At 41.3% G+C, this 57,126-nt stretch carries 52 protein-coding genes; 34 read left to right on the top strand and 18 right to left on the bottom strand.

The genetic code is table 11. From position 1 onward, the window contains the following. Positions 1-161: 161 nt before the first annotated feature. The 4 genes from HX743_RS11265 (at position 162) to HX743_RS11250 (ending at position 2,372) form a co-directional block, all read left to right on the top strand. Entirely contained in the window at positions 162-449 is a 288-nt protein-coding gene (locus HX743_RS11265) for a hypothetical protein (protein WP_096901025.1), read from the top strand. A 75-nt stretch (positions 450-524) separates the two neighbouring features. Further along, positions 525-1,139, top strand: a complete 615-nt coding sequence (locus tag HX743_RS11260; protein ID WP_004972240.1) for a DedA family protein — start codon at positions 525-527, stop codon at positions 1,137-1,139. A 48-nt stretch (positions 1,140-1,187) separates the two neighbouring features. Beyond that, a complete protein-coding gene (locus HX743_RS11255) occupies positions 1,188-1,604 on the top strand; it encodes an ABZJ_00895 family protein (RefSeq protein WP_004972241.1) in 417 nt (138 codons plus the stop codon). 225 nt (positions 1,605-1,829) lie between these two features. Next, the gene (locus tag HX743_RS11250) at positions 1,830-2,372 is read left to right on the top strand and encodes a hypothetical protein (protein WP_178319251.1); all 543 of its coding nucleotides are present in this window, start codon (positions 1,830-1,832) and stop codon (positions 2,370-2,372) included. Positions 2,373-2,477: 105 nt separating this feature from the next. Here HX743_RS11250 and HX743_RS11245 read toward each other — a convergent pair whose 3' ends face one another. Both HX743_RS11245 and HX743_RS11240 read right to left on the bottom strand, forming a co-directional pair. Beyond that, positions 2,478-3,002 (bottom strand): YecA family protein, encoded by a 525-nt coding sequence (locus tag HX743_RS11245; protein ID WP_004972244.1) that lies wholly within the window; start codon positions 3,000-3,002, stop codon positions 2,478-2,480. A 68-nt stretch (positions 3,003-3,070) separates the two neighbouring features. After that, positions 3,071-3,280: a PA3496 family putative envelope integrity protein gene (locus tag HX743_RS11240; protein WP_004972246.1), complete on the bottom strand. Its 210-nt coding sequence runs from the start codon at positions 3,278-3,280 to the stop codon at positions 3,071-3,073. Positions 3,281-3,653: 373 nt separating this feature from the next. On the opposite strand from HX743_RS11240, the gene rpoD reads away from it, so the two are divergent. The 6 genes from rpoD (at position 3,654) to HX743_RS11210 (ending at position 10,213) form a co-directional block, all read left to right on the top strand. Continuing rightward, positions 3,654-5,540 (top strand): RNA polymerase sigma factor RpoD, encoded by a 1,887-nt coding sequence (gene rpoD, locus HX743_RS11235; RefSeq protein WP_004972247.1) that lies wholly within the window; start codon positions 3,654-3,656, stop codon positions 5,538-5,540. Positions 5,541-5,653: 113 nt separating this feature from the next. Beyond that, the gene (locus tag HX743_RS11230) at positions 5,654-5,947 is read left to right on the top strand and encodes a YbeD family protein (protein ID WP_004972250.1); all 294 of its coding nucleotides are present in this window, start codon (positions 5,654-5,656) and stop codon (positions 5,945-5,947) included. A gap of 152 nt (positions 5,948-6,099) precedes the next feature. Continuing rightward, positions 6,100-6,756, top strand: coding sequence for a lipoyl(octanoyl) transferase LipB (gene lipB / locus HX743_RS11225; RefSeq protein ID WP_004972253.1), 657 nt, complete (start codon positions 6,100-6,102; stop codon positions 6,754-6,756). Between the two features lie 75 nt (positions 6,757-6,831). Next, a complete protein-coding gene (locus tag HX743_RS11220) occupies positions 6,832-7,365 on the top strand; it encodes a hypothetical protein (RefSeq protein WP_026438100.1) in 534 nt (177 codons plus the stop codon). Position 7,366: 1 nt separating this feature from the next. Then, the gene (locus HX743_RS11215; RefSeq protein ID WP_104853139.1) at positions 7,367-8,551 is read left to right on the top strand and encodes an iron-containing alcohol dehydrogenase; all 1,185 of its coding nucleotides are present in this window, start codon (positions 7,367-7,369) and stop codon (positions 8,549-8,551) included. Between the two features lie 267 nt (positions 8,552-8,818). Then, on the top strand, positions 8,819-10,213 hold the full coding sequence (locus HX743_RS11210) for an APC family permease (protein ID WP_004972258.1): 1,395 nt from the start codon (positions 8,819-8,821) through the stop codon (positions 10,211-10,213). Between the two features lie 194 nt (positions 10,214-10,407). On the opposite strand, the gene HX743_RS11205 is transcribed toward HX743_RS11210, so the two are convergent. The 8 genes from HX743_RS11205 to rplU all read right to left on the bottom strand — a co-directional run bounded on the left by HX743_RS11205 (position 10,408) and on the right by rplU (position 17,009). Further along, positions 10,408-10,887, bottom strand: a complete 480-nt coding sequence (locus HX743_RS11205; protein WP_136144597.1) for a tRNA (cytidine(34)-2'-O)-methyltransferase — start codon at positions 10,885-10,887, stop codon at positions 10,408-10,410. A gap of 92 nt (positions 10,888-10,979) precedes the next feature. Next, positions 10,980-12,350, bottom strand: coding sequence for a siroheme synthase CysG (cysG, locus tag HX743_RS11200; protein ID WP_178319250.1), 1,371 nt, complete (start codon positions 12,348-12,350; stop codon positions 10,980-10,982). Positions 12,351-12,413: 63 nt separating this feature from the next. Beyond that, a complete protein-coding gene (serS, locus tag HX743_RS11195; RefSeq protein WP_104853137.1) occupies positions 12,414-13,685 on the bottom strand; it encodes a serine--tRNA ligase in 1,272 nt (423 codons plus the stop codon). A 120-nt stretch (positions 13,686-13,805) separates the two neighbouring features. Further along, positions 13,806-14,603, bottom strand: a complete 798-nt coding sequence (locus tag HX743_RS11190; protein ID WP_178319249.1) for an RsiV family protein — start codon at positions 14,601-14,603, stop codon at positions 13,806-13,808. A gap of 419 nt (positions 14,604-15,022) precedes the next feature. Further along, on the bottom strand, positions 15,023-15,361 hold the full coding sequence (locus HX743_RS11185; RefSeq protein ID WP_004972270.1) for a hypothetical protein: 339 nt from the start codon (positions 15,359-15,361) through the stop codon (positions 15,023-15,025). Between the two features lie 133 nt (positions 15,362-15,494). Beyond that, positions 15,495-16,193, bottom strand: a complete 699-nt coding sequence (lolA, locus tag HX743_RS11180; protein WP_096902723.1) for an outer membrane lipoprotein chaperone LolA — start codon at positions 16,191-16,193, stop codon at positions 15,495-15,497. A gap of 230 nt (positions 16,194-16,423) precedes the next feature. Beyond that, a complete protein-coding gene (gene rpmA / locus HX743_RS11175; RefSeq protein ID WP_004760935.1) occupies positions 16,424-16,678 on the bottom strand; it encodes a 50S ribosomal protein L27 in 255 nt (84 codons plus the stop codon). A gap of 19 nt (positions 16,679-16,697) precedes the next feature. After that, entirely contained in the window at positions 16,698-17,009 is a 312-nt protein-coding gene (gene rplU / locus HX743_RS11170; protein ID WP_004972275.1) for a 50S ribosomal protein L21, read from the bottom strand. Positions 17,010-17,480: 471 nt separating this feature from the next. On the opposite strand from rplU, the gene sdsA reads away from it, so the two are divergent. The 8 genes from sdsA (at position 17,481) to HX743_RS11130 (ending at position 28,195) form a co-directional block, all read left to right on the top strand. Continuing rightward, positions 17,481-18,458: an All-trans-nonaprenyl-diphosphate synthase gene (gene sdsA / locus HX743_RS11165; RefSeq protein ID WP_136144129.1), complete on the top strand. Its 978-nt coding sequence runs from the start codon at positions 17,481-17,483 to the stop codon at positions 18,456-18,458. Positions 18,459-18,470: 12 nt separating this feature from the next. Continuing rightward, positions 18,471-20,531, top strand: a complete 2,061-nt coding sequence (locus tag HX743_RS11160) for a site-specific recombinase (protein ID WP_136144128.1) — start codon at positions 18,471-18,473, stop codon at positions 20,529-20,531. Between the two features lie 133 nt (positions 20,532-20,664). Then, positions 20,665-21,282 (top strand): phosphatase PAP2 family protein, encoded by a 618-nt coding sequence (locus tag HX743_RS11155; RefSeq protein WP_136144127.1) that lies wholly within the window; start codon positions 20,665-20,667, stop codon positions 21,280-21,282. 21 nt (positions 21,283-21,303) lie between these two features. Next, complete coding sequence (locus HX743_RS11150) at positions 21,304-22,566, top strand: efflux RND transporter periplasmic adaptor subunit (RefSeq protein ID WP_019837049.1); 1,263 nt, start codon at positions 21,304-21,306, stop codon at positions 22,564-22,566. Between the two features lie 13 nt (positions 22,567-22,579). After that, positions 22,580-25,759 (top strand): efflux RND transporter permease subunit, encoded by a 3,180-nt coding sequence (locus HX743_RS11145; protein WP_136144126.1) that lies wholly within the window; start codon positions 22,580-22,582, stop codon positions 25,757-25,759. Further along, positions 25,759-27,204 (top strand): multidrug efflux RND transporter AdeIJK outer membrane channel subunit AdeK, encoded by a 1,446-nt coding sequence (gene adeK, locus HX743_RS11140; RefSeq protein WP_178319252.1) that lies wholly within the window; start codon positions 25,759-25,761, stop codon positions 27,202-27,204. Before HX743_RS11145 ends, adeK begins: the two co-directional genes overlap by 1 nt. Before the next feature lie 141 nt (positions 27,205-27,345). Beyond that, positions 27,346-27,702 (top strand): YbjQ family protein, encoded by a 357-nt coding sequence (locus HX743_RS11135; RefSeq protein ID WP_004972285.1) that lies wholly within the window; start codon positions 27,346-27,348, stop codon positions 27,700-27,702. A gap of 31 nt (positions 27,703-27,733) precedes the next feature. Further along, the gene (locus HX743_RS11130; RefSeq protein ID WP_004972286.1) at positions 27,734-28,195 is read left to right on the top strand and encodes a YbjQ family protein; all 462 of its coding nucleotides are present in this window, start codon (positions 27,734-27,736) and stop codon (positions 28,193-28,195) included. A gap of 27 nt (positions 28,196-28,222) precedes the next feature. On the opposite strand, the gene HX743_RS11125 is transcribed toward HX743_RS11130, so the two are convergent. From HX743_RS11125 to HX743_RS11115, 3 genes are all read right to left on the bottom strand, one after another. Next, positions 28,223-28,957 carry a hypothetical protein gene (locus HX743_RS11125; protein ID WP_178319248.1) on the bottom strand — a complete coding sequence of 245 codons (735 nt, stop codon included), beginning with the start codon at positions 28,955-28,957 and terminating at the stop codon, positions 28,223-28,225. A gap of 115 nt (positions 28,958-29,072) precedes the next feature. Next, a complete protein-coding gene (locus tag HX743_RS11120; RefSeq protein ID WP_178319247.1) occupies positions 29,073-29,879 on the bottom strand; it encodes an SDR family NAD(P)-dependent oxidoreductase in 807 nt (268 codons plus the stop codon). 42 nt (positions 29,880-29,921) lie between these two features. Continuing rightward, positions 29,922-30,590 (bottom strand): hypothetical protein, encoded by a 669-nt coding sequence (locus HX743_RS11115; RefSeq protein ID WP_104853126.1) that lies wholly within the window; start codon positions 30,588-30,590, stop codon positions 29,922-29,924. A 251-nt stretch (positions 30,591-30,841) separates the two neighbouring features. On the opposite strand from HX743_RS11115, the gene HX743_RS11110 reads away from it, so the two are divergent. The 3 genes from HX743_RS11110 to HX743_RS11100 all read left to right on the top strand — a co-directional run bounded on the left by HX743_RS11110 (position 30,842) and on the right by HX743_RS11100 (position 35,942). Next, positions 30,842-33,736, top strand: coding sequence for a valine--tRNA ligase (locus HX743_RS11110; RefSeq protein ID WP_178319246.1), 2,895 nt, complete (start codon positions 30,842-30,844; stop codon positions 33,734-33,736). Between the two features lie 64 nt (positions 33,737-33,800). Continuing rightward, on the top strand, positions 33,801-35,267 hold the full coding sequence (locus HX743_RS11105) for an AAA family ATPase (protein ID WP_136144429.1): 1,467 nt from the start codon (positions 33,801-33,803) through the stop codon (positions 35,265-35,267). A 3-nt stretch (positions 35,268-35,270) separates the two neighbouring features. Then, the gene (locus HX743_RS11100) at positions 35,271-35,942 is read left to right on the top strand and encodes an HNH endonuclease (protein WP_136144430.1); all 672 of its coding nucleotides are present in this window, start codon (positions 35,271-35,273) and stop codon (positions 35,940-35,942) included. A gap of 133 nt (positions 35,943-36,075) precedes the next feature. Here the strand turns inward: HX743_RS11100 and HX743_RS11095 are convergent, their stop codons facing one another. Continuing rightward, positions 36,076-36,438, bottom strand: coding sequence for an endonuclease domain-containing protein (locus HX743_RS11095; protein ID WP_136144431.1), 363 nt, complete (start codon positions 36,436-36,438; stop codon positions 36,076-36,078). Between the two features lie 160 nt (positions 36,439-36,598). Between HX743_RS11095 and HX743_RS11090 the strand changes: the two genes are divergently transcribed. Continuing rightward, positions 36,599-37,276 (top strand): YetF domain-containing protein, encoded by a 678-nt coding sequence (locus HX743_RS11090; RefSeq protein ID WP_178319245.1) that lies wholly within the window; start codon positions 36,599-36,601, stop codon positions 37,274-37,276. A gap of 270 nt (positions 37,277-37,546) precedes the next feature. On the opposite strand, the gene HX743_RS11085 is transcribed toward HX743_RS11090, so the two are convergent. After that, a complete protein-coding gene (locus HX743_RS11085) occupies positions 37,547-38,830 on the bottom strand; it encodes an MFS transporter (RefSeq protein WP_178319244.1) in 1,284 nt (427 codons plus the stop codon). 227 nt (positions 38,831-39,057) lie between these two features. Between HX743_RS11085 and HX743_RS11080 the strand changes: the two genes are divergently transcribed. The 5 genes from HX743_RS11080 to putP all read left to right on the top strand — a co-directional run bounded on the left by HX743_RS11080 (position 39,058) and on the right by putP (position 43,878). Beyond that, the gene (locus HX743_RS11080; RefSeq protein WP_178319243.1) at positions 39,058-39,711 is read left to right on the top strand and encodes a 1-acyl-sn-glycerol-3-phosphate acyltransferase; all 654 of its coding nucleotides are present in this window, start codon (positions 39,058-39,060) and stop codon (positions 39,709-39,711) included. 62 nt (positions 39,712-39,773) lie between these two features. Next, a complete protein-coding gene (locus HX743_RS11075) occupies positions 39,774-40,691 on the top strand; it encodes a patatin-like phospholipase family protein (RefSeq protein WP_096902052.1) in 918 nt (305 codons plus the stop codon). 130 nt (positions 40,692-40,821) lie between these two features. Then, positions 40,822-41,307 carry an NfeD family protein gene (locus HX743_RS11070; protein ID WP_131260698.1) on the top strand — a complete coding sequence of 162 codons (486 nt, stop codon included), beginning with the start codon at positions 40,822-40,824 and terminating at the stop codon, positions 41,305-41,307. A gap of 1 nt (position 41,308) precedes the next feature. Further along, positions 41,309-42,166 (top strand): SPFH domain-containing protein, encoded by an 858-nt coding sequence (locus HX743_RS11065; protein ID WP_004972306.1) that lies wholly within the window; start codon positions 41,309-41,311, stop codon positions 42,164-42,166. Between the two features lie 221 nt (positions 42,167-42,387). Next, positions 42,388-43,878 carry a sodium/proline symporter PutP gene (gene putP / locus HX743_RS11060; protein WP_178319242.1) on the top strand — a complete coding sequence of 497 codons (1,491 nt, stop codon included), beginning with the start codon at positions 42,388-42,390 and terminating at the stop codon, positions 43,876-43,878. 104 nt (positions 43,879-43,982) lie between these two features. Here the strand turns inward: putP and bfmS are convergent, their stop codons facing one another. Both bfmS and bfmR read right to left on the bottom strand, forming a co-directional pair. Continuing rightward, entirely contained in the window at positions 43,983-45,650 is a 1,668-nt protein-coding gene (bfmS, locus tag HX743_RS11055) for a sensor histidine kinase BfmS (RefSeq protein WP_131260700.1), read from the bottom strand. Positions 45,651-45,712: 62 nt separating this feature from the next. After that, entirely contained in the window at positions 45,713-46,429 is a 717-nt protein-coding gene (bfmR, locus tag HX743_RS11050) for a response regulator transcription factor BfmR (RefSeq protein WP_096902057.1), read from the bottom strand. Between the two features lie 589 nt (positions 46,430-47,018). Here bfmR and HX743_RS11045 point away from each other — a divergent pair. The 4 genes from HX743_RS11045 to HX743_RS11035 all read left to right on the top strand — a co-directional run bounded on the left by HX743_RS11045 (position 47,019) and on the right by HX743_RS11035 (position 51,763). Beyond that, entirely contained in the window at positions 47,019-49,841 is a 2,823-nt protein-coding gene (locus HX743_RS11045; protein ID WP_178319241.1) for a ribonucleoside-diphosphate reductase subunit alpha, read from the top strand. Positions 49,842-49,970: 129 nt separating this feature from the next. After that, positions 49,971-50,189 carry a hypothetical protein gene (locus HX743_RS11040; protein WP_167845827.1) on the top strand — a complete coding sequence of 73 codons (219 nt, stop codon included), beginning with the start codon at positions 49,971-49,973 and terminating at the stop codon, positions 50,187-50,189. A gap of 16 nt (positions 50,190-50,205) precedes the next feature. Beyond that, the gene (locus HX743_RS16405; protein WP_256732314.1) at positions 50,206-50,328 is read left to right on the top strand and encodes a hypothetical protein; all 123 of its coding nucleotides are present in this window, start codon (positions 50,206-50,208) and stop codon (positions 50,326-50,328) included. 151 nt (positions 50,329-50,479) lie between these two features. Next, positions 50,480-51,763, top strand: coding sequence for a ribonucleotide-diphosphate reductase subunit beta (locus HX743_RS11035; RefSeq protein WP_178319240.1), 1,284 nt, complete (start codon positions 50,480-50,482; stop codon positions 51,761-51,763). Positions 51,764-51,905: 142 nt separating this feature from the next. Here HX743_RS11035 and HX743_RS11030 read toward each other — a convergent pair whose 3' ends face one another. Next, a complete protein-coding gene (locus HX743_RS11030) occupies positions 51,906-55,649 on the bottom strand; it encodes an NACHT domain-containing NTPase (RefSeq protein ID WP_178319239.1) in 3,744 nt (1,247 codons plus the stop codon). Positions 55,650-55,714: 65 nt separating this feature from the next. On the opposite strand from HX743_RS11030, the gene HX743_RS11025 reads away from it, so the two are divergent. The 3 genes from HX743_RS11025 to HX743_RS11015 form a co-directional block, all read left to right on the top strand. Next, positions 55,715-56,098, top strand: a complete 384-nt coding sequence (locus HX743_RS11025; RefSeq protein WP_043041542.1) for a transposase — start codon at positions 55,715-55,717, stop codon at positions 56,096-56,098. Then, a complete protein-coding gene (tnpB, locus tag HX743_RS11020; RefSeq protein ID WP_178319238.1) occupies positions 56,095-56,430 on the top strand; it encodes an IS66 family insertion sequence element accessory protein TnpB in 336 nt (111 codons plus the stop codon). The genes HX743_RS11025 and tnpB overlap by 4 nt, the downstream gene beginning before the upstream one ends. A 74-nt stretch (positions 56,431-56,504) precedes the next feature. Then, on the top strand, positions 56,505-57,126 hold a 622-nt coding region (locus HX743_RS11015), incomplete at its 3' end, for an IS66 family transposase zinc-finger binding domain-containing protein (RefSeq protein ID WP_178319237.1).

Below are 57,126 nucleotides of genomic sequence, written 5' to 3'. Positions count from 1 at the left end.
TGTTCAAATGGCGATTCAGCGTTTAATTGGTTTTGGGAAAAAAGAAGAGTTTAAGGAAATTTTGGCAATTTTAAGAAGGCAGAACCCTGATAGGATAAGGGTTCTGTGAAATTTGTCGTGTACAGAGCCTAAATTTATATGCCGCAATCAGGAGTGACGCTATGCCTAAAACAACAATTTCAAATTCAATGCACACACTACGTTTTACGCCTGTAAAATCTGTGACTGCTACGCATAGCGCAACAATGCAAGATGGTTTGGAACATGAATCTCATACTTTTATTGTGGCTTTAGGTGCAATTTTAGGCGGTATTATTGCGGCATTTGTTGGCTATCATCTACAAGCGCATTTCTTGAATTACGCCCTGCTCTGTGCCATTCCTATACTTGTGGCATATAGCTTAAGACGTGTATATATCTATACCCTGACCCATGCAGAGCTTGATTAAGTCTAAATTGCGCAAGACTTTACTGTTCGTCCAATACTGCTTAGGATAGAAGCACTTTTCTAAAGCACAACTGGCATGAACTTAACTGAATGGATTATTTCCATTATGGAACAACTGGGCTACCTTGGTATTGCCCTGTTAATGTTTCTGGATAATGTTTTTCCACCCGTTCCTTCTGAAATTATTATGCCCTCTGCAGGCTATTCTGCATCGCAAGGGCAATTACTGCTATTGGGTGTCATCATTGCAGGCTGTATCGGCTCGTTGTTCGCAGCGGCAGTGTTATATTGGGTAGGTTATCGCTGCAAACATGAAAGTATTTACCACTGGGTCAATCGCTACGGTAAATATCTATGGATTAAAGAACAAGACGTCCGAAACTCCCTGCATTGGTTTGAACAATATGGACATCGGATTGTATTTTTTGGGCGCATGATTCCCGCTATTCGTTCTCTCATCAGTATTCCTGCAGGCATGAGCCACATGCCATTTTGGAAATTTATGTTTTATAGTGGTTTAGGCACAATAATTTGGACCACTTTTTTAGCTTGCGTGGGTTATTATTTTGGTGAAAACCAACAATTGATGCAGCAAATTTTCAGTCAGGTCAGCCATGTCATTATAGGCTTGGTGCTCTTAGTCATCGCAATTATTTTATACCGTAGGCATCGCCGTAAAATGCGTGACTAATGCTTGTGTTGCTGCGCAATTGAATCAATTTTTTGGGGAAAATCAGACATGAAACCATATTTATTATTTTTTGCTGCGGTTTACAGTATTACGCTGGTCTTACTCATTACCGTATTGATTTTTGGTCTGAACTTAGGTGGCTTGACCTTGCTCCCTGCATTAATTGCCGCAGCATTCATTAGCGCAGGACATTTTGTCAAAAAAGAACAACGCTTACCGAGCAGTGATGAAAAAATTCAACTGGTTTGGGGCTCAAGTGCGGTGGCAATTATTATTGGTAGCTTCTTTGTGTTTTTCTTGGTGCTGATGAATCCGAATGCAGAAGCCATTTTAAAAGCTGCAGATAAAGCAGGACTAGCACTGGCTGCGGTGGTGATGCTGTGTTTGATTGCGATTCATGGTGCAGTTTTTCATGTTGCCTATGGTTGGTATGCGAACCGTTATTATCAAAAAAAGTACTTATAAGCTTACCTAAAGTACGTATTTCACACTGAACCGCAACATCAAACACTTAAAATCAACATCAGGCTGATATATCACACATAAATTTACGTCTGACATGCGCTGTAACTGAAATGCATTCTGAATAGGCTATAAGCCTACATTGTATCAGCGTAGATTAAGCCTATTCATAGCGATTTATGAATATAGGAACGCTATAACGCATACAAAGATAAAAAGGTGATTCGAATGTCAGATTTTGAACGCAATGAAAAAATTGACCGTGATGTGGTTAAGAACTTACCAAAAGAAGAACGTGATCGCTTAAATGCCGATCCAATTACAGGAGAACCTGGTGCACACCCTGTCGGTACTGGTTTAGGTGCTGTTGGCGGTGCGGCTACTGGTGCAACAGTAGGTGCGCTGGGTGGTCCAGTAGGTGCTGTGGTCGGTGGTGCTGTAGGCGCTGTAGTGGGTGGTTTGGCAGGTAAAGGTGCAGCAGAAGTTGTGAACCCTACCGAAGAAGAAGCTTACTGGCGTGCCAATAGTCTCAATACTGTCTATTATGCAGAAACGCGCAGTCATTACCCCGATTTAGAATATGACCGTGACTACCAAAATGCCTACCGTGTTGGTTATGAAAACCGCCCACATTATGATACGCACACACGTTTCGAAGATGTTGAGCCCGATCTAAGAAGCAAATGGGGGCAAATTAAAGGCAGTTCACGCTTAACGTGGGAACAAGCTAAATTTGCTGTCAAAGATGCTTGGGATCGTGCGACACGCTAATTGGTAACATGATCATTGAAGCGCCATAATAAAAAACGCACTGCGATTTGCGCAGTGCGTTTTTTTTATGAGGATTACATATTACACAATATGTAAACCAAGCCATTAATCAGGCGTGTGGTACATCAAATATAATTCATTCAGGTTTTCAGGAATTTCTTCTGCAATTTCGTCCATTAACTGACCATTGCGACGGAAAGATTCCATTTGTGGATCTTCTTCATCAATGCCGCTAAACACCATCATTGGCAAAGTTAAATCAACCAATTGCTCTTCAAATTCAGGCGTAAACCATGCTTCTTCGTTTAAGAACATCGCATCGACAAAGCCAACGCTCCAATCACCCAAACTTGAATCAACTTCTGCTTCTTCAATTTCAAATGGAAACTCAATGCCTTCTTCATTGGCTAAACTTTGGCGAATGCTTTCTAACCAAGCCTGAATTTGCGCAATAATTTCAGCAGGCACTTTCTTTTGGTTGCCTTCAAACAATTCATTTAACCATGGGTCAAATTGAGGTCCAACTGCAATGGCACACAAGAAACCATGCGTTGCAGCGAAGTCTAGACCATACTCGTTTTGGTCACCATCTAGATATTCACTTAACAGGTCTAAATCTAAAGCAGTCATTTCAAATCCATCGGTGTCAATTTAGGGGTGTAGCATAGCATTTTCAATGCCAGATACAGTACCTGATTTTAGTCATCTTCATCGTCAAAATCGTCGTCATCGTCAAAATCATAATCAAAATCTTTGAGCTCACGTTCCAAACGACGTTGTGCGAGTAAATCATCAATCAAACGGCGCTTTTCTAAAGATTCTTTCGCGCTTATTTTGTTTGATGCCTCATCGAAATTAACATCATCATCACCGTAGTTATCATCTAGTTCAAAATCTGTAGAAGACACTAAAACTACCTCAGAATGAAAAAATGTGAAGGGTCTAGCCGCTATTTATCTGCCTTTATAAATATTGTCAAGTTTTATTTATTTTTTTCAAAAAACTGCAACATAGACAGCTTGCAACATTGCGGCAAATTTGTGTATTTATGAACAAGTTAGTATCATTATTTGAGATTCGCCCCAATCATAAAAATATTTTGCGGGCAAAAAGGAAATTGACTTGAAAAACAGTAATGAAGCCCCATATTCCTATCACATTCTTCATTCAAACATCATTTTAAAATCATGCTTGATTGATCAATTCACCCCCTATTTAAAGCGAATTGTGCTATCATGCACGGTTTTTCACTGCCACAGATTCAACGAAGAGTAAGCAAAGATGAGCGATATGAATTCCCCTACTTCGCAAGTAGCGGCTCTGATTAGCCGAGGCAAAGAGCAAGGTTACCTAACTTACGCTGAGGTTAACGATCATCTCCCGGACTCAATCACAGAAAGCGAGCAGATTGAAGACATTATTCAAATGCTTCAAGACGTCGGTATTCCTGTGCATGAACGTGCGCCTGAATCTGATGATGCAATGTTCGAGGATAATGCGGAAGCTGCCGACGAAGTTGCTGAAGAAGAAGCTGCAGCGGTACTTGCCTCTGTAGAAAATGAGCCTGGTCGCACCACAGACCCTGTGCGTATGTATATGCGTGAAATGGGTACGGTTGAGCTGTTAACGCGTGAAGGTGAAATTAGCATTGCGAAACGTATTGAAGAAGGGATTCGCGATGTACTTCACTCGATTGCCTACTGGCCAAACGCAGTGCAAGTGGTACTGCAAGAATATAAAGATTATGAAGCAGGTGAACGCCGCCTTGCCGATATTTTATCAGGTTATTTAGACCCTGAAACCGATGAAGAAATTCCAGAAGTTTTAGAAGACGAAGCCGATTTAGACAAAGAAGAAGACACCAGCAACAAACCAACCAAAGACGTCAAACTTGATGATGACGATGAGGAAGAAGAAGCTGAAGCCGAAGAAGAATCTGAAGCAGATTCAGGTCCAGACCCAGAAATTGCAAGAATGCGTTTTGGTGAATTGGAACAGGCTTATCTTGCAAAAATTGCTGCCATTGAAAAACATGGTCGTGAAAGTGCCGAAGCTCAAGAGGCTTTAGAAGCTTTAGCGACTGTATTCATGATGTTTAAATTTACGCCACGTTTATTCGATATTATTTCGGAAATGATTCGTGGTACACATGAACAAATTCGTACTGCTGAACGTGAAGTGATGCGTTATGCGGTGCGTCGTGGTCGTATGGATCGTACTCAATTCCGTACCTCATTCCCAGGCCAGGAATCTAACTTTGCTTGGTTAGACGAGCACATTGCCAAAGCACCTGCCGACCAAAAAGGCTATTTGGAAAAAGTACGTCCAGATATTTTGGCGTTCCAACAAAAAATTGCCGACATTGAAAAAGAGTTAGGCTTAGATGTTAAAGGCATCAAAGAAATTTCTAAGCGTATGGCAGTAGGCGAAGCCAAAGCCCGTCGTGCGAAAAAAGAAATGGTTGAAGCCAACTTGCGTCTGGTTATTTCGATTGCAAAAAAATACACCAACCGTGGTTTACAATTCCTAGACTTGATTCAGGAAGGTAACATCGGCTTGATGAAAGCGGTAGACAAGTTCGAATACCGTCGTGGTTATAAGTTCTCGACTTATGCAACATGGTGGATTCGTCAGGCGATTACCCGTTCTATTGCCGACCAAGCGCGTACCATTCGTATTCCAGTACACATGATCGAAACCATTAACAAGATCAACCGTGTATCGCGTCAATTGCTTCAGGAAATGGGTCGTGAACCGACTCCAGAAGAATTAGGCGAACGCTTGGAAATGGATGAAGTTAAAGTTCGTAAAGTTCTGAAAATTGCCAAAGAGCCGATTTCTATGGAAACGCCAATTGGTGATGATGAAGATTCACATTTGGGTGACTTCATTGAGGACAGCAACATCACCTCACCTGTTGATGCGGCAACCTCTGAAGGCTTAAAAGAAGCGACCCGTGAAGTGCTTGAAAACTTGACTGAACGTGAAGCCAAAGTTCTGAAAATGCGTTTTGGTATTGATATGCCAACCGATCATACTTTGGAAGAAGTTGGGAAGCAGTTTGATGTGACCCGTGAACGTATCCGTCAGATTGAAGCCAAAGCCTTACGTAAACTTCGTCACCCTTCTCGTTCTGAACACTTACGCTCGTTCTTGGAAAATGACTAAGATTGCTGCATAAATGAGCTATTGAAATTTTTAAATTCAGCCTCATTTATTCAACAAGACAAAAAACGCCTGCCCTATGCAGGCGTTTGATATAGAGATAGAGACACACGCTTATGACGTTATTCAACCGTACCCCATCTCGTGAACTACAAGAGCATCTTTGGGTGTTTCCAATGGATTACCCAATTAAACTCATTGGTGACGCGGGTGATGAACTGCGTATTGCTGTGCTTGAAATTTTAGTGAAGCACTTCCCTGAGTTTGATGCACAAAGCATCAGCATTACCCCATCACGCACAGGCAAGTATCATTCAATTACAGCACAATTGCGTTTTGAAGAATTGGAACAAGTGCATGCCATTTATGCAGATTTGGCAGCTTGCCCACTGATTAAAACTGCATTGTAATTTTGTAGATTGATTTTCAAATAACACGCTTTCGGGCGTGTTTTTTGTTTCTGCGCTGCCAAAATCTTATTCAATCCACAAATCCCCTACAGCCGCCACATTTTCGTATAATAAAATCAATTTCTTGCTTTTATGGATAGGACTGCATCACTGTGGATACTGCACAACGGCCAAACCTGATTATTCGTCAATATCATGACCTGACTGACTATCAAGCTCGCTTTCAGGAAATGAAAGACTGGACTGAACAACGTGATGCAGACAGCCCTGACCAACTCTGGATTTTGCAACATCCGAATGTACTGACCCAAGGGCAAGCAGGCAAAGCCGAACATATTTTAATGGCGACAGATATTCCTGTGGTACAGACTGATCGTGGTGGTCAAGTCACATGGCATGGCCCAGGCCAATTGGTCGCCTACTTCATGTTTGACCTGAACCGTTTAGGCTGGAATGTTCGTACTTTGGTATCTTATGCTGAAAACTTGATGATTGAGCTGCTTAAAAAATACGGCATTGAAGCCTATGCCAAAGCCGATGCACCAGGGGTATATGTCAATGAACGGAAAATTGGCTCACTTGGTTTTAAAATTCGTAAAGGCCGTAGTTATCATGGTTTAGCCCTTAATATTGATTGTGACTTGACTGGTTTTCAAAGTATCAACCCTTGCGGCTATGCAGGTTTGGAAATGGTACGTGTGATGGATTTAGTCAATGACTATCCACATTTTGAAAACTTCTGCGCAGATATCATTGAAACTTTACAAAACAGCGGTTACTTTAATGACGTTCAAGTCATTCACGTATAAATGGCTTTCTTTTCAATAAGAAATAAAATAGAGTATTTACTCTAAATAATGATTTATAACACAGGGATTCAGCGCGTGATTTCAACTAAATCTGTGAAACCCGCTTTGCAACTGGCCTATGTCAAACTCATGATGGATGTGATTGGCAGAGGTTTAGTCATGGCAAGTCAGGTCGATGAAGAAATTAAACAGGAAGTTGCAAAATTCCCCAGCAACTTTGTGTTGTCTATGAAAGTTTTTCCGAATGGTCCAGCCTTTGTTGCCAAAGTCACTGCAGATCATCAATTAGAACTGTTACAGAATACGGCACAAAAACCCGATTTAACCATTACCTTCAAACACTTAAATCATGCATTTTTAGTGTTTTCATTTCAGGAAAGTACCGCACAGGCCTTTGCGCATGACCGCATGATTGCTGATGGTGATGTGTCTTATGCAATTCGCTTGGTACGTTGCCTGAATAAAATGGAAGCACTGATCTTGCCTAAATTACTGGCAGAACTGGCGGTAAAACAATATCCGACTGAACTCAGCTTAAAAGAAAAACTATCAGGTGCAGCCAATATCTATCTAAAAGTTGCCCAATCTTATTTCAAACGGAGTGCATAACATGGCGAAGCCTTATTACGAATTTTTTTGCCCAGTCAAAGTCATTGCAGGTCATGCAGCGCTTGAACATATTCCGTTTGAATTGGCGACACTCGGTTCGCAGCGTCCAATGATCATTACCGACAAAGGTGTGCGTTCCAACAATTTGCTTGCACCGATTGAAGCGGCTTTTGAATCTACCGATGCCGTGATTGGCTATGTTTTTGATGATGTCCCGCAAGATTCAAGTGTGGCAACAGTGCGTCGTGCGGCACAGTTGTACCGTGAAAATAACTGTGATGCCATTATCGCGGTGGGTGGCGGTTCAGTCATTGACACTTCTAAAGCCACCAATATTTTAGTCAGCGAGGGCGGTGATGACTTATTGCAATATTCAGGTGCGCATAACTTACCACGCCCACTGAAACCTTTTTTTGTGATTCCAACCACATCAGGCACAGGTTCAGAAGTGACTATGGTTGCGGTGGTATCCGACACAGAAAAGAACGTCAAAATGCCATTTGCATCGTATTACTTAATGCCACATGCAGCCATTTTAGACCCGCGTATGACGCAAACTTTGCCACCACATTTAACAGCAATGACGGCTATGGATGCCATGACGCACGCCATTGAGGCTTATAGTTGCATGGCAGCCAACCCAATTTCTGATGCTTATGCCACTGCAGCAATTAAAAAAATCAGCAATAACCTGTTCAATGTATTAGACAACCCAAGCGATGAACAAGGCCGTTTGGAATTGGCACAAGCATCTACTATGGCGGGCATTGCATTTTCAAATTCCATGGTTGGTTTAGTGCATTCCCTAGGTCATGCGTTGGGTGCTGTGGCACATTTGCCACATGGACTGTGCATGAATTTATTCTTGCCATACGTGTTGGAATACAACAAAGACGTCAATGCCGATAAAATTGCCGAGCTGCTATTACCGTTGGCAGGCGCAGACGTCTATGCGCAAACCCCTGCACATTTACGTGCCGATAAAACCATTGCGACACTCTTAGCTATTCGTGACCGCTTATATGCACTGACCAAATTGCCACGCACTTTACAAGAAACTGGTAAAGTCAGCGAAGCACAATTAGATGAAGTCGCTGAAAAAGCCCTGAACGATGGTTCGATTATTTACAACCCAAAAGAAGCCAATTTAGAAGAACTCAAAGCTATCTTAAAAAAGGCTTGGTAATTCCTACAAAATAGGCGAACATAGCCGAAAATCTAGCCTGATGTTTTTCTAAACATCGGGCTTTTCATTGGTAGACTGCTGCGTCTGATGTTTTTTCATCAATATGGCGTTTTTTCTGCTAAAAAAGAAAGCAAAGATACTGACAAGGCGCGTCATTATGGAGTAGATTGGCGCGTTTTTACTTTTTATGTAGGGGGGATTGTTCGTCTCAAACAATCCTGAACAAACATGACTGATCCTTGATCAACGATTAAGAGGATAACGCCGTTGACAAATATCTCTGGGACTCAATCGGCAGCTAAACTGCAAAAAACGCTAGGACTCTGGCACATTATTATTATTGGTTTAGCCTACATTCAACCGATGACGTTATTCGACACTTTCGGCTTAGTATCGGAAGAAAGTCATTTTCACGTACCCACATCTTATATTTTTGCACTGGTTGCCATTCTTTTAACTTCTTTAAGTTATGGTCATATGATTCGTCGTTATCCTTCTTCTGGGTCGGCGTATACCTATGCACAAAAATCGATTCACCCCAACGTTGGTTTTATGGTGGGTTGGTCATCTTGGCTAGATTATTTACTCTCGCCAATGGTCAACATCATCTTGGCGGTGATTTATCTGGAAGCCTTATTCCCTGATGTGAATCACTGGATTTGGGTAGTGGTACTCACGGCATTTATGACGGGTGTCAACTTGCGTGGTGCGCGTTTTGTCGCCAACTTTAACAGTATGATCGTTTTGGTACAGTTGGTGGTCATTGGCGTATTTACATGGATGATGTACACCAAACTTCAGGCAGGTTTCAATGCCGATGGTCCAATCACTGCCGAGCAACGCTATCAGTTATGGAGCTTAGAACCTTTCTGGAATGAACTGACTTCGGTAGGCGCATTGATTACAGGTGCAACCCTACTCTGCTTTTCATTTACAGGTTTTGACTCACTCAGCTCGCTTGCAGAAGAAACCAAAGACACTGAAAAAACCTTACCGAAGGCAATGTTCTTAACTGCGCTGATTGCGGGTGTGATTTTTATTGTCAGCACCTATTTCATGCAGATTTTCTTCCCGAATGAACCAGGCAGCTACTTTAAAAATATTGCAGAAACGCAGCCAGAAATTCTGCTCTTGGTCGGCGGCTCGCTGTTCCAGTCTTATGTGCTTGCCTTTGCTATTGTAACGGTAATGGCATCTGGTATTTCGGCTCATGCAGGCGTTTCGCGTTTAATGTACGTGATGGGTCGTGATGGCGTGATTAACAAAAAAATCTTTGGTCATATCAGCCCACGTAGCTATACACCTTCATACAATATTTTAATTGTAGGTGCTGTGGCGTTAACTGCTGGTTTTATGAACTTGGATTTTGTCATTTCATTAATCAGTTTTGGTGCCCTCACCGCATTTAGCTTTGTGAATTTATCGGTGATTTCACGTTACGCGCTACGTGATGGTCGTACCAAAGGCTTTAAAGACCTTCTCAATTTTGTGATCGTACCGTTGTGCGGCTTTATTGCAGTCTTTGCTTTATGGCTCGAAGTCGATGAAACTTCATTGAAGTATGGCTTATGGTGGGCAATGTTTGGGGTTTTATACCTCGGTTATAAAACCAAAGGCTTTAAACACCCTGCTCCGCAGCACAATGAGTTTGATGATCGCTAAGACAAATAGCATCACAACTTTAAGATCAGGCGCTTTATGCGCCTTTTCTTATGCCTCAAATGGATTGCAGCGTTAAATCAGCAAAATAGCGAAAACAAAAAAGCTGAGTACAGTTTTGTCTCAGCTTTTTATCTATCAATTGTACGCATTGATGCTAAAGATCGCATTAAATTTGAAATGAATTGATGCTCAAATTAGAGCAATGCTTTAAAACCTTGCTGACGCCATGCCTCATACACAATCACAGCCGTTGCATTAGACAAGTTTAAACTGCGTGAGTTTTCTGCCATGGGTAAACGAATCCAGTGCTGCTGCGGAAACAACATGCGTACTGCTTCTGGCAAACCACGTGTTTCAGGCCCCATCAACAAGGCAACAGGTCGGTTTAAATCCGAAGTATGTGGTGTTTCTGTGCCTTTGGTGGTTAATGGATAAATCGCATCCAACCCCACGCCTTTGCTGTCTAAATTAGCCAAGCATTGCTCAAGATTGTCCCAAATTTGCATACGTGCCCATTCGTGATAATCCAAACCTGCACGTTTCAGCTTTTTATCATCCAGCTCAAAACCCAATGGCTTAATCAAATGCAATTGCGCACCTGTATTGGCACACAAACGAATGATATTTCCTGTATTGGCTGGAATTTCAGGCTCATATAAAACAACGTGGATCACAAATTTTCTCTACTTTTCACAATCCCTCCCCAGCTCCCTTTAGAAAATGTAGGAACTCCCCTCTTTTTAAAAGAGGGGTTGGGGGAGATTCATTACCATTTCAACTGTTCACGTAAATTGACCACTTCACCAATAATGGTCAAGGTAGGCGCCTGAATGTGGTGCTGTGCGACTTTACTGGCAATATCCGCCAACGTCCCCACCACCACTTTTTGTTCAGGGGTCGTGCCTTTAGAAATTAAGGCGACAGGCATATCCGCCCGTTGTCCATGTGCAATCAGTTTTTCACAAATGCTTTCTAAGCCAACCAAGCCCATATACAGCACCAAAGTCTGGTGTTCATACACCAATTCTGACCACGGCAATTCAGGCGAACCTTCTTTTAAATGCCCAGTAAGGAAACGCACACTTTGCGCATAATCTCGATGAGTCAGTGGAATGCCTGCATAAGCCGAACAGCCCGAGGCTGCGGTGATGCCCGGTACGACCTGAAATGACACACCTGCTTCATACAATTCTTGAATTTCTTCACCGCCACGCCCAAAAATAAACGGATCGCCACCTTTTAAACGGCAAACTCGCTTACCTGCTTGTGCATATTTCACCAATAATGCATTGATGCCTTCTTGCGGTACAGCATGGTTAGAACGTGCTTTTCCGACATAGACTTTTTCGGCATCACGGCGACACAATTCTAAAATAGGTGCAGACACCAAACGATCATAAATCACCACATCGGCTTGCTGCATTAAACGCAAGGCTTTTAAGGTCAGTAACTCAGGATCACCTGGCCCTGCACCAACCAAATACACCTCGCCTTTCGGTGTTTGCCATTCCGCTAAAGCCTGTTGGATACTTTGGTTTGCAGCGTCAAGATTGTCGTTGAACACCTGTTCTTTAAGAGGACTGGCATATAGCTCCTCCCAAAAAATACGGCGCTCATCTGGATTTACAATTTTCTGTTTTACTGCGGCACGCCACTGACCTGAAAACTCTGCCAGTTTGCCCATACCATGCGGAATGGTACTTTCCAGTTGTGTACGAATTTGACGTGACAATACAGGCGATGTGCCATTACTCGCGACTGAAATCACCAAAGGCGAACGGTCAATGATGGCAGGCACCATAAAACGGCAATGTGGTGGATCATCAACACTATTGACCAGCACATTTTCGGCTTCGCAAGCTGCAAAAACTTGCTGATTGACCAAATTGTTATCCGTTGCAGCAATCACCAAACAATAGTGACGTAACGCAGTAGATGGACTAAAAACATCCTGTACATACTGCCCCTGACTTTGTTGCACCAGTTGCAATAAATTGACATCAATTTCAGGGGCAAGCACATCAACTTTTGCGCCCGCTTTAGCCAGTAACACCGCTTTGCGATAAGCAATATGCCCACCGCCCACAATCAGACAAGGTTGCTGCTGCAACTTTAACGAGATTGGAAAAATATCCACACTAAACCTCAATATTTAAATCTGATTGTAAGCAATTTCATCCTAAGTCGACCTGCACTCAACTTAGTCAATAAACTCTAAACCGCCCATGTACGGACGTAATACTGCAGGAATTTCAATCGAACCATCGGCACGTTGATAGTTTTCCATAACAGCCAATAAAGTACGTCCTACCGCCAAACCTGAACCGTTTAATGTATGCACAAATTCAGTTTTCTTTTGGTCGGCACGGTAGCGTGCTTTCATACGACGCGCTTGGAAATCCCCCATGTTTGAGCATGATGAAATTTCACGGTAAGTGTTTTGACTTGGCACCCAAACTTCTAAGTCATAGGTTTTGGTTGCGCCAAAGCCCATATCGCCACCACATAGAATAATTTTACGGTACGGTAAACCAAGTGCCTGCAAAATACCTTCTGCATGTCCAGTCAATTCTTCTAAAGCCTGCATTGAGGTTTCTGGTTTTACAATCTGCACCATTTCGACTTTATCAAATTGGTGTTGGCGGATTAAACCACGAGTATCGCGACCATAAGAACCTGCTTCGCTGCGGAAACAAGGGGTATGAGCGGCATATTTTAATGGCAAGCGTTCAGGATCAATGATTTCATCACGCACAAAGTTGGTTACTGGAACTTCGGCAGTTGGAATTAGATAGTATTCTTTTTCACCTTGTAGCTTGAACAAATCTTCTTCAAATTTAGGCAGCTGACCAGTACCACGTAATGAATCTGCATTGACCAAATACGGTACATACGCTTCGGTATAACCATTTTGAACAGTATGCGTATCTAACATGAACTGTGTAATCGCACGTTGTAAACGCGCCAATGGCCCTTTCAGAACGCTAAAACGAGAACCTGTTAATTTGGTTGCAGTTTCAAATTCCAAACCACCCATCATTTCGCCAAGGTCGGTATGATCTTTAATTTCAAAATCAAACTGGCGTGGTGTGCCCCATTTCAATACTTCTACATTATCAGCTTCGTCTTTACCTTCAGGCACAGACTCATCTGGCAAGTTTGGAATAGACAATGATTTAGCTTCTAACTCATCTTGTAACTCTGCCAAAGCCACTTCAGCGGCTTTGATTTCATCGCCAATAGCAGCCATGCGAGCCATAATTTCAGAAGCATCACCACCTGCTTTTTTAATCTGACCGACTTGTTTTGCGCCCGAATTACGCTCTGCCTGTAATGCTTCGGTTTTAGATTGCAATTCTTTACGACGTGCTTCAAGTGCTGCCCACTCTGCCACATCTAATTGCACACCACGTTTTGCCAAGGCTAAATTTACAGCCTCAATATTATTTCTGAGTAATTTCGGGTCAATCATAGCCAATCTTGGAATAAGAAAAAAACTGGCTATAGTGTAAGCGCTTCGGGTTAAAAAATACAGTAACCTGATTCACGGCTGCACCTTATTACAGCAATCTGTGCGTATTTTTGTGCAATTTTATTGGCTAGGATACTGCGGCAAACTTGGCAAATATTCAGACTTTATTAATTTTTCTGTCGCGTAGTAAGGCAGAATCAACTCAGGCATACCTTCTGCATAAGATGCCAATTCATACAACGGGTAGACAAAGACCAAACCATTGGCGCCATAATAAAAATTATCGCTCAGTTTAAACTTTTCACGGGAAATATCATGTTCATCTAGCCAGTTATAATTATGGTTAAATAATTCTTCTGTCATTTTGGCTTCCGTATTGGGCAGCATAATATCTTGCAACGCCAAACGCTTTTTCTGTTTTAAATCAAAAGTCACAAATTCTTGGTGATGAATACCATGTGCTGCACCCGCAGGGTAACTGTAGCTTTGCAAACTAAACGTCGCTAAATTGGCATGTTGCCCGATATATCGCACATAGCTTGAACTCTGACTCAGCCGCATAGGATCAGTTTCTTCTACCTTTGGCGTTTCAGTTGATGCCGCAGCTTTTGAAAATGCAATTGGGTCTGCCTTTTGCAAGCGCTGCATAAAATATTCATCAATCCACGCCACATTGGTTTTTACCGTCTGAATATCGTAAGCAGTACAACCACCTTCATCACAAATTTGCTGTTGTGGCAATTTAAGCGCCACCACTTTAGCTTGAATCACAGGAATATCAGCTGCGATAGATGCAGGCGCAGCTTGCTCTGCTTCGGTTTTAGAAGTTGCCTCACTCTTTGGCTGACATGCAGTCAATAGCAATACTGAACTTAAAGCGACAGCACCCAAAAACACCTGTGATTTTAAATATTGCATTAAATTCCCCTCAGCCACGATTCACAAAGTCTAATGATTTGAAATGCAAGCCTGCACAAATCTTGCGATAAAATTGGTTCAATTGAATTAGTCAAGACTATAGATAACTCTTGCTGTTCAATCCTAGAGCAGTTGTGTAACGGAATAATCGGTGGATAAAACTGTTTAAAATTACTACTCAAATTTTTGCGTGATTATTTTTATTTTTTCATTATAAATCAAAATTTTGACAACAAATCCTTAATATAAAATAATGATCTGTGATGACTCAATCTATATCCCGCATACTGCAAAATATGAATTATCCCGAGATTTATCCACAGAAATTGTGGATTTCTCAGGAAGAATATTCAAATAAATTTCCGCTGTATTGAAAATGCTTCAACTAAAAATCTATGATTAAAACCTAAATAATCGGATTAAATTTCTACAAGTACAGACTCACCTGTTGAACAATCACCATTTAACCATTGCCAACGTTCAAGCAATTTGATTTTTCCGTTTTCATCCAAAATGATAGTTGAGTTGCATTGACCAATACGTAGTTCATCTAACTGATTGACATGATGATAAACCATACTAAATGTATCTACTGAAGTCATGACTCCCAACAGATGCCCTTGCCTAATACTTCCGCCAGAATAAGTAGCTTCAATTGTTTCCCCTACTTGTTTATAGTAAAAAACTGTTGAGCCAGATACCTCACCATTCGCGGTGTTTTGCTGATTTACAAACTTTTTATTATGTAAAATTGACATCAGAGTCCTTTCATAAGCTAAAAATTATGAGCGATAAACCAAATTGGGATTAAAAGAGCCTTCTCCCTGTGGGAGAAGGCTAGGATAAGGAATAACAAATTATGCTTTTAAAAGAATGTATGAAAACATTCAATTATTGATCAATAATGTCCGTGCCTTTTGGTGGAGTAAAATTAAAAGTTGAGGCTGGTATCGCCGCATTGACTTTTACATTATTAAAGCGCACATGCGTGGTTTGTCCCAATGAGTCCTGTAAAATCATTAAGGTTGGCGCGTTACGCGCACCAAAACTAATGGTTAAACTCTGAAATACGCCATCATCACTTTTTGGGTATAAGGTGTAATAAGTCTTTGACTTATTCGGCTGGGTCACACGATACGACTGCATGATTTGATTGGTATTGCCCGAAAGCAACAACGCAGGCGTATTTGCCACTTGATCATCTAGGCTTTGGCGTACAGCTTGTTGTAAGTCTGGGTCATAAATCCATACGGTTTTACCCGTAGTCACAATTGTTTGTTTGGCTGGACTGGTGGTTTCCCAAAAGAATTTACCCGGACGCTCAACTTTCATAACCCCTTTAAAATTCTGGTTCATGTGCTGTGCCGATAAACCACGGTTTGGCAAAGCCTTGCCATTGTTGCTAACTTTTGTGGTTTGCTCAAAATTGGCGGTAAAACTTTTAATACCATTCAATTGTTTAACAAGGTTTGCTGTCGCTTGTTGCTCCGATGCTGCCACTGGCGCAGCAAACACTGTAGTACTCATGATTGGCGCTAAAGTGGTTGCACCCAATGCCACAGCACACATCGTTTTACGAAGCATATTCATAGATTCACCTTTTTATATTTGCTCAATCGCAATGTTTTGGATGTCCCATCTTAAACCAATTTCTGGCGCTAATATGATAGAAAATAAGAAGTTTTGTATGCTTATTAATATAAAATGTAGAAATTTATCCATCATGATGAAGAACTAAAAGTTATCCTTTGACCCTAATTTTCCATCATACAAGCATAAAAAAACCCACAATCACTTGTGGGTTTTTTCACTATTTCAGCTTACGCTTCAACAGATACGTAGCGACGGCCAAATTGACCTTTCACTTCGAATTTTACTACGCCGTCAGCAGTAGCAAATAAAGTATGGTCACGGCCCATACCTACGTTTGCACCAGCGTGGAATTCTGTACCACGTTGACGAACGATGATGTTACCAGCAGTTACAGTTTGACCACCGTAAACTTTAACACCTAACATCTTAGGATTCGAATCACGACCGTTCTTAGTCGATCCACCGGCTTTTTTAGTTGCCATGTCTATTTACTCCTAGTGATTAGCCTGCAATACCAGTAATTTTCAACTCGGTAAACCATTGACGGTGACCTTGTTGCTTACGGTAGTGTTTACGACGACGCATTTTAACAATACGGATTTTGTCGTGACGACCATGACCAACCACTTCTGCAGTTACTTTAGCGCCAGCAACAACTGGAGCACCGATTTGAACGTTGTCACCGTTTACAACCATTAATACGTCATCAAACGTAATAGTTGCGCCAGTTTCAGCTTTCAATAATTCAACTTTAAGGGTTTCACCCTCAACAACACGGTGCTGTTTACCACCGCTTTGGATTACTGCGTACATAATGTACTCCAAACATGCCCGTGTCGTCGTGCCGATAAAGGGATATATCGATCTTAAAACGAACGCCACTGGGGGTTATTCAAGGGCAAGGATTTTAAGCGATATTCGCACAAACAACAAGCCATTTACGGCAATTATTGCACAACAAGGTTGATTGTTTAATACCCAGCCGCGTAAATGACTTTTGTAGCCTCATCCATATTCAATGGATCAATCAATATAGACAGATTGTGTTGGCGTAAACTGCTGTGCTTGTTAAAATCAGGCCCAACTTGAGCAAATAACTGAATTTACCCACAAAGTTATTGACTTCATTTTCTAGTAGAATTAACAATTACAGCATTTGGCAGTTGCCTAACTATTGCATTCATTGCGTTATTTTCGCAGACTTAAGCAGTTTTCTTGGCTGTAACATAAGTTACAACTGATTCAACTAAGTTGTCATTCAATATTATTGAGGTTTCTCTTCACATGACCATCGACTTTAAGCAAGACATTCTCGCCCCTGTTGCTTCTGATTTTGCTGCGATGGATACATTTATTAATGAAGGGATTACCTCTAAAGTCGCGTTGGTGATGGCAGTCAGCAAGCATGTGGTCGAAGCTGGCGGTAAGCGGATGCGTCCAATTATGTGTCTACTTGCGGCAAAAGCTTGTGGCGCAGAAGATTTAGAACGTCAACGCAAACTGGCTGCGATCATTGAAATGCTACATACAGCAACTTTGGTACATGATGATGTGGTGGATGAGTCTGGCTTACGTCGTGGTCGGCCTACTGCCAATGCAACTTGGAATAACCAAACAGCAGTTTTAGTCGGTGACTTTTTAATTTCCCGCGCCTTTGACCTATTGGTCGACTTAAACGATTTGGTGTTGCTGAAAGACTTTTCAACGGGCACTTGTGAAATTGCCGAAGGTGAAGTTTTACAATTACAGGCACAGCATCAACCTGACACAACAGAACAAATTTATTTAGACATTATTCACGGCAAAACTTCACGTTTATTTGAACTTGCCACCGAAGGTGCAGCAATTTTAACAGGCACGCCACAGTACCGTGAGCCGTTGCGCTTATTTGCAGGACACTTTGGCAATGCCTTCCAAATTATTGATGATATTTTAGATTACACGTCAGACGCTGAAACATTAGGTAAAAATATTGGTGATGATTTAATGGAAGGCAAACCCACTTTGCCTTTAATCTCTGCATTAAGAAATACCACTGGCGAACAACATCAAATTATTCGTCGCAGTATTGCGACAGGTGGTACTTCAGACCTCGATCAGGTCATTGCCATTGTGCAGTCCTCTGGCGCTCTCGACTATTGCCGCCAACGTGCCACAGAAGAAACTAAAGCCGCAATTAACGCTTTAGAAGCATTACCAGATTCAGAGTCTCGTCAGGCTTTAAAGAATTTAGCCTTAATGGCTTTACATCGCATTCAATAATTTAAGCAACTTATGCATATAAAACTCAACGATTTACTTAGAAAAATGCAAGAACAGCTAGATACACCCAAAGCTGTTCTGGATGAAAGTCTGCTGATTGAACTGGTCAATCGTATCCGTCCAAGTGACACTCAAGATTTAGAAGAAACCCATGAAAAGTTTCAGGCTTTTTTGCAAGCACTTCTGCTAACGCCTGATGCCAGCTCAACCTTGCAACATTTTGTTTTACGTCTAATCAATCAATACAAACAAACCAGTTTATTTGCCGACACGGGTATTTTATCGCTCGATGGCTTTTGGAATCAGTTATTTCAACGTTTAGGCGCACATTTTTTACCGCTGATTCATGATGAAAGCCAACTGCAAGATTTAGTCCGTCGGGTTTTTCCACTACGCAGTGACAAATACTGGCTCGACAATATTGAAGATGCCGAATGGCAGCAATTGTTTACTTTGCTGAATCGCGGACATGGTGGACAAACGCAAAAACGCCTGATCCGCAGTGAAATTATTAAAGCCCTGACAGTGTTGTCGTATCGGGTCAGTGGCATTGGTTTGTATCCTGAATTTATTAATGCCTACCCTGAACTGAGTGAATATGATTCACCTTTTTTGGCACAAAACCGTGAAATCAACGAATTTATTCAGCTTTATAAAGTTGCCGATCAGCAACACGATCAAATCAGTGCCATTCAACCACCCGATGCCTCTCAAGCTTTGGTAATGATTGACCAATGTCATGATGTCAGCAGTAAAATTCGTCGTGCGACTAAACGTACTGGCGTCAGTATCAGCCTGACCTATTTATTGTCTTTACTGGAACAATGTTTAGAGCGGATTGAACTGTTGCTAAATTTAATCGTGGCGCAAGACAAAGTTGCTTATGTTTCGGCAGGACAATTACTGGTAGATGTAACTTCGGCGTTGTATAGCGAACGCAGTGTACGCTCATTGCTTGCAGAAAATAGTGAGTTAATTGCCTTACAAGTCACTGAAAATGCTAGTAAAACGGGTGAGCATTATGTAAGTACCGATAAAGATGGCTTTTGGAGCATGTATAAAGCTGCAGCAGGTGCAGGTGTTTTAATCGCCATGATGGCGACTTTAAAAACTCTCGCCTCGCGTTTAGTCCTTGCCCCGATGATGCAGGCTATCATCAACAGCATGATTTATTCATTTGGTTTTATGCTAATTCATGTCTTGCACTTTACCGTTGCCACTAAACAACCCGCGATGACTGCAGCAGCACTAGCCTCGACGGTTCAACACCGCAAAGGCTCTAAGATGGCGCAAATAGCCGAACTTGCTGCCTTAATTATTAATATTATCCGTACGCAATTCGTCGCCATTTTGGGCAATATTTCGATTGCGATTCCAGTTGCGGCCTTAATTGCGTTTAGTTGGGATGCCATATTGCATGAACCGTTGATGTCACACACCAAAGCATCCCATTTGCTACACGACTTGAATCCATTTACGTCACTTGCCATTCCGCATGCCGCTATTGCCGGGGTATTTTTATTTCTGTCTGGTTTGATTGCGGGTTATTTTGATAACATGGCCGTATACCGTAAAGTCGGGCCACGCCTAAAAGCCCATCTGCATTTAAAAAAGTTACTCGGACAAGAACGTCTCAATACATTTGCCACCTATATAGAACGAAACTTAGGGGCTTTGGCAGGTAACTTCCTGTTCGGGATTATGCTCGGTAGTACCGCCACACTGGGATATATTTTGGGTTTACCTATTGATATTCGCCATATTGCCTTCGCTTCTGCCAACTTTATTCAAGGTTTAATGAATATTAATGGCTCACCTGAAATTGGCCTGATTATTGTGTCATTTTTAGGTGTGCTGCTGATTGGTTTAACAAACTTATTTGTCAGTTTTAGTTTAACCATTATCGTGGCATTACGTGCGCGTCGGGTGCGTTTTGAACAGTGGAAACCTCTGGCAAAATTAGTGATGACTCACTTTTTAACCCGTCCGAGTGATTTCTTTTGGCCACCAAAACAACCTATAACTGTAGGTGATGATTCCTCCTCAAATACTGATCAGAATGATAAAATTTAGTGTAGATGTAAGCTGCACAACAAGTAAAAAAAATCTTCTTGTTTTATTGGCTTGAAATGAAGTGTACTGACTAGTACACTTTATTCCATTCATGAACCGTGCGTAAATCGGTTAAACTTTCAGGGATTTCAGCATGCCCAAAATACTGCTTTATCTCGGTGGTTTACTATTTATAATCAGTGTTATAGTGCTAAATATTCCAAGTTGGCAACAGCTTGATTTTGCCATTTTGGAGTTTTTAAGTACTCAACGCACCGCACATTTGAATCAATTGGCAATCACACTTTCTGTATTAGGTGGCTTGCCATTTGTATTATTTTTAACCTGCCTATGCTGTTTCTATTTGGCATGGTATAAAAAATACGCAAAAATTGTTTTTATCAGTGTAGGACTGGTCGTAAGTATTGCGCTGTCGTGGCTGCTTAAATACCTATTCGCGCGACCCCGCCCGCCTGAAGCATTGCATTTGGTGGAAACTTTTGGCGATTCATTTCCTAGTGGCCATAGTTTTTATGCTGCAACTTTAGGTTGTTTGGTGATTTACCTGAGTTTGCAACATCCAGCACATAAAAATTTATCTGTGTGTGCATGGTTATGGATGTTGCTGATGGGCATTTCCCGTGTGTATTTGGGAGTGCACTATCCTTCAGATGTCCTCTCTGGTTGGAGCATAAGTTTTATTTGGATCACATTATGGTATCTGTTTTGCGCTCATTATCTGCAAGACAAACCAATACATAAGTTTAGATAAAAATCTAATAGAGGTGAAAGAATGATGTCTGCAAAGCTTTGGGCACCCGCCCTGACTGCTTGCGCATTAGCCACAAGTTTAGCGCTTGTGGGTTGTAGCAAAGATCCAAAAGATGCACAGCAAACAGGTGCAGCTCAGCAAATGCCACCGACTGAGGTTGGTGTACTAGTGGCACAGCCACAAAGTGTGGAACAGTCTGTAGAACTGTCAGGACGTACCACAGCCTTTGAAATTTCAGAAGTTCGCCCACAAACGAGTGGTGTGGTTCTGAAACGCTTATTTACTGAAGGCAGCTACGTACGCGAAGGTCAGGCACTTTATGAAATTGACTCGCGCACCAACCGTGCCAGTTTAGACAGTAGCCGTGCAGCACTCACCCGTCAACAAGCACAACTGAATGTGTTGCGGGTTAAAGAAGGTCGTTACCGCCAACTGGTGGGTAGCAATGCCATTTCTAAACAAGAATATGATGACATTGTGGCACAGGTCAAACTTGCCGAAGCCGATGTTGCTGCGACTCAAGCAGAAGTACGAAATGCCGAAATTAACTTAGGTTATTCGACTGTACGCGCACCAATTTCAGGGCAAACTAACCGCTCTACGGTAACTGCAGGTGCACTGGTTACGGCGAGTCAAGCGGAACCCTTAGTGACTATTCAGCGCTTAGATCCAATTTATGTAGACATCAATCAGTCTAGTGCAGAATTACTTCGCTTACGTCAGCAACTGAGTCAGGGCAGTTTAAACAGCAGCAACAACACCAAAGTGAAGTTAAAACTTGAAGATGGTAGCTACTACCCTGTTGAAGGTCGTTTGGCTTTTTCTGATGCCAGTGTGAACCCAGAAACAGGCACGGTGACATTACGCGCCGTGTTCCCTAATTCAAATCACTTATTGTTGCCTGGTATGTTTGCCACTGCGCAAATTGTGCAAGGTGTAATTCCTAACGCGATCTTAATTCCACAAGCTGCGATTAGCCGTACACCTACTGGTCAGGCAATGGCGATGATTGTGAATGCTAAAGGTATCGTTGAACCGCGCCCTGTAACCACAGTTGGTACGCAAGGCAGCAACTGGATTGTGACTGAAGGTCTGCAAACCGGCGATAAAGTGATTGTAGACGGTGTTGCTAAAGTAAAAGCTGATCAGCAAGTGGTTGCTAAGCCGTATCAACCTCAAGGCGCTGCTCCACAAGCCGCACCTGCTGCACCAGCAAAATCGGGTGATGCAAAACCAGCCTCAGAAGCCCAAGCCACTGAACCAAAAACTACTTCAAATACATAAGGAGTAGACGTTAATGGCTCACTTTTTTATTCATCGCCCCATTTTTGCATGGGTGATTTCATTGGTGATCATGTTGGCGGGGATTATTACCCTCACCAATATGCCAATTGCCCAATATCCGACCATTGCACCGCCAACGGTCACCATTGCTGCAACCTATCCGGGTGCATCTGCTGAAACTGTGGAAAACACGGTAACACAAATCATTGAACAGCAAATGAACGGCTTGGATGGACTGCGCTATATTTCATCCAACAGTGCGGGTAATGGTTCTGCATCGATTACATTAAACTTTGAACAAGGCATCGACCCAGATATTGCACAGGTTCAAGTACAGAATAAATTACAATCTGCTACGGCGCTGTTGCCTGATGATGTGCAACGTCAGGGCGTAAAAGTCACCAAATCAGGCGCAAGCTTCTTACAGGTTCTCGCTTTTTACTCACCTGATGAAAGCCTTTCTGCCGATGACATTAAAGACTATGTTAACTCTAACATTTCTGAACCGCTGAGCCGTGTTGCAGGTGTGGGTGAAGTGCAAGTCTTTGGTGGCTCATACGCTATGCGTATTTGGATGGATCCTGCCAAAATGGCAAGTTTGCAAGTCACACCAAGTGATATTGCTCAAGCCATTCGCACCCAAAACGCACAGGTTGCGGTAGGTCAATTGGGCGGCGCACCTTCAATTCAAGGTCAAGCTTTGAATGCGACGGTTACTGCGCAAAGCTTGCTGCAAACACCTGAACAATTTAGCAATATTTTCCTAAAAAATACCGCTTCGGGCGCTCAAGTGCGCTTGGGTGATGTGGCACGAATTGAACTTGGTGCAGACAACTATCAGTTTATTTCTAAATACAACGGTAAGCCTGCAGGCGGTGTCGCAATTAAATTGTCTACAGGTGCTAACGCCCTCGATACTGCTGCAGCTGTCGAAGAACGCCTCAAACAATTACGTCCAAACTACCCTACAGGTTTAAAGGATGAATTGGCCTTTGATACCACGCCATTTATTGAACTTTCGATTAAGAGTGTTGTTAAAACATTAATTGAAGCGATCATTTTGGTCTTTATTGTGATGTTCCTGTTCTTACAGAATTGGCGTGCCACCATTATTCCAACTATGGCCGTGCCTGTGGTGGTACTGGGTACTTTTGCCGTGATCAATATGTTTGGCTTCACGATTAACACTCTGACCATGTTTGCCATGGTACTGGCGATCGGTTTATTGGTCGATGACGCAATTGTTGTGGTGGAAAACGTAGAACGTGTCATGGTCGAAGAACATCTTGACCCTGTAGCGGCGACTGAAAAGTCGATGAAACAGATTTCAGGCGCACTGATCGGGATTACATCGGTATTGTCTGCAGTATTCGTACCTATGGCATTCTTTGGTGGGACGACAGGTGTTATTTATCGTCAATTCTCCATTACCCTTGTGACTGCCATGGTGCTGTCACTGGTTGTTGCTTTGACCTTTACCCCTGCCCTGTGTGCCACCATTCTGAAACAGCATGATCCAAACAAACCTGAAAGCAACGGCGTATTTGCCCGTTTCTTCCGTTGGTTTAACCGTAGCTTTGATAAGATTTCGGTCAAGTATCAAGGCGGTGTAGACCGTATGACCCACAGCAAAATTTTCTCAGGAATTTTATATGCAGTGGTGTTGGGTATTATTGTGCTGTTGTTCCAAAAACTTCCATCATCGTTCTTACCTGATGAAGATCAGGGCGTGGTGATGACATTGGTACAACTGCCGCCAAATGCAACTTTGGAACGTACTGAAGCCACCATGACCAGCATGACTAACTTCTTCAGAGAAAATGAAAAAGAGCATGTGCAGTCGGTGTTTAGTGTTTCTGGCTTCTCGTTCTCGGGTGATGGTCAGAACGCTGGTATGGCATTCATTAAGTTAAAAGACTGGAGTGAACGTACAAGTCCTGAATCACAAGTGGGTGCCATTATTCAACGTGGTATGGCGCTGAACATGATTGTGAAAGATGCGACCTACATCATGCCATTACAGCTGCCAGCAATGCCTGAATTGGGTGTGAGTGCAGGCTTTAACTTACAGCTGAAAGATGCTGCAGGTAATGGTCACGAAAAACTCACCATGGCACGTAACATTGTCTTGGGTGAAGCAGCCAAAGACCCTCGCTTAATGGGCGTACGTCCAAATGGTCAGGAAGATACACCACAGTACCGTATTCTGATTGATCAGGCGCAAGCAGGTGCAGCAGGTGTCAGCATTGCTGAAATCAACAGCACGATGGGCATGGCTTGGGGTGGTTCGTACATCAATGACTTTATTGACCGTGGTCGTGTGAAAAAAGTTTATGTTCAAGCTGAATCAGACTCACGCATGATGCCTGAAGACCTAAACAAGTGGTATGTGCGTAATAACCGTGGTGAAATGGTACCGTTCTCTGCCTTTGCAACAGGTGAGTGGACTTATGGTTCGCCGCGCTTAGAACGCTATAACGGCGTATCTGCCAAGAACATTCAGGGTGCACCTGCTCCGGGCGTCAGCTCAGGTGAAGCAATGCAAGCCATGGAAGAAATTGTCGCTAAATTACCGTCTATGGGCTTAAATGGCTTTGACTATGAATGGACAGGCTTATCGCTAGAGGAACGTGAATCGGGCGACCAAGCACCGTTCTTGTATGCGTTGTCTTTACTGATTGTATTCCTGTGTTTGGCAGCCTTATATGAAAGCTGGTCTATTCCATTCTCAGTACTTTTGGTTGTACCGTTAGGGATTGTCGGGGCATTATTACTCACCTTCGGGGGCATGATCTTGTTCAAAAACCCGAACCTATCCAACAACATTTACTTCCAAGTGGCAATTATTGCGGTGATTGGTTTGTCTGCGAAAAACGCCATTTTGATTGTAGAATTTGCCAAAGAGCTACAAGAAAAAGGTGAAGACCTATTTGAAGCCACTTTGCATGCTGCAAAAATGCGTTTACGTCCAATTATTATGACCACCCTTGCCTTCGGTTTTGGTGTATTGCCTCTTGCTCTTTCATCTGGTGCAGGTGCAGGTAGCCAACACTCAGTCGGTTATGGGGTCTTGGGCGGTGTAATTAGCTCAACCTTGTTAGGGATCTTCTTTATTCCTGTATTCTATGTCTGGATTAGAAGTATCTTTAAATACAAACCAAAACAACAAAATAATCAGGAGCATGTATCGTGATGCAAAACTTATGGTCGCATACAGGCCGTGGTATTGCGGTTTCTGCCCTCGCGCTTGCTTTGACAGCCTGTCAAAGTATGCGTGGGCCAGAGCCCGTCGCTCAGGCAAGTATTCCAAGCAGCTATACTGCTGCTGCATCGGGTACTTCAGTGGCTGAACAAGGTTATAAAGATTTCTTTGCCGATCAACGCTTATTACAAGTTTTGGATATGGCATTGAACAATAACCGTGATTTACGCACAGCGACGCTGAATATCCAACGTGCCCAACAAGCCTATCAAATTACCGAAAACAACCAGTTACCTACCATTGGTGCTAGCGGTGGCGTACTGCGTCAAGACCAAGGTACTGCTTTAGGCACACACACACGCTATAACGTTGGTTTAGGTGTAACTGCCTACGAACTAGATTTTTGGGGTCGTGTACGCAGCTTAAAAGACAATGCATTAGATAACTTCTTGGCAACTCAAAGCTCGCGTGATGCCACACAAATTGCCTTGATTGGTCAGGTGGCGCAAGCATGGCTCAACTATTCTTTTGCCAATGCCAATTTAAAACTGGCAGACCAAACCTTAAAAACACAGCTTGAGTCTTATAACCTCAACAAAAAGCGTTTTGATGTCGGCATTGATAGTGAATTACCTGTCCGTCAGGCACAAATTTCAGTTGAAACTGCACGTAATGATGTCGCCAACTACAAAACCCAAGTCGCGCAAGCACAAAACTTGCTGAACTTGTTGGTGGGCGAACAAGTTCCAAGTGCGTTATTGCCAACGCAGCGTGTGACGCACATTACCAAAACTACCGCAATTGGCGCTGGCTTACCAAGTGACTTGCTGAATAACCGTCCTGATATTCGTACTGCAGAGTATCGACTATCGGCTGCGGGTGCCAATATTGGTGCAGCAAAAGCACGTTTATTCCCAAGCATTAGCCTCACGGGCAATGCAGGCTATGCATCAACTGACTTGAGTGATTTGTTTAAATCGGGCAGTTTTGTTTGGGCAGTGGGCCCGAGCATCGACTTGCCAATTTTTGATTGGGGCACACGCCAAGCCAACATCAAAATTTCAGAAACGGATCAACAAATTGCTTTGGCTGACTATGAAAAATCAATTCAGTCTGCATTCCGTGAAGTGAATGATGCTTTGGCAGTTCGTCAAAATATTGGTGATCGTTTAGCGGCACAAAAACGCTTGGTTGATGCGACCAATACCACTTATAAATTATCTAATGCACGCTTCCGCGCAGGCATTGACAACTATTTAACCGTGTTGGATGCACAGCGTACGTCTTATGCAGCAGAACAAGGTTTATTGTTGTTGGAACAAGCCAATTTGAACAATCAGGTGGAGTTGTATAAATCTTTGGGTGGCGGTGTGAAAGCCAATACTTCAGATGCCACATCACAACCTGCATCATCGGCAGAACGTAAAGCGCAATAAGTCTTTGCGTCTACCTTAAATTTGCTGCTTAACAGCTCAGATATAAAGACTAAATCAGCTCACTTCGGTGGGCTTTTTTATTGCTTTTTGCAAGCACATTTCATATCTTCAATACGTCTTGTTTTTAAATATTAGAATCTTATGTTGCTTAGTAATCTTGAATCTGTACCAGGTCATCGTATTTCACGGCAAATTGATGTGGTCTATGGCAGCACCGTACGCAGTAAGCATGTGGGGCGTGACTTCTTGGCAGGACTCAAAAATATTGTCGGTGGTGAATTAACGGCTTATACCGAATTACTAGAAGAATCACGCCAAGAAGCGATGGATCGTATGATTGCTAAAGCACGTGGTTTAGGTGCCAATGCTATTGTTGGGATTCGCTTTTCTACTTCAAATATCGCTCAAGGTGCTTCGGAATTGTTTGTTTATGGTACAGCAGTGGTGGTCGAGGCAGATATTCCTAAACTTCCAGACCCATTTCCAGCATCACACTAAAGCAAAGATTATTGAACAGGAATAACATCACATGGATAATTTAATTCTGCAAATTGTTGTCTTTGCGATTTTATTTGCCGTAGGCTTTGGTTTTGGGCGACACAACGAACGCAAACATTTCAAATATTTAGCCGAGCAAGAACTGCGTTTAAGTTATATTCAGATTGATAATAACCGCTTCCAGACCAGTCCCAATTTTGGGCAATTGATACACAGCAATGTGGTCATTTCTCATGATTATTTTAAGTTTGTGATTGCCAATATTCAGAACTTCTTTGGCGGGCGCTTGACCAGTTATGAAAGTATTGTCGAGCGGGCGCGTCGTGAAGCCATCGTCCGTTTAAAATTAGAAGCTGAAAAAATGGGCGCAAATCATATTATGGGGCTGCGTTTAAGCACCACAGAATTGGGGATGCAAGGCGGCATGGTCGAAGTCTTTGCTTATGGAACGGCGGTTCAAAATAGCGTTAGTCAATTCTCTGCAAAACGCTGAGTACATCTTTCAGCGTTTGTAAAGAATTTAGTATAAATACTGATCTCGATAAGGCTGAGGAATTTGATATTGCCGACCATCAAATTTTAAAGTGAAACGCTGTTGAGTAGACACTCGTTTAGTTTCTTTGCAATTTTCTAAATCGCCCGACATTTCATAATGTTGAATACGATCACGTAATTGCATATCAAAATATTGTCGAGTTGTATTTCGCAAGATCATTAAAATAGCTTTGCTTTCTATTACTTTGGCATTACAACGTGTATCGGTTTCTGCCTGATAGCGCGCTACGATTAAGCCGTTTAAAATTTTCTTGTTATGTTGTAAATCATATAAATCGAGTACTTGCGCCGAAAATGGATTGGCACTTGAACGTCCTGCATAATTCCTTCTTAAACCAATTGCCCTTAAGCTTTCAGAAACTTGATACGGCGCCAAATCTAATTGGATAGAACGCAGTTCAATTGCATCTGAAGGCAAAAGCTCTTTCACGTGATAGATTGAATGAAGCTTTTGCGTTTTACTATTTACGGTTAAAAAAGTCAGCTGATAATCATCTACAGGTTGATCATCTTTTGTCTGAGTTTCAGCATAAGCAATTAAAGTTTGTTCAGGAACATTGGGGAAATCTGCACAAGCCAAAAAGTCCTCATTCACTGTGGTTGTATTTGTGTGCTGTCGTAAAATCTTTTCAATATATTCAGGTTGTTTACACAACGAATCATCGTTTGTTTGTAATTTGGCAAATGTCGTTTGAGTCATCCCTAAGAAAGCGAAAAGCCACGCGCTGATAAAAAAAAACCTTTCATTATTAAACGCATGGCTCATCCTTCTTTTTGTTTTTATTATTTTATTTTGAAGTCACTTTGATTAAAAATTACTTCACTTTGGTTTTACGAATCATTTTATATAAAGTACTTGGCGATAAACGCGACACCAACACGCCCAGTTTTTCTTTAGCGCCCCCGACCACGATATATTCATCGCCTGCCATGAGTGCTTCAACTGTATTTTTAGCAAAAACATCAGCATCTAAACCATTTTCAATGGCTTCATCTTGATGTCCTTGTGGTTTGCCTTCACCATTTAATGCATTAAAAGACACATTGGTATTTACAAATCCTGGGAAAACAACTGAAACCTGTACGCCCTGCTCCGCTACTTCGGCACGCAAACTATTCGCCCACATGTGAATAGCACTTTTCGCTGCAGAATATGACGCGCGATATTGCGTACCCAATAATGCTGCAACACTAGATACAAAAATAATGCGACCATGTTTTTGCTGTAAAAAGGTCGGCAAGACAGTTTTGGTCAGAAAGACCTGAGAAAAATAATCCACTTCCATAATGGTGCGTTCAGTCTGCATAGTGGTATCGGCAATTAAAGCGCGCTGACTTAAACCTGCATTATTAATTAGCCAGTCAATGCGTCCTTTACGTGCCAAAACTTGTTCATACGCATGTAACACCTGACTTTCATTGGTGATGTCTGCACATACAGAAAGATGACGTTCAGGATTCAGCAAACTCACGCGTACTTTTTCAAGTTCTTCATAACGACGTGCGGTTAAAATCACTTGTGCACCTTGTAAAGCACACTCTTTTGCCAATGCCTTACCAATGCCAGAAGATGCACCTGTAATCCACACCACTTTATGTTCCAAGTTTTCCCGTTTTGCCATAACCGTTTGTCCGCGTTATTTAAAAATTTAAGTCATCAAAATTTAAGTCTTAGGTTTTACAGGATGCTGCAAAAACCCAAGAAAATGGTTTAAATATATCTCTGCACTTTCCAAATCGAATTGCGCACCCATTTTTTCTAGGCGTTTATACCCCAGTTGCGTAGTCAAATGAATCACGCCGTTTAAAGTTTTATCGACCACCAAATTAAATTTCAGCATTTTTTTCGGATCACGAATTAAATAACCCACGCCCTGATCAATAATTTGAGTAAACCCTTTAAATGCAGGCGCAATACATGCACTGTTGCCCTGCCGAATTTGCTCAATACAACCCAACGTTTCTTTCATAACAATACTATCGACAGGATAAGTCACAAAACCTTGCCCTTCCTGCTGATACATCATGCTTGCCAGATAATTCACCATAGGCGTTAAGCGTTCATTGCCAAAAAACGACACCGACCATGGCATATATTTTTGCATGGTTTGTATGACTTGCTGAATAATTTTTTCAGATTCACCATCCAGTGAATGACTAGAACGTGACAATTCACCAAAAAGTTGCTCAATAATTTCACAAGAAATATCGGTCAGTACCGCCCCCAAAGCTTTAGATAAACTTTCCGATTCACCTGCATTGAGTTGTTGATGAATGTGTTGAAATCTTTGATATGTTTCTGGTTTTAATTTTAAAGATACAGCATAAGTCATAACTGAACTTGCCTATTTTGACCGTATTGATGTGTTTTCATCTATTTTAAAATCCATTGCTTAAACCCAGTTTAAAACAGTGTTACAGGCAACGGAGAACTTGAAGTTTTTATCATACTTGTCGCCCATCATACGATGAGTTTGCCCAACTGCCAATTGCGATAAGTTTGGCTGAGTTGAATCTCGCTTAGCAGGCAATTTTTTTGCTACAATAGTTGCAATTTTTTATTCACTTTTAACCTGTTCTTACTATGACTGATTCAGCGCAAAATATTGCTACAACCTACGATCCTACCGAGATCGAGAAAAAATGGTACAAGACTTGGGAAGAAAACGGCTACTTTAAGCCGTCTGAAAAAGGCGAATCATTCTGTATCATGATTCCGCCGCCAAACGTCACAGGTAGCTTGCACATGGGTCATGGTTTTAACAACGCCATTATGGATGCCCTCACGCGCTTTAACCGTATGTCGGGTAAAAATACTTTATGGCAACCGGGTACAGACCACGCGGGTATTGCCACACAAATGGTAGTAGAGCGTCAATTGGGCGCGCAAAATATCAGCCGCCATGACTTAGGTCGTGAAAAATTCATCGAAAAAGTCTGGGAATGGAAAGAACAATCTGGCGGTAACATTACCCGTCAAATCCGCCGTTTAGGTTCTTCGGTAGATTGGTCACGTGAACGCTTCACTATGGACGAAGGCTTATCGAATGCGGTGAAAGAAGTTTTCGTGAAATTACACGAAGAAGGTTTAATTTACCGCGGCAAACGCCTTGTAAACTGGGATCCAAAATTACAAACTGCCCTTTCTGACTTAGAAGTTGAGTCGGATAAAGAAGAACAAGGTTCATTGTGGCACTTCAAATATTTCTTTGAAGATAAATCACTACGCACTCACGATGGTAAAGATCACATTGTAGTGGCAACCACTCGTCCTGAAACATTGCTGGGTGATACTGCGGTTGCGGTTGCCCTTGATGATGAGCGTTACTCGCACCTTGTTGGTCAAAACATCATCCTCCCAATTACAGGTCGTGCCGTTCCAATCGTAAAAGATGAGTATGTCGATAAAGAATTCGGTACAGGTTGTGTAAAAATTACCCCTGCACACGACTTCAATGACTATGAAGTGGGTAAACGCTGCGAATTGCCAATCATCAATATCTTCAACAAAAATGCTGAAGTATTGGCTGAGTTTGAATATATTGCGAAAGCAGGCGAACAAATTTCTAAAACCATTCCTGCACCTGCAGACTACATTGGTTTAGAGCGTTTTGAAGCACGTAAGAGACTGGTTGAGCAAGCGGAAGCTGAAGGCTGGTTAGATCAGATCCAACCGTATACCTTGAAACCACCTCGCGGTGACCGTTCGGGCGTAATTGTTGAGCCATTATTGACTGACCAATGGTATGTGAAAATTGCACCGTTAGCGCAACCTGCAATTGAAGCGGTGCAAGATGGTCGCATCAAGTTCGTGCCTGAGCAATACAGCAATATGTATATGGCGTGGATGAACAACATTCAAGACTGGTGTATCTCGCGTCAATTGTGGTGGGGTCACCGTATTCCTGCTTGGTACGATGCTGAAGACAATGTTTATGTAGGTCGCAACGAAGAAGAAGTTCGTACGAAAAACAATATCCCTGCCGATATTCAATTAAACCAAGACGAAGACGTACTGGATACATGGTTCTCCTCTGCACTTTGGACATTCTCGACCTTAGGTTGGACGGGTGATGCCAAGAAAGATGCAGAAAACTACTTCTTAAACACCTTCCATCCAACAGATGTATTGGTCACTGGCTTTGACATCATCTTTTTCTGGGTTGCCCGCATGATCATGCTGACCATGCACTTCATGAAAAATGAAGATGGTACGCCACAAGTGCCGTTCAAAACTGTGTATGTACATGGTTTGGTACGTGACAGCGAAGGTCAAAAAATGTCGAAGTCTAAGGGCAACGTACTTGACCCATTAGACTTGATTGATGGTGTCGATCTTGAAACTTTAGCACAAAAACGTACGACTGGTTTGATGAACCCGAAACAAGCAGCGAAGATTGAAAAATCGACCCGCAAAGAATTCCCCGAAGGGATTCAGGCTTACGGTACAGACGCGGTTCGTTTTACCTTCTGTGCATTGGCAAATACAGGTCGTGACATCAAGTTTGATATGAAACGTGTGGAAGGTTATCGTAACTTTGCCAACAAAATTTGGAATGCTACCCGTTTTGTATTGATGAATGTTGAAGGTCAAACGGTTGGTCAAGAGGCACGTCAAGACCTTTGGGAATTGCCTGAACAGTGGATTGTGAGCCGTTTACAAAAGGCAGAGCAAGCTGTTCATCAAGCGTTTGCAACTTACCGTTTAGACTTGGCTGCGCAAGCGATTTATGACTTTATTTGGAATGAATACTGCGACTGGTATGTAGAGCTAACCAAACCTGTTCTGAATGATGAGTCTGTTTCTGAAGAACGCAAAGCCGAAGTTCGTCGTGTATTGCTTGCGGTGATGGAAGCTTCTTTACGTCTTGCTCATCCAATCATGCCGTACTTGACTGAAGAAATTTGGCAAACCCTTGCACCAATGATTGGCTTGGGTGGCGAAACCATTATGTTGGCAAACTACCCTGTTGCAGATGAAGCTAAAATCAACGAACAAGCCGAAGCAGATATGCAATGGCTACAAGGTTTGATTGGTGCGGTGCGTAACATTCGTGGTGAAATGGGTCTAGGTAATGCACGTTTATTGCCTGTACTTTTACAGAACACGACTGAAGTAGAAAAAGCACAAATTTCTCGTATTGAACCGTTGTTTAAAGCATTGGCGAAAGTTGAAAGCATTACTTTCTTGACGGATGGCGAACAACCACCATTGTCTTCTTCTTCTGTGGTTGGTCACGTGTCTGTATACGTTCCAATGAAGGGCTTAATTGATCCTAAAGCGGAATTAGGTCGCCTACAAAAAGACTTAGACAAGGTTCAAAAGCAGCATGACCAAATTGCCACTAAACTTGGCAATGAAGGTTTTGTGGCGAAAGCACCTGCTGCTGTGGTTGAAGGCGAGAAAGTGAAACTTGCTGAATTTGCTGACCAATTAGCGAAGATTAAAGCGAATATGGAGCAGATTGCGGCACTTTAATGTGTTGTTAGTTTGATCTAAATTGTGTATAAAGGGCTGAATATTCAGCCCTTTATTATTTTATATGACTTTTATAGATACTATTTTTTTTCATAATATAGCAATACCTATCAAAGGTAGACATTTAGTGATTACAGGTAAAAATGGTGCAGGAAAAACAAGATTCCTAAACACATTAGTAAAAGAATTAAGAAATGATAAGAATACTGAGTTATATACTCAAACCATTTTACGTGAACAAATATCAGAATTGCTAAAAAAAGGAATTAATAATTATCCTATTTCACTAGGTTTTAAGAATCAAGAAATTAAAGATATAAATAAATTTAGAAATTCATATGATTCTGAAAATAGCTACAAATCTCAGTTAGTAAATATTAAAAACTTGGTTGCCAAAAAATATGTATTTTTTAATAAGAAAAAGAGAGCTTACTTTCTTAAAACTGACCATGCGACTCAGTACGAACATTTAAATATTGATAATCCAAATTCCATCCTAGAGGAGTACTACTATTACAACCATCCACACCATATAGATAATTTTCATAACTCATTAATTAAATTAACAAATAATTATTTAGAAAAAAATAAGAAAATAGAAATACAACCTATCCATCACTCCAAAAATATATATCATTTTGAATCCTCTAGGGTTAAATCTGATCAATTTACATTAAAAGTTTTTCAAAGTTTTGAAACATTCAAAAAAGATAATCCACAACAACATGATGTAGAGCAAGCATTAGAAGCCTTTTTAGTTGATAAAAAAATGGCTTTTAATGCTCTGATAAAATTTAGAGAACCGCAACAGACTATAGAAGAGCCTATTAGCGTACGTGTTTTTGATACAAATGAAATAGAAAGATGGTTTTTAAAAATTGAGAGCGATCTCCAAACAATTTTAGAGAATCCCACAATAGAACTTTCTTTTACAAAAAATGGGGATCAGGTTTTAATTATTCAGAAAGATAAAAATATCTCCTTCACTTTTGATTCTCTTTCTTCGGGTTTCAAAGCTGTTTTTAATATTTATGCTAACTTATTAGTACGCGCACAATTTCAAGATATTCCACCCGAGGATTTATCAGGTATAGCTATTATTGATGAAATTGATGTTCACCTACATATTTCTCTTCAAAAGAAAGTATTACCTTTTCTGATAAAAGCTTTTCCTAAAATTCAATTTATTGTCAGTACTCATTCACCTTTTGTTATTACTTCAACCGATAATGACACTGTAGTTTATGATATTTCAAGCCGTGAATTTTTTGAGGAAGATTTAAGCTTCTATTCGCATGAATCAATAATTAAAGAGCTTTTCCATGTTAAAGATGAGAGTGAAAATCTAAAACAGCTTTCTAATCAACTTTTACAGTTCATTAACTCAGAAAACTCAGCTCAAGACCTGAATGTAATTCAAGGTTTAGTTAATAAAATTAATAAGGATTTTGAAAAACTATCAGTTGAGTTGCAACTTCAGTACATGGTCGCAAAAAATAAACTTGCTAAATTAAAACATGAGGGTAATTAATTCATGTTTTCAGTTGTAAGACCACCTGCTTTCCCTAAAAGCTTAACCACCTCGACTAAGGATTATCGTGCAGCAGATGTAGTTGAAGCACTTCAAACTATATTCTTTTCTAAATGCTATTTATGTGAAAGAAAAGGAATTTCTGACGTTAATATTGAGCACCGTGATCCCCATGAAGGTGATCTTGTTAAAAAATATGATTGGGATAATCTTTTCTATTCATGCGTTCGTTGTAATGGTATTAAATCAAATATACATAAAGATATTTTAGATTGCTGTCAAAGTTTAGATGTAGCTCAAGCTATCGAGTTACACTGCCCAATTGTCAATAACGATGACCACAAAGTAGTTGTAAAGGTTGGAAATTTAGGAAGTAACCATGAAATTGAGTCAACAATTCGCCTTCTAGACCAATGTTTTAATGATACGAATACAGCTCTAAAAGGTATAAGTAGACATACATTGATAAAGCAAATTCAGAGATATCAAACTAAGCTTTTGATGATTAAAGATGAACTTCTAGATGATAGTTTAATATTAACAACATCTGAAAAAAATCTGAGAATAGAAAAGTTAAAGGCTATGTGTGACCCTGAATTTCCTTTCTCTGCATTTTGGAAATGGTATATCACTCGTGATGTAGATTTATCAAAAATTGTAGGCAATGTCTTTTAAAGCCCTCACCCCAGCCCTCTCCCATAGAGAGAGGGAGCGTCATTTGATTTAATGCCTGTATAAATTTCACATTGGAGTTCCCTCTCCTGAGCAAGTTTTAAAGCACTACTTTAAAACGAAGCGCAAGTGAGGGTTAGGGAGAGGTCTGCTTTAATTTAGTACACATCCACCACAAATCCTCCAACACCACATCCACCCTTCCCAACACATCAGAATTCCAATACCACACGACTGTTAAGCCCAAAGCCTCTAAAAACTTCGTGCGTTCAGCGTCATATTCAATGGCATCATCAGTTCCATGCTTACTACCATCCAACTCAATCACCAAGCCAATTTTATGACAGTAAAAATCTACAATATACGGCGCAATGACCTGCTGACGTCTAAATTTAAGCTCCATAAAGCGTTTGGCACGAAGTAGTTGCCACAGCAAATTTTCAGCATCCGTAGCAGCATGACGCATAGATTTGGCAAATTGTAATAGTTGTGAATTCATCTTTTAATTCATTATTTTTTATTTATAGTTTTTAAACAAAAAAATTAAAAATTATTTTCCTAAACCACTCAAATAATTGCAGTTCTTTACTCAAAACCACTATTTTACCTACTCCATTTAAGCATAGTATCAATCATCAAAATAACAAAATAGACAATCTATGGATTGGTTTACCATCTTTATTCACGACACCACATGGGCATTTGTTGCCGAATTAATGATTCGGGCAGCACTCATGTTTAGCATGATTATTATATTTTTGCGCCTTACTGGGAAACGCGGAGTACGCCAGCTTTCCATTTTTGAATTGGCCATTATTTTATCGCTCGGTTCTATTGCGGGCGACCCCATGTTCACTGAAGATTTACCTTTGGTACACGCTTTGGTGGTGATGTCAGTGGTGATTGGAATGTATCGCCTGACCACATGGCTCATGATGAAATACCAACCCTTTGAAGATTTGATTGAAGGTAAATCGCTGTATATTGTAGAAAATGGCGAACTGGTCTTAGAAAAAATTGAATACGGCAAAATGTCGCATGATGAATTCTTTGCCGAAATGCGCCAACAAGGTGTGGAGCATTTGGGACAAGTACGTGTCGGTTTACTAGAAACTGATGGCAAATTCAGCATGTTATTTTTTCATGACGGTGCCACACGCTATGGTTTACCCTTATTTCCTAAAGCTTGCCAACCCGTGTACCGCACAACTCCAAACACATATTATGCCTGCATGTATTGCGGGCATGTCCGTTTACTTGAACACGCCAATGAAATCTGTCCGCGTTGTAATCACCAACAATGGACACAGGCAATCAATACTCCATACCGCAGCTAGAATATGCTGATTTTACCTGCAACATATTTCTATGCGACTTAAATTGTCGCAGGATTGTCATAATTCAAAGTTATACTGCCTGCGCTGCCGAAGAGAAGCACTGAAAGCGCAAATAATAATTTTTGAAAATACAAAAACGAGGTCGGTATTGGCTTTAATGTGGATACCTTTTATACTCCAGCGACTCTTTAAAGGTCGCTTTTATTTTTTCCACGCAATGACTTTTTAACGTGGTTTAGGTCTGTCATTCTGTCTTGATGATCTATATTCTTATTCAAGTGCTGACGAGCGAGCGCCTTTCGCAAGCTTTGCCCATTTCCAGATCAGTACAAAGCATAGAATCGCAACAATACAAATCAACAGTAAATAATTCGCGTAGCCTAAAGCATCGCCTAAGATTCCACTCAGGGTATAAAGTACCCCGCTCACAGTCGCCATAATCGCAACCTGAAATGTAAAATCAGTCCCTGCATATTGTTTACGACTGTACTGCATAATCAAGGTTAGCATCACTACAAGTAACATGGCAGAGCAAAAATCTTCCGCAGCATTAATGCTATAAATCAGCCAGTGTGCCACATCAACTTGCTGTTCATACAATTCAGCCAAATAAGCATAGGCCACTAAACTCAAAATTTTAAGCACAGAAAAAATGATGAGGGCATGCGCTCTAGACCACCATTTCAGCATCAACCCTGCGATGCCTGCACCCAACAAAGCGGCCATTGCTCCCAACATGGTCACATAAATGCCAATTTGAGCAAAGCTTAAGCCTAAATCTACCATTAAAGGTTTTAATAAAGGGCCAGCCAAACCATCGGCAATTTTAAAGCTGAGTAACACCCATAGCCATGCGTACAGTACAGGCGTTTCCACAAAATAGCGCAGATATTCACGAATCGCAGCAAGACGTGCGTGAAATGACATTTTACTTTGAGCTTGAACAAGCACTTGTTTAGCAGCATGTTGTGGCTCTTTAAACATTAAAATTGGCAAGGTATTTAAAAACACCAATCCCGCTAAAATTAAGAAAGTTTTTTGCCAATCTAGCCAATCCAATGCCCACAGAATTGCTCCACCACCGACAATAAAGCCCAGTCGTGAACCTACCACCTGAAAGGTATTGCCCCAATGTTGCTGTTTGGCTTGTAAAATATTGACCGCCAAACCATCGGTGGCAATATCTTGGGTTGCACCGACCAAATTCATGCTGAGCAAAGCCACAAAAAATACCCACAAATATATAGGATGATTTAAGGACTCAATCGGTAAAAAGGACAGCCCAATCAGCACCAAAACACTCAGCCACTGGCACGGCAAAATCCAGCTACGATAATGCCCAAAATATGAATGTCCAAAGCGATCTACCAATGGCGCCCAAAAAACTTTGATTGACCACGGCAGCATTAACAAACCAAAACCGCCAATGTGTGCCAAAGACACACCTTGCGCACGTAAAACTACAGGCAAGGCATGGGTCATAAAACCAACAGGCAAGCCCTGCGCCCAATACAGAGAAAATAACAAAAAATAAGTTTGGCGCAAATTGGGCATAGCATCTCAATTTAGATATGGGCAAAAGATCAAAAAAACGCAGTACTACACTAAAATTTTGAATAATGGATTGTTATTTTTCATCACTTTCACATTCAGATTTCGACTATTTTGCCAATGAATCAGACAAAGCGAAAGTCTAATATCTTGAATAGATTTAGATTCATGCGTCATGATATTGGGTATTTATTGTTGTTAATCACGCACGTCAGGATGACATCGCATTCATGAAAATCACCAATCCTTTTGCACGCAGTGCACGGCAATTTCCACAGTTACCCGACCAAGTTCCACAACGTGGAACAGCCAGCAGTCGTGCTTTATTTAAAAATATTTTTTTGGCGCAAGGCTGGCAAATGGTGGGCGAATTTCCCAACTTGCCCAAAGCAGTTGCTATTATCTCACCGCATACGTCAAATATTGATGCGTGGCATGGTTTTACCGCCCTACTCGGTTTAGGTATTCAAATTACTATTTTTGGTAAGCACACTTTATTTGAAACCCCACTCAAGCCACTTTTAAACTGGATTGGGGTAATTCCTGTGGTGCGCCATTCTCCTCAAGGACATACCCAAGATATTATTGATATTGTACGAAAAAAAGAAAAAATCTGGATTGGTATGGCGCCCGAAGGCACACGTAAACAAGCCGAAAATATCCGCAGTGGCTTTTACCATATTGCCTACGGCGCCAATATCCCAATTGTGATGTTCTCTTTTGATTATGCACACAAAACCATTCATATTTTGGGCGTGTTTCATCCTACGGGCGATTATGCTCAAGATTTAGATGCAATTTATACGCAATATCACGGCAAGTTTTCGGCTAAAAATCCACATTGGTTGGCAAAACCGTTACAAAAGCTTTTGAAAAAGGGCTAGTCAAAGTTTCTATTTTTTGTTCAGATGGGCGCAATATTCTTTGATCTAAATTTAGATTTGATATGCAACTGATTCGTTATTCTTTAGTGGGCGTACTAGCTCTAACTTTGGCTGGCTGCGACAAAACAACAAAAACACCGCCAAGCACCACACCTATCCAAGCACGTGAACCTGTAATTGCACTGGCGCTGGGTGGCGGTGGTGCTAAAGGTTTTGCACATATTGGCGTCATTAAAGTTTTAGAGTCTCACGGGATTAAACCAAAAATTGTCACAGGCACCAGTGCAGGCAGCTTTGTCGGCAGTTTATACGCCAGTGGTAAAAGTCCTTATCAGCTCCAACATATTGCCCTAACCTTTAAAGAATCCGACATTCGTGATTTAACCTTAAACCGTCAGGGTTTTATTGCAGGTCAAAAGTTACAAGACTTTGTCAATCAACACGTAGCCAATAAACCGATTGAAAAATTTCCAATTCGTTTTGCTGCCGTTGCCACACGTTTAGATAATGGACGTAAAGCCGACTTTATTAAAGGCAATGCTGGTCAAGCCGTACGTGCCTCTTGCAGTATTCCGAATGTTTTTGTACCTGCCACCATTGGCGGAACACAATATGTGGATGGCGGCTTGGTCAGCCCAATTCCCGTACAGACGGCTAAAGCGATGGGTGCCGACTTAGTCATTGCAGTGGATATTTCTGCACGTCCAACAGGCAATCAACCTGTCAGCATGTGGGGCTTACTCGATCAAACCCTCAATATTATGGGGCAGCAAAGCATCAATCAGGAATTGGCGCAGGCCAATATCGTGATTCAACCTAAAGTTGGACATATTGGTACTCTAGATTTAAAAGCCAGTAACCAAACCATTTTAGAAGGTGAAAAAGCCGCACAATTACAGGTCAAAGCAATTCTGCAAGCCATCAATAACTTTAAAAAATCACCTGCCGCGCTGAAACCTGCACCGCGTCCGAAATTTTAGGATTCAGTGATTTTTTTAATATTCATAAACTTATTGATCTGTTAAAGTGATGAGAGCGCATCTTTTTAAGTCGATGCGTTTCTCTAAGCAATTAGAATTAACCAATCGTAAAAAATACGCGAGTAGATGTATGGAATTCGTTCTTGAACCTTGGCACTGGTTTGTACTAGGCGTTCTGTTAATGCTTTCAGAACTGGTCTTGCCTGCGTTTGCCGCTTTATGGTTTGGCATTGGGGCAGTCATGGTCGGTATTTTATACTGGATGTTCCCCATGATGGGTACCACTACCCAATTGGTGATGTGGATTATCTTGTCGGTACTGTGTACCTTGGCGTGGTTTAAATTTATCAAACCCTTATCTACCGATAAAACCAAAGCAGGCTTGTCACGCGAAGCCACTATTGGACAAATTGGCATGGTCATTCAAACCAACTTAGAACATGATCAAATTAAAGTCCGTTTCCCGATGCCCGTACTTGGTTCAGACGAATGGAACTGCCGCACCGCAAGCCCTGTGCAAGTGGGAGATCGTATTCGCGTGATTGATATTTTGGGTAATGATTTGGTGGTGCAGCCGCATCACAGCGCACATGACAACGAAAAAGTGAGAAATTAAAATGTCTGGTGGATCTATTATTGTTTTAGCGATTTTAGCCTTTGTTGGAATTACCATTTTTAAAGGCGTGCGAATTGTTCCGCAAGGTTATAAGTGGATTGTGCAACGTCTGGGTAAATACCACACCACGCTTGCACCGGGACTTAACTTCGTCATTCCTTATGTCGATGAAGTGGCCTATAAAGTCACCACCAAAGATATTGTATTAGATATTCCATCTCAGGAAGTTATTACCCGTGACAACGCAGTTCTACTCATGAATGCGGTTGCGTACATAAACCTCACGACTCCTGAAAAAGCAGTGTATGGCATTGAAAACTATACTTGGGCGATTCAAAACCTTGTTCAAACCTCATTGCGCTCTATTGTGGGTGAAATGGATTTGGATGATGCCTTGTCTTCGCGCGATCACATCAAAGCCAAACTCAAAGCAGCCATTTCTGATGATATTTCAGACTGGGGAATTACCCTTAAAACTGTAGAAATTCAGGATATTAAACCATCGCATACCATGCAGGCAGCTATGGAAGAACAAGCTGCAGCAGAACGTCAGCGTCGTGCTACCGTAACCAAAGCCGATGGTGAAAAACAAGCGGCTATTTTAGAAGCCGATGGTCGTTTGGAAGCTTCACGTCGTGATGCAGAAGCGCAAGTTGTATTGGCAGAATCTTCTCAACGTGCCATTGAAATGGTCAGCTCTGCGGTAGGTGATAAAGAAATTCCTGTGGCGTACTTATTGGGTGAGCAATATGTAAAAGCCATGCAAGATATGGCGAAATCCAACAATGCCAAAACTGTGGTCTTACCTGCAGATGTCTTGAATACTATTCGTGGTGTTATGGGTCGCAATAATCCATAAGCAAATCAGATAAACATCAAGATGATAGGCAGCTTTCAAGCTGCCTATTTTATGCCCATTCAGAAAAAAATCTGAAATATTTTTTAATGTATGGTTAAATTTCGCGTTTCTTGATGAAATCAGCACCGCAGATGAGATCTCTGCACTCACCAAATTGAGTGACTCACATCTAGCAGCGGTCTGTATTTTAATCGACTGTCCAAAACCCAAATGGATACTGTATGAGCGCACTCAACCCCACCATTATTACTTTCCTGTTTTATATTGTCGCCATGATTGTCATTGGTTTATTGGCTTATCGCGCGACTCGAAATTTCTCGGACTACATTTTAGGTGGTCGTCGTCTTGGCAGTTTTGTCACCGCACTTTCTGCAGGCGCATCCGATATGAGTGGCTGGTTGCTGATGGGCTTGCCCGGTGCCATTTATCTTTCAGGTTTGTCTGAAATGTGGATTGCCGTTGGTCTGATTATTGGCGCATGGCTAAACTGGCTTTTGGTGGCAGGTCGTTTACGAGTACACACCGAAGTACAGCACAATGCACTGACTTTGCCTGATTATTTTTCTAACCGTTTTAATGATCAAAGAAAAATTTTAAGGATTGTATCTGCCTGCGTAATTCTAATTTTCTTTGCGATTTATTGTGCTTCGGGCATGGTTGCAGGTGCGCGCTTATTTGAAAGTATGTTTGATCTGCCTTATAGCACTGCATTGTGGATTAGTGCTATTGCCACCATCAGCTATGTGTTTATTGGTGGTTTCTTGGCAGTCAGCTGGACGGACACCATTCAGGCTGGCTTGATGATTTTTGCGCTCTTGCTGACCCCTATCATTACCCTACTCAGCTTTTCTGACCTAAGCCAAGTCACACTTGCTTTAGAAGCGGCTCGTCCGCAGGCGCTGAATTTAGTCAGTGATTTAAGCTGGGTCGCGATCATTTCCCTCATGGCATGGGGCTTAGGCTATTTTGGACAGCCGCATATTTTAGTGCGTTTTATGGCGGTTGATTCAGTCAAGTCTATTCCGAATGCACGTCGTATTGGCATGACATGGATGACACTATGTTTAGGCGGTGCGGTGGCTGCGGGCTTTTTTGGTATCGCCTACTTCCAGCAACATCCTGAACTGGCAGGTGTGGTCAATGCCAACCCTGAAACAGTATTTATGGAACTGACCAAAATCCTGTTTAATCCGTGGGTGGCAGGTGTGGTACTGGCTGCAATTTTAGCTGCTGTGATGAGTACCCTAAGCTGTCAACTTTTGGTCTGTTCAAGTACTTTAACCGAAGATTTTTACAAATCGTTCCTGCGTAAAAATGCCTCACAAAATGAATTGGTGTGGGTCGGACGCGGCATGGTACTCATGATTGCGCTGCTTGCTATTTGGATGGCGGGTAATCCTGAATCAAAAGTTTTGGGATTGGTTTCTTATGCTTGGGCAGGCTTCGGTGCAGCATTTGGCCCACTGATTATTCTGTCTTTATTCTGGAAACGCATGACTTTAAACGGTGCATTGGCGGGGATGGTTGTCGGCGCACTTATGGTTATTCTCTGGAAAAACCTTTGGGCAGATACGGGTATTTATGAAATTATTCCAGGCTTTGTGTGTTCTTGGATTGCGATTGTCGTGGTGAGTTTATTGGGTAAAGCGCCAAGTCATGAAGTGACAGACCGTTTTGAACAGGCCGATCAGCAATATAAAGAATCGCACTAAGCTGTAGATTGATCTGCATAGAGATAAAAAAGCAATTAAAAAAAACCAGTGCCTTGAATTGCACTGGTTTTTTTATGTCTAAAATTAGTTTTGGTGCACTCAATTCAAGTCAATGAATCGGTGGTTTTTTCTTTCTCTGCTGCGGCTTTTTTTCTTGCCTTACTAAACCGTTTGGCAGGCCAAACCATCATAAAACGTGCACCACCCAAGTTCGGACTCTGATCGACTTCAATTTTGCCACCAAACCAATAAGCAATGCGGCTTACAATAGACAAACCTAAACCATAACCACCTGAAGCACGGGTGCGGCTGTCATCTAAACGAGCAAAGGCTTCAAATACACGTTCTCGGTCTTGTTCGGGAATCCCCGGCCCATCATCTTCCACACAAACATAGGCCATGCCTTGCTCGTTAATGCCGCCACTGATCAAAACTTTATGGTCACAGTAACGGACTGCATTGCCCACCAAGTTCTGTACCACACGGTGCAAGTAACGGCGTTCAGCTTCCACTTCCAAAGTCACAGGTGGGGCAAGCAATTGAATATCTTTTTGGGTTTTCAATGCTTCTGTTTCCGTAGCCACCTGCTCTAGCACTTCAACCAAAACGATCTTTTCAATTTCTAAAGATGGCATGCCCTGTTCAAGTTTGGCATAGGTCATGATCTCATCAATCAAGGTGTTTAAAGCCTCAATATCTTTATCAATCATTTCGACTTGCTGTAAGCGATATTCGTAATCATCTTCTTCTGCCAGCATTTCCATACCAAAACGAATACGTGCCACAGGCGTGCGCAGCTCATGCGATACAGCGCGCATCAGTTCACGCTGCGCTTCAATCAAACGCTGAATATGGTCAGACATGCTGTTATAGCTAGATGCCAAACTTGCCATTTCATCTGTGCCATCTACAGGCAAACGCATGTTTAAATCGCCCGATTTAGTACGGTTTAAGGCATAGTTCACTTGGCGAATCTTACGCTGCATAGGCAAGATCAGACCATAAACCCCCAAGCTCAACATAAACATACTGAGCAAGGTAATGCCTGCTGCCAACTGGAATGGCATCCAGTTAAATAACGGCACAGGCCCTAAAACCAAGACTTCTGAGGGTGAATTTGGCATCGGTGACACAATCGAGATGGTTGTACCACGCACGGTGGCATTGTCACGATATAAAATAATGCTGTGATCGAGTCTTAAACGCCCAATCTGTTCAGAATCGAGTGGCAGTTCCTGAATATTTTTAATATTGACTGGATAAGAAAAGTGCTGCTGAATTTTGGCTAGATATTCTTTTTCCTGACCTGGGTAATACACCAAATAATCTAAAACAAAAATCGGCAAAGCTTTCATTTGCCGTTCTGTAATTTTATCTGCCTTGATATATAAATAATGATTTGGATCATCTTTCATACCCAAAATAATATAGGCAATCATATTTTCGGCATTATAGCGCACAGCCGCTTTACGTTCTTTAATCCGTCTAAGCTCTGCGCGCGACAAATCTACTTTGTCTGCCTGCACATAGTAGATGGGCAATTCCAGCAAATCGGATGCATCAGAAATCCAGTCTTTCTTTTGCTGTTCGTTTTGCTGTCGTGCAATCCCTTCACTAATAATATAAGCCATACCATCAGTTAAAGACTCACGATATTCTTGCGCACGCTGATAGTTGATGATTTGCACCAATAAGTACGCCAAAATGGCAACTACTGCAACTAAGATCACCAATCCTGCATATATGCGCAAGAATATACTGTGTTTAAGCACAAAACCCGTCCTATGTGACTTATTTTATATTTGAGTCAGTATTTGACTCAGAAAAAAGCGTATTACATGCCGTTGGTTTCTTTAACGAACAAATAACCTTTACTGCGCACAGTTTTAATACGTTTTGGATTTTCAGGATCATCGCCAATTTTTGGACGAATACGTGAAATACGCACGTCAATTGAACGGTCTTGACCATCATATTCAATGCCGCGCAGACGCTCAAAAATATCTTCACGAGATAAAATACGCCCAGCATTTGAGGCTAATAACCATAACAAGTCATATTCTGCGCTGGTGAAATCAACCAATTCACCATTTAAAGTCACAGAACGGCCACCGTTATCAATCACTAAATCATCAAATTCAATGCGCTGTGCCACTTCATCTTCAGTCACTTTGTCGGTACGGCGCAATAAAGCACGAATACGCGCCAACAACACACGCGGCTGCACAGGTTTTGCAACATAGTCATCTGCACCCATTTCCAGACCTAGCACCTGATCCATATCTTCAGTACGCGCAGTCAGCATTAAAATCGGTTGATGATAATGTGGACGAACTTCACGACAAATGGTTAAACCATCGGCACCTGGTAACATCACATCAAGCACCACAAGGTCGGGCTGCTCGGCAATAATACGGCGAATCGCGCGGTTGCCATCTGGTTCTACCCCAACTTCCAAACCATTGCGAATTAAGTATTCCTGCGTAAGTCGTGCAAGGCGTTCATCATCTTCAACAATTAAAATTTTTGGTAACTTTTCTTCTTGACTCATAACCTGTCCCTTTATTGGATTCGACCTATCCTTTTAAAATCTGAGAGATAGGTCTTGATATAATTTGCAATATACACACGTTTACATTGTAAACAAGATACTGTTCACCAAACTGATACATCTGCGTATTATTTTGTTATATTTTTATTAAGCATTGAATTTATAGCACTTTTCTAGTTTTGGTGATTTTTAAACATATTTAAGAAATATAAAGTTACAAAATGGGTATTTTTTGCACTAGATCAAGCCTTTGCCGCCTTTGGAAAAATTATCTCCTAACTTTTCAAGTTATCCACAAGGTTATCTATAAGCAGTTTTTCCGAGCTTTGCTATGCTATGCCCTTGCCCGATAAGGCTTATAGCCCAAAGGACAAAAAACGGTATTTTTGAGAACAATCTTAATTCCAAATCAGTCAAAATTTAAAAGAAAAAGTCAATATTGATCTACCCTCAATTTTCCCGTATCTTGTGTTCAATTCAATTTTAAACCACTAAGTCTTGTGTTTATCCCTCAATCACTGCGGCCTAAATTTTGCCCAGTTTAATGGTCCATAAACATAACAATAGATGACAATGGAGCTATGCTGACATGAGCGTAATCACCTCAACCCCTGGTCAATTACAAGTGATTAAACGCACTGGTGATGTTGCCGCTTTTGATGCTGAAAAAATTGCAGTTGCAATTGGCAAAGCGTTTCTGGCTGTAGAAGGTCAACAAAGCGCCGATTCAAGCCGCATTCATGATCGGATCGAACAACTGACTGAAATGGTGTTGAACACATTCAACCGCCGTTTACCGTCTGGTGGAACTATTCACATTGAAGAAATTCAAGACCAAGTTGAACTTGCGCTCATGCGTACAGGCGAGCAAAAAGTTGCTCGTGCTTATGTCATCTACCGTGAACAACGCTCAGAAGCGCGTAAGCAAGCAGGTGAAAACCATCACCCAACTTTACAAGTGACTGATGCAAACGGTCAGCTTAAACCACTAGATTTAGGTGCGTTAAAAGCAACCGTAAATAAAGCGGCAGAAGGTTTAGAAGGCATTGATGTAGATGCCATCATTGATGAAACCGTGAAAAACCTTTACAACGGTGTAAAAGAGTCTGACATCTCAACCACCATGATGATGGCGACTCGTACCCGTATTGAGCAAGAGCCGAACTATACCTATGTGACTGCGCGTTTATTGCGTAATGACTTGGTCGCAACAGGCTTAGAATTTTTAGGTTTAGCAACAGATACACCTGAAGGCGAAGCATTAGAAACTTTCCTGAAAAAAGGTGTAGAACTTGATTTGCTTTCTGCAGACTTACTTGAGTTTGACCTTGCCAAACTTGCTGCAGCGATTCAGCCTGAACGCTCAAACCAGTTTACCTATTTAGGTCTGCAAACTTTATTTGACCGTTACTTCATTCACTCAGATGGCGTACGCTTTGAACTTCCACAATTGTTCTTCATGCGTGTGTCAATGGGTCTAGCGCTCAATGAAGATGACCGTGAAGCACGTGCAATTGAGTTCTATAACTTATTGTCTAGCTTCGACTATATGGCGTCTACACCTACCCTGTTTAACTCAGGCACGCTACGTCCACAGTTATCGAGCTGTTACTTGACTACCATTTCTGATGACCTTTACAACATTTATGGCGCAATGCGTGATAACGCAATGCTGTCTAAATGGGCAGGTGGTTTAGGCAATGACTGGACACCAGTTCGTGCCTTGAACTCATACATCAAAGGTACTAACGGTAAATCTCAAGGTGTTGTGCCATTCTTAAAAGTGGCAAACGATACTGCGGTTGCGGTCAACCAAGGTGGTAAGCGTAAAGGTGCGGTATGTGCGTACTTAGAAACTTGGCACTTAGACATCGAAGAATTCCTAGAGCTACGCAAGAACACGGGCGATGACCGTCGTCGTACCCATGACATGAACACCGCAAACTGGGTACCAGACTTGTTCATGCAACGTGTTTTTGAAGATGCTGATTGGACACTGTTCACACCATCTGAAACGCCAGACTTGCACGACTTAACAGGCGAAGCCTTTGCCGAGCGTTATGCGTATTACGAAAGCATTGCCAAAGAAACCAACATGCTGCATAAAAAACTTCGTGCGAAGGACTTATGGCGCAAAATGTTGTCAATGTTGTTTGAAACAGGTCACCCGTGGATCACATTCAAAGACGTATGTAACTTACGTTCACCGCAACAACACGTTGGCGTAGTGCACTCATCTAACTTATGTACTGAAATTACCCTCAATACTAACCAAGATGAAATTGCGGTATGTAACTTGGGTTCAATCAACCTTGTGCAACACGTTCAAGGTGGTGTGTTAGACCGTGAAAAATTAGCACGTACTATTAAAACTGCAGTACGTATGCTCGACAACGTCATCGACATCAACTACTACGCTGTACCACAAGCACGCAATTCAAATTTGAAACATCGTCCTGTAGGTATGGGCATCATGGGCTTCCAAGATGCGCTTTATGAGATGAACTTGGCTTATGGTTCAGATGCTGCAGTTGAATTTGCCGATGAATCTATGGAAGTGATCAGCTACTACGCGATTCAAACGTCTAGCGACTTAGCGGTTGAGCGTGGTACTTACGAAACATTTAAAGGTTCATTGTGGGATCAAGGCATCTTACCAATTGACTCTTTAGACATTGTGGCGAAATCGCGTCCAGAACGTATGTTTGAAGTAGACCGTACACAGCGTTTGGATTGGGACAGCTTACGTGCCAAAGTTCAAAAAGACGGTATGCGTAACTCAAATGTGATGGCGATTGCACCGACTGCAACCATTTCAAATATTTGTGGCGTTTCTCAGTCTATCGAGCCGACATTCCAAAACTTGTATGTGAAATCGAACTTGTCTGGTGAATTTACAGTAATCAACCCTTACCTCGTTCGTGCATTGAAAGAGCGTGATTTGTGGGATTCTGTGATGGTGAATGACCTGAAACACTTTGAAGGTTCAGTACAAAAAATTTCACGTATTCCTGAAGAATTGAAAGCGATTTTTGCGACTGCGTTTGAAGTTGAACCACGCTGGATTGTAGATGCAGCATCACGTCGTCAAAAATGGATTGATCAGGCGCAATCGTTGAACTTGTATATTGCAGGTGCAAACGGTAAGAAACTTGACCTGACTTATAAAATGGCATGGTTGCGTGGTCTGAAAACGACTTATTACCTACGTGCATTAGGTGCAACATCTGCAGAGAAATCAACCATTAACACAGGTGCATTGAACGCAGTAAAACCTGCAACTGTTACGGCAGCGCCTGTAGCAACTCCTGCACCAGAAGCGGCTGCAGCTGTTGATGAAGATTTTGCTCAAGCTGCACCAGTGCCAATGGCATGTTCAATTGACAATCCTGATTGTGAAGCTTGTCAGTAATTTAAGCTTATACAGCTACATTGAGATAATGATGATTGCTAACATGTCAGCATGTTGTAGATCAGATATCTGAATAGTTGTATCAGTTTAGATCTTCTGATTTCAGCATGCTTTCTTTAGAGAAAGCAGATGAATAAGATTAACGCATTTATTTTCAGTGTGTTAACAATAGTATGTGGTAGTACGGGGGCTTATTTATATAACTCCCAAACCAATAATGTTCAAAGTAATACACTTGCACAAGGTACAGGAGAAGGTTCAAGTAACTTGAACCACTCCTCTGTTCAAAATGTTACCTATAACATTCACCACAATCACTATTACACCACTGAGCAGAGTAAAAAATAAATTAAAGGAAATCAGCATGCCACATATGACCCACAACTATATGTTAGGACTCGCGGTCTTGCTGGTTTCGTTTGTAGTGTTGTTTTACGCACCAATTGCTTACTTTTGCGTACAAGCGGCAAAACAACAGCGAAAGTAAAATAAGTCGTGAGCAAATTGGTCGGAATGTACATTTTTCAGACCAAGATGAGCAAAACTTAATTTTGTTTTCACAAATTAAGCGTATATTAAGACATCTCAGCGTGGCTGGATGTCCATAAAAGATATAAAGCAACGAAGAGAGAATTGATATGTCTATCCTAAGTTGGGACGATTTCGAAGATGATTCGCAAAAACCGGCTGCTCCTGAACACAAGTCTGCGCCCGTCGAGCCGCAAAAAGCGCATGATACGCAGATGGTATCTCATGCAGAGCAACCACAGACGACTGTGGCAGCTGCACAACCCGCTGCAGCCCCTAGAAGTAGAACAACAGATTCAACCGATCCGTTGGCAAGAGCATCTAACGCTCTAGATCAATTGGACGTTGCTCCTGGTCTTGAAGAACTGGAAATGGGTGCATCGCGCGTACAGGTTGATGATAAAGCCATGATCAACTGTCGTGCAGACTTAAACCAGCTTGTACCGTTCAAATACGAATGGGCATGGCAAAAATATCTAGATGGTTGTGCAAACCACTGGATGCCGCAAGAAGTCAACATGAACCACGACATCGCGTTGTGGAAGTCTGAAAATGGCTTAACTGAAGATGAGCGCACCATTGTTATGCGTTCACTTGGTTTCTTCTCTACTGCAGACTCATTGGTTGCTAACAACTTGGTATTGGCAATTTATCGCCACATTACCAACCCTGAATGCCGCCAGTACATTTTGCGTCAAGCCTTTGAAGAAGCGATTCACACTCACGCTTACCAGTACTGCATCGAATCTTTAGGTATGGATGAAGGCGAAGTCTTCAATATGTACCGCGAAGTACCATCGGTTGCGCGTAAAGCAGCATGGGGCTTGAAGTACACGCAATCTTTAAGTGATCCTACTTTCAAAACAGGTACACCTGAAAACGACCAAATTTTGCTACGCAACTTGATCGCATTCTATTGTGTACTTGAAGGTATTTTCTTCTACTGCGGTTTCAGCCAAATCTTGTCGATGGGTCGTCGTAACAAAATGAACGGTGTTGCAGAGCAATTCCAATACATTTTACGCGATGAATCTATGCACTTGAACTTTGGTATCGACATGATTAACCAAATCAAGATTGAGAACCCACACTTGTGGACTGCAGAATTCCAGCAAGAAGTGATTCAAATGATTCTTGAAGGCACGATGCTTGAAATTGAATATGCGCGTGACACTATGCCACGTGGTGTATTGGGTATGAACGCAGGCATGATGGAAGAATATTTGAAATTCATCTGTAACCGTCGTTTAAGTCAGCTCGGTTTACCTGAACAGTTTGTTGGCGTAAACAACCCGTTCCAATGGATGTCTGAAATGATGGACTTGCGTAAAGAGAAGAACTTCTTTGAAACGCGTGTGACTGATTATCAGACGGGCGGTGCGTTGAGCTGGTAATACATTGTCGGTACGTCACGCGACACATAAGTTGTCATTTGCGACACATAAAATGTCATTGAGCGACACATAAGTTGTCATTGAATAACCGCCATTAATGGCGGTTTTTTCTTTAATCTAAATTGGATTTTAGTAACATGAGTTAATCTAATTTAACTATTTGATCATCGTTCCAAACATAAACTTGTTTATGCAAGTGTTGATTAGTTCTGAAATATTCATGTATCTCTTCATCCCCTTTATAGTTTTGCCCTCTTTCTCCCCATAATATCCATACAAATGTTTGTCCAGTTTCTATAAGATATTTTTGAAAAAGATCTTTTCTTAAATATAATAAATGACCTTTCAAATTCTCATCAGAAGATTTCAATGTTCTAAAAATAGAGGCTACCCCGTCAAAATCATATAAGTCTGGATCACCATTATGGTATTTTAGACCTAATCTCTGACATAATTCAGGATTCGGAAAGTCTATTCCTCCTGCTTGATTCAAAGAACTGTGATAAGACTCCCAAGAATAAGATTGCACAGGAACTTCTATTAAAAAACTAGATGCATCCCATTCATCCAAATTCACCCGACTATTTACATTTTCATTTAGTTCTAAAAATGAATTCCCCAAAACCATTTCACCTGCGTATTTATAGTGATTTTCAGGAATTCGTGGCAGAGCATTATTACCAAGATAATCCTTATTACAAAAAAATTCACTTATCGTAGAGACATGTTCATTTGCAACAAAAAAGCCTCTCATAAATGTAAAGATTTCACGATAATCCGTTTTTGAATCCTCTTGTATAAATCCATTCAGTAAAATCCAGCTATCAGTTTCGTTAAACTGCTGAGTCTCTAAGATATCCAAGTAGTTAGGAATTGGTCCATTTAAAATCCACGCACCAATATCCTTTGGAGAATTAGTAAATATATCTGTAGTCTCTGGATTCCAAGAGTTTTCTACTTTAGGGAATGTGGGATCGATACTCACATCACTACATCTTTCATTACCACGCCAATCATCTAAAAGCTCCCTATCAGCCTTCCATCCATACATTTCATAGAACGCAATCCAGCTATATTTTTTTCCATATCTATCTATTTTTACATCACGATCATAATAAGAACTCGAACCTATATCTCTATCAATCTCTTGAAATTTTTCAGGTAGATATCCAAGCTGGATCATTCTTTTCAAAATAGTCTTACGTGTCTCAATATAGTTAGGATGTGAATCATCATAATTACGTCTATCCGGAATTAATCTTCCAATAGTGTAATTATTAAAATCCATACGAAGGGCTAATTTTTTGACTTCAATTATTTTCTCTTCACTTATATCAGGGAGACTATCAAACAGATTAGGTAAATGTTGATAAGGTTTTTGACAATAATCTAAATATTCTTGACTGACAAAATTTCGATTTACTGTTAAAGCATAATTAATAGTACCTAGTAAATATTCTCTCAAAATTGTATGAGTAGTAGAGTATTCAGAATTAGGTAAAAAACAATTTTCTATAATTTGTTGGGCGAAACCACAAACATTACTATTTATTTTTTCTACATCAATAAAATCTGCACTTAAAATAGCCCCATACGCTGCAGCAAAAGTTCTTTCTGGCACATATGGATCCGTAATATCTAATGAATTAATTGCCATCTCAAAGAATGTTTTTGGATCTTTTTTTGCATATATAGAAAGTACTTTTGTTGCTTGATCCCTTAAATCTCTATGGTTAGTTGTTAATAACCATTGAACCCATAAAGCTCGACCTTTCTCACTAGAACCAATTTCTATTCGAGACCATCTTTTTTCAAGAACCTCTAGGTCATTTTTAAGTTCTCTATAATTTCTTCTTATCCATTCAGACCATGTTAAATCACGGTATGTATTTCCCATAGCTCTTAAAGCTTTATCTAAGAAGCTTGCATCAAAGGGATGAGCATATGCCGACCGAGTAGTTTTCAGCTTGGTAAATGCTTTAGAAGCAAATTGCTCTGAGGATAATAAATATTTCTGGAATTCCTCTATTGTTTCTCTATTGATAAGAGCTGCTTGCTCTTGAGTTGTTTGTAAAAGAGCACGTTCTTTAAAATCACCTTCTAACAATTGCCAAAGATGTTTTCTCACATAATATTTAGGATATAGACCAACTAATGAGTTAAAAACATCATAAGCCAGGGTATTTGAATGTAGTTGACCATACTGAATTTTATGAATATTTTGCCTAATCCAACTATTAAAATCACCTTTTAAAAGGTATTCAGCTATTTTAAACCCAGCCATTAAATCATAAGAAAAACCTATCTCATGATTACCATTTTGTGATCTATACTTTAATAATATACCCTCGGATTCAAGGCTTTTTATTAAGCTGCTTCCTGACCTCACGACTTCATTAGCAATACTACGAGCCTGATTAAAATCTAATGTCCTATAATTTTCTGTCCATAACACTTCAGCAATTTTCAATAAGGTATCTTCAATATCTTCATGATATAACCTTTGATTTGACGGAGATAAATCTACAATATGATCAATTGCTTTTTCAAAGTATTTCTCAAATATAGCAACTTGAGAACGGGGTAATGCTTCTACACCTACAACTCTTCTTCTTTCTGAATTTGCTGATTCACAATAAAGTCTTAATGTTAAAGGATGTGTAAGTAGTTCGATTGGTATATCTGCATCTAAAGCATCTATTTTGTAATGTTCAAAATAACAATGTATCGCCGCAATTGGATCATCTACAAACCCATTCAACTCAAAAGTTGGAATTGTTTCTGGAATACAATCTTTATAAAACTCTCCTCTTAAAGTTAGCACTAGTAATATATTTGGATAGTTTTCTAGTAATGCATTTGCTTTTGCTACTTCATTTCTCCAATTTCTTGGGTCTTCAGATTCACTTAGCCCATCAATTACAATTGGAATACGTTTACAAAGGCGTTGACCTGCTGCATCTACTGCTTCTAAAAGATCCTCAAATGTATTAATAGGTCGTCCATATATCTTAAAACTTTTGACTAAATGATCTAAATTTTCGCCTGCATGTAAATCTTTTCCTAAAAAAAGGACTCCAGCATTAATGCCATCTCTTGGTCTACATATTTCTAAAGCAAGATCTGTTTTACCATCGCCAGCCTTACCAACGATAGTAATGACCTTGGCATTTAAAGCATTTCTTACCTTTTTTATTTCTTCTGAAAAAGCATAAAAATCTGCTAACAAATTTGCTGCAAACATAGCAGTATGGCTTCTATTAGCTCGTAATCGAGCTATCGTTTTCCTATATTTAGACCAATCACAACTTAAATCTTCAACCAAAAGCTCTTTTGCTTTTTCAAAATTTCCTGCTGCCAACTCTGAAAATAAACAATCTAAAAAACCACTCAATCTTTCCCCATCAGCTATAAAATCGGGCAAGGTTGTTTTGACATAGCTATCCTCAAGATTAAGTGCATCTTTGACTATTTTTAAATTATTGTTTATAGATTTCTCAAGGCTATCTAGTGAGTCCCAAGAGGAGTGTCTTCCTAAACATTTTTCAATTATCTTTTCAGCTTTAACCGTTTGGTGCACTTCAGGTTGAAACTTCTTACTATGAGTAGATGCTATGATTTGATAATGTTGATTTAACACTTGTTCATCAATTACCAACTCACCAAAATAAGCCTCTCGCAAAGCTAATGCTGGTCCAACCAATAAACTCTCAATGTCATCGCAAGTTTGAAGATGTAGTTTAAATGGATAATTAGCTTGCAATCCATAAAACCACTCTTGATCGCCCTCTGTAAGAATATATTTAGTCCATAAAACCCAATCCGTTAAGTGAGGTAAATATTTCTTAGACTTATTAAGTCCATCGTAAGCGTCCGCTGAACACACCTTATGAATTCATCCTATAAGCCTTAATTTAGTCCCCACTTAAAAACAAGTGGGGACTAAAATTTATGACTACAAATCACCAGACATCCATCGCATCTCTTGCGAAAAAACGAAGAACATACAGTGCTGAATTTAAACAGCAGATCGTTCAGGCTTGTAAAGCACCGGACGTTTCAATTGCTTCGGTCGCTTTGCAACATGGATTGAATACAAATCTTGTATCCAAATGGATTCGCTTAATTGATGCTAAGCTAGGGAATGATCGCTCACCACTACCGAATAAACCTGCATTTATTGCCTTATCTTGCTCTGCACCATTAGATCCTACTCCTACTGACATGTTAAAGGTTCAAATTACTTTACCCCACTCAAAAGCAGAAATTGGCTTGAAATGGCAAGTATCAGAAATATCTGCTTTAGCAGAATTACTCAAGGCACTTGCAACATGATCCGCATTGATGAAATCTGGCTTTCTACCCAACCTCTGGATATGCGAGCAGGGATGGATACTATCATGGCTCAGGTGGTGAGAGCCTTTGGCTACATTAAACCGCATTGTGCTTACCTGTTCTGTAATAAACGTGGCCATCGCATGAAAGTGCTGGTACATGATGGACTGGGCATCTGGCTGTGTGCCCGGCGGTTGGAACAGGGCAAATTTCACTGGACTAAAGTTCACCAGGGTGAAAGCGTAGCCCTCAGCCCGGAACAGTTACAGGCACTGATCCAGGGTTTGCCCTGGCAGCGCATTGGACGACAGCAGGTAGTGACGATGCTCTAAACCAGGTTGGTGCATTCTGCTATTCTCCAAACGTTCTATTTCCTCTGCGTCATGACCTCAGGCATACTGCGGTCATGAATACGCTGCCAGACTTAAGCCAACTGACCCATGAACAACTGCTGGAATTTACCAGACAGTTGGCAATGCAGCATCAACAACTCGCAGAAGATAACCAACAATTAGATACCAAAGTTCAACATCTTTCCATTCTCACGCAAAAATACGAGCATGAGCTCGCACTATTTAAACAGCACAAATTCGGCAGTAAAAACGAACATCTCACCGCAAAACAAATCCATCTCTGGGATGAAGCGGTCGAAGAAGATATTGCAGCCGTTGATCTGGAACTGGAACGGCTGAATGCAGATAAAACCGATGCAGCGACACACAAAGCCAAAGCAAATAAACCTAAACGTCGACTGCTGCCCGATCATCTACACACCATTCGTATTGAGCATGAACCAGCATCAACCCAATGCAGTTGTGGCTGCCAGTTACGTCGTATCGGCGAAGATATCAGTGAAAAACTGCATTTCAGACCGGCACAGTTCTATAAGGAACAGCATGTGCGTGGCAAATGGGTCTGTGATCAGTGTGACACCCTGACTCAGCAAGCGATGCCTGCCTATGTGATTGATAAAGGCATTGCTTCACCTGAACTGCTCAGCCATGTGCTGGTATCGAAGTATGCCGATC

It is taken from the genome of Acinetobacter sp. Swhac1 (genome assembly GCF_013390985.1).
Lineage (GTDB): Bacteria > Pseudomonadota > Gammaproteobacteria > Pseudomonadales > Moraxellaceae > Acinetobacter > Acinetobacter towneri.
The sequence above is the reverse complement of the archived record's forward strand: the minus strand, read 5'-3'. Positions and strand labels throughout refer to the sequence as shown.

Bases quoted from the DNA above. Each gene is read 5' to 3' on its own strand.
- HX743_RS11150 (WP_019837049.1), top strand. From the start codon at position 21,304: ATGATGTCTGCAAAGCTTTGGGCACCCGCCCTGACTGCTTGCGCATTA.
- HX743_RS11230 (WP_004972250.1), top strand. From the start codon at position 5,654: ATGACGTTATTCAACCGTACCCCATCTCGTGAACTACAAGAGCATCTT.
- tnpB (WP_178319238.1), top strand. From the start codon at position 56,095: ATGATCCGCATTGATGAAATCTGGCTTTCTACCCAACCTCTGGATATG.
- HX743_RS11130 (WP_004972286.1), top strand. From the start codon at position 27,734: ATGGATAATTTAATTCTGCAAATTGTTGTCTTTGCGATTTTATTTGCC.
- HX743_RS11125 (WP_178319248.1), bottom strand. From the start codon at position 28,957: ATGACTCAAACGACATTTGCCAAATTACAAACAAACGATGATTCGTTG.
- HX743_RS11215 (WP_104853139.1), top strand. From the start codon at position 7,367: ATGGCGAAGCCTTATTACGAATTTTTTTGCCCAGTCAAAGTCATTGCA.
- lolA (WP_096902723.1), bottom strand. From the start codon at position 16,193: ATGAATATGCTTCGTAAAACGATGTGTGCTGTGGCATTGGGTGCAACC.
- HX743_RS11265 (WP_096901025.1), top strand. From the start codon at position 162: ATGCCTAAAACAACAATTTCAAATTCAATGCACACACTACGTTTTACG.
- HX743_RS11080 (WP_178319243.1), top strand. From the start codon at position 39,058: ATGAAAATCACCAATCCTTTTGCACGCAGTGCACGGCAATTTCCACAG.
- HX743_RS11075 (WP_096902052.1), top strand. From the start codon at position 39,774: ATGCAACTGATTCGTTATTCTTTAGTGGGCGTACTAGCTCTAACTTTG.
- HX743_RS11045 (WP_178319241.1), top strand. From the start codon at position 47,019: ATGAGCGTAATCACCTCAACCCCTGGTCAATTACAAGTGATTAAACGC.
- HX743_RS11255 (WP_004972241.1), top strand. From the start codon at position 1,188: ATGAAACCATATTTATTATTTTTTGCTGCGGTTTACAGTATTACGCTG.
- HX743_RS11095 (WP_136144431.1), bottom strand. From the start codon at position 36,438: ATGAATTCACAACTATTACAATTTGCCAAATCTATGCGTCATGCTGCT.
- HX743_RS11250 (WP_178319251.1), top strand. From the start codon at position 1,830: ATGTCAGATTTTGAACGCAATGAAAAAATTGACCGTGATGTGGTTAAG.
- HX743_RS11145 (WP_136144126.1), top strand. From the start codon at position 22,580: ATGGCTCACTTTTTTATTCATCGCCCCATTTTTGCATGGGTGATTTCA.
- putP (WP_178319242.1), top strand. From the start codon at position 42,388: ATGAGCGCACTCAACCCCACCATTATTACTTTCCTGTTTTATATTGTC.
- HX743_RS11090 (WP_178319245.1), top strand. From the start codon at position 36,599: ATGGATTGGTTTACCATCTTTATTCACGACACCACATGGGCATTTGTT.
- HX743_RS11120 (WP_178319247.1), bottom strand. From the start codon at position 29,879: ATGGCAAAACGGGAAAACTTGGAACATAAAGTGGTGTGGATTACAGGT.
- HX743_RS11260 (WP_004972240.1), top strand. From the start codon at position 525: ATGAACTTAACTGAATGGATTATTTCCATTATGGAACAACTGGGCTAC.
- HX743_RS11035 (WP_178319240.1), top strand. From the start codon at position 50,480: ATGTCTATCCTAAGTTGGGACGATTTCGAAGATGATTCGCAAAAACCG.
- rplU (WP_004972275.1), bottom strand. From the start codon at position 17,009: ATGTACGCAGTAATCCAAAGCGGTGGTAAACAGCACCGTGTTGTTGAG.
- rpoD (WP_004972247.1), top strand. From the start codon at position 3,654: ATGAGCGATATGAATTCCCCTACTTCGCAAGTAGCGGCTCTGATTAGC.
- HX743_RS11040 (WP_167845827.1), top strand. From the start codon at position 49,971: ATGAATAAGATTAACGCATTTATTTTCAGTGTGTTAACAATAGTATGT.
- HX743_RS11025 (WP_043041542.1), top strand. From the start codon at position 55,715: ATGACTACAAATCACCAGACATCCATCGCATCTCTTGCGAAAAAACGA.
- HX743_RS11100 (WP_136144430.1), top strand. From the start codon at position 35,271: ATGTTTTCAGTTGTAAGACCACCTGCTTTCCCTAAAAGCTTAACCACC.
- HX743_RS11085 (WP_178319244.1), bottom strand. From the start codon at position 38,830: ATGCCCAATTTGCGCCAAACTTATTTTTTGTTATTTTCTCTGTATTGG.
- HX743_RS11190 (WP_178319249.1), bottom strand. From the start codon at position 14,603: ATGCAATATTTAAAATCACAGGTGTTTTTGGGTGCTGTCGCTTTAAGT.
- HX743_RS11110 (WP_178319246.1), top strand. From the start codon at position 30,842: ATGACTGATTCAGCGCAAAATATTGCTACAACCTACGATCCTACCGAG.
- sdsA (WP_136144129.1), top strand. From the start codon at position 17,481: ATGACCATCGACTTTAAGCAAGACATTCTCGCCCCTGTTGCTTCTGAT.
- HX743_RS16405 (WP_256732314.1), top strand. From the start codon at position 50,206: ATGCCACATATGACCCACAACTATATGTTAGGACTCGCGGTCTTGCTG.
- HX743_RS11185 (WP_004972270.1), bottom strand. From the start codon at position 15,361: ATGTCAATTTTACATAATAAAAAGTTTGTAAATCAGCAAAACACCGCG.
- HX743_RS11070 (WP_131260698.1), top strand. From the start codon at position 40,822: ATGGAATTCGTTCTTGAACCTTGGCACTGGTTTGTACTAGGCGTTCTG.
- bfmR (WP_096902057.1), bottom strand. From the start codon at position 46,429: ATGAGTCAAGAAGAAAAGTTACCAAAAATTTTAATTGTTGAAGATGAT.
- HX743_RS11160 (WP_136144128.1), top strand. From the start codon at position 18,471: ATGCATATAAAACTCAACGATTTACTTAGAAAAATGCAAGAACAGCTA.
- adeK (WP_178319252.1), top strand. From the start codon at position 25,759: ATGCAAAACTTATGGTCGCATACAGGCCGTGGTATTGCGGTTTCTGCC.
- serS (WP_104853137.1), bottom strand. From the start codon at position 13,685: ATGATTGACCCGAAATTACTCAGAAATAATATTGAGGCTGTAAATTTA.
- HX743_RS11115 (WP_104853126.1), bottom strand. From the start codon at position 30,590: ATGACTTATGCTGTATCTTTAAAATTAAAACCAGAAACATATCAAAGA.
- HX743_RS11155 (WP_136144127.1), top strand. From the start codon at position 20,665: ATGCCCAAAATACTGCTTTATCTCGGTGGTTTACTATTTATAATCAGT.
- HX743_RS11065 (WP_004972306.1), top strand. From the start codon at position 41,309: ATGTCTGGTGGATCTATTATTGTTTTAGCGATTTTAGCCTTTGTTGGA.
- HX743_RS11245 (WP_004972244.1), bottom strand. From the start codon at position 3,002: ATGACTGCTTTAGATTTAGACCTGTTAAGTGAATATCTAGATGGTGAC.
- rpmA (WP_004760935.1), bottom strand. From the start codon at position 16,678: ATGGCAACTAAAAAAGCCGGTGGATCGACTAAGAACGGTCGTGATTCG.
- HX743_RS11135 (WP_004972285.1), top strand. From the start codon at position 27,346: ATGTTGCTTAGTAATCTTGAATCTGTACCAGGTCATCGTATTTCACGG.
- HX743_RS11105 (WP_136144429.1), top strand. From the start codon at position 33,801: ATGACTTTTATAGATACTATTTTTTTTCATAATATAGCAATACCTATC.